Below are 53,693 nucleotides of genomic sequence, written 5' to 3' on the forward strand. Positions count from 1 at the left end.
GCCGGGGCGGGCGCAGCCGACGGGGCCGGCAAGGGACTTGCCGATGCGGCTGGCGCCGGGCTCGCGGTCTGCGCCAGAGCGCCTGACAGCCCATGCGACAAGGCCGCAGCCGGGATCAGCGCGGCCAAAGCGAGGCGACGAAAAGTGTTCATTTTATTCTCCCCGAGGCCCGCTTCGTCGGGGCCTCAATTCATCAAGGCCTTACCCACCAAGGCCTTAACCCGTCCGCGCATCCCGGTTCGCGCGAACCGCGCCGTTCTAACACGCGAGCGCCGAATTCGTCCCATGACAGATGCGTCATGGCAGGCAACTTGCCCGATGTCCCGACCCGGGTGGCAAATCACTGGCCAAGCAGCCGAGGATCGCCATATAAGGCAGGCGAAATTCGGGAATTTTCATGAGCGCGCTGGCCAACCACGCATTTGCCAAGATGAACGGCATCGGCAACGAGATCGTCGTTGTCGACTTGCGCGATTCGGCGGCCAAGGTCACGCCGGACGATGCCCGCGCCGTCGCGTCCGCGAACGGCGGCGTGGCTTACGACCAGCTCATGGTGCTGCAGAGGCCGCGGCTCGACGGCACCGAGGCCTTCATCAGCATCTACAACAATGACGGCTCGGAGGCCGGTGCCTGCGGCAACGGCATGCGCTGCGTCGTGCGCCGCATCTTCGAGAAGACCGGGCAGACCAGTGCGACCTTCGAGACGGCCGCCGGCCTGCTCAATGCCTGGCAGGGTCCGGCGCCCGACCTCTACACAGTGGATATGGGCGCGCCGAAATTCGGCTGGCAGGACATTCCGCTGGCGGAAGAGTTTCGCGACACCCGCTACATCGAATTGCAGATCGGGCCGATCGACAATCCCATTCTGCATTCGCCCTCAGTGGTGAGCATGGGCAATCCGCACGCGGTGTTCTGGGTCGACGACGTCAACGCCTACGATCTCGGCCGCTTCGGTCCGCTCTTGGAAAACCATCCGATCTTCCCCGAGCGCGCCAACATCACGCTCGCCCATATCGTCGATCGCGAGCACATCACGATCCGCACCTGGGAGCGCGGCGCCGGCCTGACCAAGGCGTGCGGGTCGGCGGCCTGTGCCACGGCGGTCGCCGCCGCGCGGCTGAAGCGCGCCGAGCGCAAGGTCGAGATCACCTTGCCCGGCGGCAAGCTCGGCATCGAATGGCGCGAGCGCGACGACCACGTGCTGATGACGGGCACCGCGACCTTCGAATATGAGGGCAGCTTCGATCCGGCGCTGTTCGCGCCGGTGGCCTGATGGCCGTCGACATCGTCACCTTCGGTTGCCGCCTCAACGCCTTCGAGGCCGAGGTGATCCGCAGCAAGGCGGAAGTCGCAGGGCTTTCCGACACCATCGTCATCAACAGCTGCGCCGTCACCAACGAGGCGGTGGCGCAGGCGCGCCAATCGATCCGCAAGCTGAAGCGCGAGCGCCCCGAGGCGCGCATCGTCGTCACCGGCTGCGCGGCGCAGACGCAGGCTGCGATGTTTGCGGGCATGGCCGAGGTCGATCGCGTCGTCGGCAATGACGACAAGATGCGCGGCGAAGCGTGGCGGGAGACGCGCCACGCTTTCGATCTTGGCGCCAGCGAGAAGATCGCCGTCAGCGACATCATGGCGGTGAAGGAGATGGCGCCGCACCTCGTCGATGGCTATGCGAGCGGCCTGCCGCGCGTCTTCGTGCAGGTGCAGAACGGCTGCGATCATCGCTGCACCTTCTGCATCATCCCGTTCGGCCGCGGCAATTCGCGCTCGGTGCCGATGGGCGCGGTGGTCGATCAGGTGCGCACCCTGGTCGAGCGCGGCCATGCCGAGATCGTGCTGACCGGCGTCGATCTCACGAGCTACGGTGCGGACCTGCCCGGCGCGCCCAAGCTCGGCCTGCTGACCAAGCAGATCCTGCGCCATGTGCCCGAGCTCAAGCGCCTGCGCATCTCCTCGATCGATTCGATCGAGGCCGATGACGACCTGCTCGATGCCATCGCCGACGATTCGCGCCTGATGCCGCATCTGCATCTGTCGCTGCAGTCGGGCGACGACATGATCCTGAAGCGCATGAAGCGGCGGCATTCGCGGCAGGATGCGATTGGCTTCTGCGAGCAGGTGCGCCGCCTGCGCTCCGATGTCGTCTTCGGCGCCGACATCATCGCGGGCTTCCCGACCGAGACCGAGGACATGTTCTCGCGCTCGCTCGATCTCGTCGAGCAATGCGGCCTGACCTTCCTGCACGTCTTCCCTTATTCGCCGCGGCCCGGCACGCCCGCCGCGCGGATGCCGCAGGTGGCGGGAGGCCTGATCAAGGCGCGTGCGCGACGGCTGCGTGCGGCCGGCGAAGCGGCGTTGCGGCAGCGCCTGCAAGCCGAGATCGGCGCGACGCGCGACGTGCTGATCGAGAGCGACGGGCAGGGCCGCACGGAACATTATCTGCCGGTGGTGATTGCGGGCGAGCGGGTGGGAAGCATCGTGCGGCTGAAGATTGCTGGCATTGATGGCGAGCGGCTCACGACGTAAGCAGCTGCTCTCTTCCTTCTCCCCTTGTGAGAGAAGGTGGCGCGAAGCGCCGGATGAGGGGTTGTATCCGCGCAATCGCATTGAGAGGTCATGCGCGGAGAGAGACCCCTCACCCGTCTCGCCGCTCTCGCGGCGAGCCATCCTCTCCCGCAAGGGGAGAGGGAAAACTACGACGCCCTGACCTGCCAGAATCGCAGCGTGCGCTTGGCGTTCTCCGCCGTCATTCTCGCAAAATGCCCCTGCGCCCTGGCGATGTCCGCCGGCTTCATCGCGCCGGTCGCGAAGCGGCATTCGAGCACGGCCTTGGTCGTTTCCCAGCTGAGTTGTGCGGCCTTGCACGGCACCAGCAGACCGTCCTCGCGCAGACTCTGCATCAGCGGTCGGATCACCTCGACCGTCGATCCCGACAACGCCGCCAGCGCCGCCACCGTCTCCTCATAGCGCCGCTGTCTGGCGAAGCCGAGCAACGTCGCCTCGTCGAGCTGGCCGGTGGCCTTGAGGCCGGCGATGGCGCGCTTGGCACCTTCGAAATCGCGCACCGCCGACATTTCGCGTTCGGCGCCGATGGCGACGGCGGCGATCGCGCTCTGGATCTCCTCGAACAGATGCGGCGGGGCGCGCGACGACAGGCGGGTGCGCACGGCGTCCGTCGCCGAGCGCAGCAATTGGCGGCGCAGCTCCGAGGGCAAGTCGACGCGGACGCCGACACTGACTGCGAGCTCCGGATCGCTTTCGGCCTGGCCGACGATGATGGCGAACCCTTTTCCGGAGACGCGCGCGCCGGGATTGACCGCAAGCCGCCGGCTGACGCTGGGGTAGCGGCGCGCCAGCAGCGCGTCGGTGACGATCTCCTTCAGCCACCAGCGGCCGGCGACCGCGAGCAGATGCGGCTCGCCCTTAGCTGATGCGATCTTCACCAGCTCGCCGTCGTCGAGGCGCGCGGATTCCTGCAGCACGGGGCCGGCGATGCGGATCTCGTCATTGTTGGCGAGGCGGCGGATCACCGACGGCGGCGCCTGCGCGACCGGCGCCAGCTGCGCGCTGATCTCGGCCAGCGCCACGCGCGCTGCCACATCGGCGATGGCGCGCAGCTCGATGGTGCCGATCAGGCGCTCGAGCACGTCGTCGAACAGCGCGATCTGCTCGTCGTCGAAATTGCCGGCGGAGGAGAGGAACAGCTCGGTGACGCGCCGGGCCGTCGCCAGGCCCTTTTCCGGCGAGCCGATCCGCAGTGCGGATTCGACCTCGTCGATGATCGATAGCCCGGTATTGGTCATCGCGCGCGGCTCGTCCTGAGCGGTTACGGAAGCTTGTTCTAAGCAACCGTTATCATTAGAGGCGAGCGCTGAAGGTTTCGTAAACCATGGCACGGTAGCCGAGCACAGCCGCTTCTCGACCGACCACCGCTCCTCATCCCGAGGAGCCCCGCGAAGCGGGCGTCTCGAAGGATGGATACGGCCGCGATGCGCGGGGCCTCTATGGTTCGAGACGGCGCTGACGCGCCTCCTCACCATGAGGGTCTAAGAGGCTACTCCCCCTTCCACCCGCAGGCCCGGAGCTTCTCGTGCATATGCGGCGGGGCCGGCGCCACCACGCGGACCGGCTCCTTGTTCCGGGAGATCGGCACCACGATCTCGCGCGAATGCAGGTGCAGGCGCGGCTCGCCGAAGCGCGGACCGTTGCCGTAAATGTTATCGCCGAAGATCGGCCAGCCGCTCGCGGCCGCATGCACCCGCAATTGATGGGTCCGGCCGGTCACCGGTTCCATGGCAAGCCAGGTGAAACCGTCGCCCCGGCCCATCACCTTCCAGCTCGTGATCGCCTTCTGCCCTTCCGGATCCGGCTTCTGCCACCAGCCGCGTTCGGCATTGAGCCGGCCGAGCGGCATGTCGATGGTGCCTTCGTCCTCGGCAGGGCCGCCTTCGACCACGGTCCAGTAGGTTTTGCCGATCTTGCCGTGCTTGAACAAAAGGCCCAGCGATGCCGTCGCCTTGCGGTGGCGGCCGAGCACGAGGCAGCCCGAGGTGTCCTTGTCCAGCCGGTGGGCCAGCACCGGCGGTCGCGGCAGGCCGAAACGCAGCGCGTCGAAGCAATCCTCCAGATTGGGGCCGCCCTTGGGGCCGCGATGCACCGGCAGGCCGGCAGGCTTGTCGATGACCAGCATCAGGCCGTCGCGATGGAGCACGCGGGCCAAGATCTCATCGGCGGTCATTTGGGGAACATCGAGCAATCGCAGGACTTTCGGTCAAGGCTTTCGTTTACGGGCCGGAACGGCTAACACGCCACCATGAACGATACCACCTCCGAGACCCCCAAGCTGAGCTGGTGGCGCCGCCTGTCCAATGGGCTGAAGCGCACCTCGTCCTCGCTTGGGACCGCGGTCGCCGACCTCGTCACCAAGCGCAAGCTCGACCGCGCCATGCTCGACGACATCGAGGACGTGCTGCTGCGCGCCGACCTCGGCACGTCGGTCGCGGTGCGCATTGCGGATGCCGTCGGCACGGGGCGCTACGACAAGGCGATCTCGGCGGACGAGGTCAAGGACGTCGTCGCGACCGAGGTCGAGAAGGTGCTGTCGCCGGTGGCAAAGCCGCTCGTGATCGATGCGGCAAAAAAGCCGTTCGTGATCCTCGTGGTCGGCGTCAACGGTTCCGGCAAGACCACCACGATCGGCAAGCTGTCGCAGAAATTCGCCTCCGAAGGCCGCAAGGTGATGCTGGCTGCCGGCGACACGTTTCGCGCCGCCGCCATCGAGCAGCTCAAGGTCTGGGGCGAGCGGACGAAGACGCCCGTCATCGCAGGCGCGCAGGGCTCGGATTCGGCGAGCCTTGCCTTCAACGCGCTCACCGCGGCGAAGGAGCAGAATGTCGACGTGCTGCTGATCGACACCGCCGGCCGCTTGCAGAACAAGGCCGAGCTGATGAACGAGCTCGAGAAGGTCGTGCGCGTGATCCGCAAGGTGGATGACACTGCGCCGCATGCCGTGCTGCTGGTGCTGGATGCGACCGTCGGCCAGAATGCGCTGTCGCAGGTCGAGGCCTTCCATCGCACCGCCGGGGTCACCGGCCTCGTGATGACCAAGCTCGACGGCACCGCGCGCGGCGGCATCCTGGTGGCGCTCGCGGAGAAGTTCAAGCTGCCGGTGCACTTCATCGGCGTCGGCGAAGGCGTCGACGATCTCGCGCCCTTCACCGCGCGCGACTTCGCCCGCGCCATCGCCGGAATCGAATAGCGTCATCCTTCGAGGCGCCGCTTGCGCGGCTCCTCAGGATGAGGTCGTGCCACACATGAGGTCCTCATCCTGAGGAGACCGCGAAGCGGTCGTCTCGAAGGATGGGAGATACGGAACAGAGAATGGACAAGACCCAGCCGCATCCGCTGTTCAAGCTCGCGACCGAGCTCGGTCCGCTGCTCGTGTTTTTCTTCGTCAACGCGAAGTTCAATCTGTTCGCGGCGACCGGCGCCTTCATGGTGGCCATCGCGGTCGCGATGGCCGCCTCTTACATCGTGACGCGTCACATCCCGATCATGGCGATCGTCACGGGCGTGATCGTGCTGGTGTTCGGCACGCTGACCCTGGTGCTGCACGACGAGACGTTCATCAAGCTCAAGCCGACCATCATCTACGGCCTGTTCGCCGCGATCCTCGGCGGCGGCCTGTTGTTCGGCCGTTCCTTCATCGCCGTGATGTTCGACCAGGTGTTCAACCTGACGCCGCAGGGCTGGCGCATCCTCACCTTGCGCTGGGCGCTGTTCTTCGCCGGAATGGCGGTGCTGAACGAGATCGTCTGGCGCACCCAGAGCACGGATTTCTGGGTGAACTTCAAGGTATTCGGCGTCACTCCGATCACGATGATCTTCGCCATCGCACAGATGCCGCTGACCAAGCGCTATCATCTGGCGCCGGTCTCGCTGGAGAGAAGCGAGGCCGAGGCGGGGGATGTGAGCAAGGGGTGATGGTCCGCTCGTCATTGCGAGCGAAGCGAAGCAATCCAGAATGCCTCTGCGGAGGGACTCTGGATTGCTTCGTCGCAAGAGCTCCTCGCAATGACGATCTTCGCTACGACCCTGCCTTCAGCGCCTTCTCCAGCTCCGGCATCAGCACGGCCTTGAGATTTTGCGGCGTGATCGGCCCGACCAGCTTGTAGACGATGGTGCCCTCGCGCCCGACGACGAAGGTCTCCGGCACGCCATAGACGCCCCATTCGATCGACGCGCGGCCGTTGGCGTCGACGCCGACGTGGCCGAACGGGTTGCCGTAGCGGCCGAGGAAGCGGCGCGCATTGTCGGCGGCGTCCTTGTAGTTGATGCCGACCAGCTGGAAGCGCTTGTCTTTTGCCATTTCGGTCAAAAGCGGCGCTTCGTCATGGCAGGGCACGCACCAGGACGCCCAGACGTTGACGAGGCTGACCTTGCCCTTGAAGGCGGCGGGATCGAGTCCCGGGACCTGCGCGCCATTCTCTTGCAATCCCTGGAGCGGCGGCAGCACGGTCTGCGGTGCGGGCCGGCCGATCAGCGCCGAGGGAATCCGCGAGGGATCTCCGCTGCCGAGCCGGAACCAGAACAGAAGCGCGAGGCCGATGAAGACGATCAGCGGCAGCATCACCAGGAAGGCGCGGCGCTGTGGCGGAGCGGAAGCAGGCTGATCGCTCATCGCAGCTCCGTCGCACTGCGGCCCGACCGGCGGGTGATGCCGCGCTGCTCCAGCTCGCGCAGGCGCTGCGTCTGGCTGCGATAATCGAGCATGACCCAGCCGATCAGGATCGCGACCACGAGGGCGACAGCTGCGTAAGACGCCACGATGAAAGTGGCATAAGGACCGAGCGACATCGTCATGCAGCCCCAGCTTCTTTGGACGCGTTGTCTTCACGCGAACCGGCGGCCACTTCGCTCGAAAACGCGATCCGGCTGGCCTGCATCATCTGCAGCGAGCGGACACGGCGGCGCAAAATCTCGTTGCGCATCGCGGCCAGGTGCAGCGTGACGAACAGCAGCGTGAAGGCGACCGCCATCACCAGCAGCGGAATCAGGAACGACTTGTCCAGCGCCGAGCCGCCCATGCGTATCACCGAGGCGGGCTGGTGCAGCGTGTTCCACCAATCGACCGAGAACTTGATGATCGGCAGGTTGATCGCGCCGACCAGGGTCAGTACCGCGGCAGCGCGCGCCGCACGCGAGGGATCGTCGACCGCGCGCCACAGCGCCATCAGGCCGAGATACATCAGGAACAGGATCAGCACCGAGGTCAGCCGCGCGTCCCATTCCCAATAGGTGCCCCACATCGGCCGGCCCCAGAGCGAGCCCGTGAGCAACGCGAGGAAGGTGAAGGCGGCGCCGATCGGAGCTGCGGCCTTGGCGGCGACGTCGGCGAGCGGATGCCGCCACACCAGCGTGCCCAACGATGCGATGCTCATCACGCCCCACACGAACATCGACAGCCAGGCATTGGGCACGTGGATGAACATGATCTTGACGGTCGCGCCCTGCTGATAGTCGTCGGGCGCGAGCGCAGCTTGATAGAGACCGATCGTGAGCAGGATGATTGTCGCGGCCGCCAGCCACGGCAACACCCGCGCTGTCAGCGCGAGGAACCGCGTGGGGTTGGCGAGGTCGATCAGCGTCATGGTATCCTGATAATCACCGGGGGCCGCTCAGGCAATCAGCACGAAAGCCCGTCGCGAAAGTTGATCCGGGTCAAGGTCCGTCGAGCCCATCTCAGTCGAGGCCATGCCGCAGGCTTGCTGCGGCCGCGAACGGGCCGATCACGAGGCTGACCAGCGACAGTGCGCACAGGATCGAGAACGGCGCGCCGAAGGTCATGGGACCGACGATCACCGCCTGCGAGGCCGCAACGCCGAAAATCAGCACGGGAATCGACAGCGGCAGCACCAGCACCGCCATCAACAGCCCGCCGCGATGCAGCGTCACCGCCAGCGCCGCGCCGATCATGCCGGTGAAGGTCAGCGCCGGAGTGCCCGCCAGCAGCGTCAGCGCCACCGCGGCCGTGGCGATCATGTCGAGGTTGAGCAACAGGCCGAGCACGGGGGTTGCGACAATCAGCGGCAGGCCGGCGGCGAGCCAATGCGCCAGCGCCTTGGCGGCGCAGGCGAGTTCCAGCGGCGTTCGGCTCATCGTGATCAGGTCGAGCGAGCCGTCCTCATGGTCGGCCATGAACAGCCGGTCGAGGGTCAGCAGGCTGGCCAGGAGGGCGCCGAGCCAGAGGATCGCAGGTCCCAGCCGCGACAGCAGCGCCAGATCCGGCCCGACCGCGAACGGCATCAGCACCACCACGGTCAGGAAGAACAAGACGCCAATCAAGGCCCCGCCGCCGACGCGGAGCGCGATGCGGATGTCCCGGCGGATGAGGGCGGCAAGGGCGGTCATGGGGCGGCTCTCCCGGCGGAGCGGACGTGGGAGCCGGGCTGGAGTTCCGGGTGCGGTGCGCTCCCTCCCCCGCCTGCGGGGGAGGGGTGGGGAGAGGGTGTCTCGACAACGACGACTCCCCCAGAGGAGAGAACCCTCTCCCGGCGCTCCGCGCCCGCCTCTCCCGTACGCGGGAGAGGCGGGGGAACGGGGAGAGCAGCGCGCGGCCGCTTGGAAAACTGAGGGTGCCTGAACTTCACGCCACACCTCCGATCCGCAGCTCCCGCGATTCGATGCCGAGCGGGGCATGCGTCGCCGCGACGATCATGCCGCCGGCGGCCAGATGCTCGCGCATCAGGCCGGCGAACATGTCCTGACCGGCGACATCAAGCGCATTGGTCGGCTCATCCAGGAGCCAGACCGGGCGGCGGACGGTCAGCAGCCGCGCCAGCGACAGCCGGCGGCGCTGTCCCGCGGACAGGAATCCGGCGGGCAGATGGATGGCGTGGTCGAGCCCCACCTTGGCAAGGCTCTCGACGGCATCGAAACGCTCGCCGCCGAGAAAATCAGCCCAAAACGTCAGGTTTTCGGCCACGCTCAGCGCCGGCTTCAGGGCATCGCGATGGCCGAGATAGTGGCACTGCTCCGCCAGAGTCAGCTCGCTATGGTCTCCCTCCAGCGCGATCGTCCCGCCGGCGGGGACGAGCAGGCCCGCGATCAGCCGCAGCAGCGAGGTCTTGCCCGATCCATTGCGGCCGACCACAGCCACGGCCTCGCCCGACCCGGCCGCGAAATCGAGCCCGGCGAACACCTCGCGCCCGCCCCGCACGCATCTCAGCCCGTGACCTGACAGCCGCATGTCGCCTTGGTTCAGTCCGCTCACAGCCGGGCCTCAGGAAATCTTGGGGTAGCGCATGGGAATTTTTGGCTCGCGAATTGCTGCGGCACGATAGTGGCTGTGGCGGCGCGGTTAGAAAGCTTCTATAAGCCCGGAACTACTTGATGCAGCAACTCAACCTGCCCCTGCAAGCGGCCCAGCCTGATACGCTGACGGTGTTAAAATACCCTGCCGGGTATAACTAGCAATTGGGATCTCCTACATGACCTCGCTCGACAGCTTCAAATGCAAAAAGACTCTCAAGGTCGGCGCCAAGACCTATGTCTATTACAGCCTGCCCACCGCCGAGAAGAATGGTCTGAAGGGAATTTCGAAACTTCCCTACTCGATGAAGGTCCTGCTCGAGAATTTGCTGCGCAACGAGGACGGCCGCTCGGTCAAGAAGGAAGACATCGTCGCGGTGTCGAAATGGCTGCGCAAGAAGTCGCTGGAGCATGAGATCGCCTTCCGCCCGGCGCGGGTGCTGATGCAGGACTTCACCGGCGTGCCCGCGGTGGTCGACCTCGCCGCGATGCGCAACGCGATGCAGAAGCTCGGCGGCGAGCCTGAGAAGATCAACCCCTTGGTGCCCGTCGATCTCGTCATTGACCATTCCGTGATCGTGAACTTCTTCGGCGACAACAAGGCTTTCGGCAAGAACGTCACCGAGGAATACAAGCAGAACCAGGAGCGCTACGAGTTCCTGAAGTGGGGCCAGAAGGCGTTCTCGAACTTCTCCGTCGTGCCGCCTGGCACCGGCATCTGCCATCAGGTCAACCTCGAATATCTGGCCCAGACGGTCTGGACCAAGAAGGAGAAGATGACCGTCGGCAAGAAGACCGGCACCTTCGAGGTGGCCTATCCCGATTCGCTGGTCGGCACCGATTCGCACACCACCATGGTCAACGGCCTTGCCGTGCTCGGCTGGGGCGTCGGCGGCATCGAGGCGGAAGCCTGCATGCTCGGCCAGCCGCTGTCGATGCTGCTGCCCAACGTCGTCGGCTTCAAGCTGAAGGGCGCGCTGAAGGAAGGCGTCACCGCGACCGACCTCGTGCTCACCGTGACGCAGATGCTGCGCAAGCTTGGCGTGGTCGGCAAGTTCGTCGAGTTCTTCGGCCCCGGCCTCGACCACCTCTCGGTCGCCGACAAGGCGACGATCGCCAACATGGCGCCCGAATACGGCGCGACCTGCGGCTTCTTCCCGGTCGATGCCGCCGCGCTCGATTATCTCAAGACCTCCGGCCGTGCCTCGGCCCGCGTCGCGCTGGTGCAGGCCTATGCCAAGGCGCAGGGCCTGTTCCGCACGGCCAAGTCGCCCGACCCCGTGTTCACGGAAACGCTGACCCTCGACCTCGGCGACGTCGTGCCGTCGATGGCCGGCCCGAAGCGTCCCGAAGGCCGCATCGCGCTGCCGACCGTCGCGGACGGCTTCTCGCTCGCGCTTGCCAGCGAGTACAAGAAGGCCGAGGAGCCGGCCAAGCGTTTCCCCGTCGACGGCAAGAACTTCGACATCGGCCATGGCGACGTCGTGATCGCTGCGATCACCTCCTGCACCAACACCTCGAACCCGAGCGTGCTCATCGGTGCCGGCCTGCTCGCGCGCAATGCGGCTGCGAAGGGCCTCAAGGCCAAGCCGTGGGTGAAGACCTCGCTCGCGCCGGGCAGCCAGGTGGTCGCGGAATATCTCGCCAATTCCGGTCTGCAGCCCGATCTCGACAAAGTCGGATTCAACCTGGTCGGCTTCGGCTGCACCACCTGCATCGGCAATTCCGGTCCGCTGCCTGAGGAGATCTCGAAGTCGATCAACGACAACGGCGTCGTCGCGGCCGCCGTGCTCTCCGGCAACCGCAACTTCGAAGGCCGCGTTTCGCCGGATGTGCAGGCGAACTACCTGGCCTCGCCGCCGCTGGTGGTCGCCTACGCGCTCGCGGGCAGCGTCACCAAGAACCTCGCCACCGAGCCGCTCGGCGAGGGCAAGGACGGCAAGCCGGTGTACCTGAAGGACATCTGGCCGACGACCAAGGAGATCAACGCCTTCATGAAGAAGTTCGTGACCGCGTCGATCTTCAAGAAGAAGTATGCCGACGTGTTCAAGGGCGACACCAACTGGCGCAAGATCAAGACAGTCGAGAGTGAGACCTATCGCTGGAACATGTCTTCGACCTATGTGCAGAACCCGCCCTACTTCGAGGGCATGAAGAAGGAGCCGGAGCCGGTCACCGACATCGTCGAGGCGCGCATCCTCGCCATGTTCGGCGACAAGATCACCACCGACCACATCTCGCCGGCCGGCTCGATCAAGCTCACCTCGCCCGCCGGCAAATATCTCAGCGAGCACCAGGTGCGTCCGGCCGACTTCAACCAGTACGGCACGCGTCGCGGCAACCATGAAGTGATGATGCGCGGCACCTTCGCCAACATCCGCATCAAGAACTTCATGCTGAAGGGCGCGGACGGAAACATCCCCGAGGGCGGCCTGACCAAGCACTGGCCCGACGGCGAGCAGATGTCGATCTACGACGCCGCGATGAAGTACCAGGAAGAGAAGGTGCCGCTGGTGGTGTTCGCGGGTGCCGAGTACGGCAATGGCTCCTCGCGCGACTGGGCCGCCAAGGGCACGCGCCTGCTCGGCGTGCGCGCCGTGATCTGCCAGAGCTTCGAGCGCATCCACCGCTCCAATCTGGTCGGCATGGGCGTGCTGCCGCTGACCTTCGAGGAAGGCACCTCCTGGCAGTCGCTTGGGCTGAAGGGTGACGAGAAGGTGACCATCCGCGGCCTCGTCGGCGACCTCAAGCCGCGCCAGAAGCTGACCGCGGAGATCGTCTCCGGCGACGGTTCGCTGCAGCGCGTTTCGCTGCTCTGCCGCATCGATACGCTGGACGAGCTCGACTACTACCGCAACGGCGGCATCCTGCACTACGTGCTGCGCAAGCTCGCGGCGTAAACGCGGATTTGTGAATGATGGCTCACTGCGAAGTGAGTAGAAGCCTTAACGAAGGCGGCCTATCAAAGGCCGCCTTCGCGCGTTTGCGGTACGCTTCAGATGGGCCCGCCCGGCGGAAAACCTCCCTTTGGACGGTGGCCCGGATGGATGAATGTACCGCGCCCCGTAAGACTACGGTGACCATCCGGCGATAAGATTTCCCACTGAGAGCAACGGTGTGCGGCGTTCGACATGACGACAATGACGGCTTCCCCTCTGATTCCACGTTGGTCCGGTGCCCTCTGGTCGGGAGCTCTCGGCATATGTGCGATCATCGCCGTCATTCGTCCTGCCGAGGCTGAACCCCGCGCCGTCGTCGAATTGTTCACCTCGCAGGGCTGCTCCTCCTGCCCGCCCGCCGATCAGATCATCGGCGATCTCTCCAAGGACCCCTCGGTCATCGCGCTGAGCATGCCGATCGATTATTGGGACTATCTGGGCTGGAAGGACACGCTGGCGGATTCGCGCTTCTCTGCACGGCAGCGTGCCTATTCGCGCATGCGCGGCGACCGCGAGGTCTACACGCCGCAGGTCGTGGTCAACGGCTCCACCCATGTCATCGGCAGCGATCGCACCGGCATCGAGAACGCGATCGGCAAGACCGACAAGGGCACTGGCGTGATGAGCGTGCCGGTGACGATGTCGCTCTCGGGCAAGCAGATCAACGTGTCGGTAGCCGCAAGCAAGGAGCCCACGGTCTCGCGCGGCGAGGTCTGGATCTGCTCGATCGCGAAGTCGGTGCCGATCGCGATCACCCGCGGCGAGAACAAGGGACAGCAGGTCACCTATCACAACGTGGTGCGCAGCCTGCTCAAGGTCGGCGACTGGACCGGCCGTCCGGAGAGCTGGACGGTGCCGATCGAGAACCTCACGCGCGACGGCGTCGACGGCGCGGTGGTCTACGTCCAGGACGGCAGCCGCGAGCGACCGGGCCCGATGCTGGGTGCGGCCTACACGTCGCTGCATTGAAGCAGGCAGAACGTCTCAGCAATTGATGCTCGTCATTCCGGGGCGCGCCTCTTGGCGCGAACCCGGAATCCATTTCTCAGCTTGTGTGATGGTAAATGGATTCCGGGCTCGCGCTTCGCGCGCCCGGGAATGACGGCGGACCCGGAAACATCTCGGCACAAACAAAAAAGGACCAACTTGCGTTGGCCCTCCTTGTCGTGCGTACAGACCCGATCCTGTTCGACCCCGGGGGGCTGGGGGCTGAGGAATCCGGAACCGAAAGGACCGGGTCAACGCACGTCACCCTTTTCGCAGTGCAGGGCGGCAGGCGGTTGGCGGAAAAGCGGCGATACTATGATTCCTGCTAACGATCCCGTGACGGTTTGCCGCGACGGAGTTCCACTCTTGCGTGTGCCCTGATGCGGCGCCGATTCGATGGGTCGAGCCCCCTTGCGATGCGGAACGGTTGGCGCAATCATGCAATTGTCACGAACGCGGTTCCGGGGACGATCTTGGCGGACGCGGGTCATAGCCGTGCGATGAGGAGGCGCTTCCCATGAGTCTGACGTCGGAGGATGCCGATCCGAGCGAGCAGCGCGCGGCGGCGCGTCCTGCCGCGGCGCATGCGCAGCCGAACCGGGTGACGTTCAACCGGCTCGAGCTGCACCGGATTCTCAATCTCTACGGCCGCATGGTCGCCGACGGCGAATGGCGCGACTATGCCATCGACTTCCTGAAGGACCGCGCCGTGTTCTCGGTCTATCGCCGCGCCTCGGAAGTGCCGATCTATCGCATCGAGAAGGACCCGCGCCTGGCACGCAAGCAGGGCATGTACAGCGTGATCTCGGCGACCGGCCTGATCCTGCGTCGCGGCCACGAGCTCGAGCGGGTGCTGCTGGTGATCGATCGCAAATTGGCGGTGGTGTAGCGGTACGACCGGTGCCGTAGGATGGGTAGAGCTTCGTAGCCCGGATGGAGCGCAGCGCAATCCGGGGGCCGCTGCATCCGCGGACAGACCTATCCCGGATTTCGCTGCGCTCCATCCGGGCTACGGGACTGCCTACTTCCCCGGCACCGTGCTTGCGCCCTCGCCGAGGTCGCGCTGCATCATCACGGTGTCCAGCCAGCGGCCGAATTTCAGCCCGACACTGGGATGCGTGCCGATCATCTTGAAGCCGCACCTTGTGTGCACGCCGATCGACCCGGCATTGGCGGAATCGCCGATGACAGCGATCATCTGGCGAAAGCCGCGCGCTTCGCATTCGACGATCAGCCGTTCCAGCAGCATTGAGCCGACGCCGCGGCGGTGGAAGGACGGATCGAGATAGATCGAGTTCTCCACCGTGAAGCGATAGGCGGGCCGCGGCCGGTAGGCGCCGGCATAGGCATAGCCGGCCACGCGGCCGTCCAGCATGGCGACGAAATAGGGATAGCCGCCGTCGATCAGCGCGCGATAGCGGCGCGTCATTTCCGAGAGGTCGGGCGGCTCCAGCTCGAACGTCGCCGTGCCCTCGCGGACGGCCTGCTGGTAGATGGCGGTGACGGCGGGGAGGTCGGCCTCGGTGGTGGGCCTGATATCGGGTGCGGACATGGGGGAAGGATAGAGCGTTCCCTGAGGGGCCGGAAGAGGCTGCGCTGCCTCCACGCCCGTCATTGCGAGCGCAGCGAAGCAATCCAGAAATGCATCTGCGGAGGGGCTCTGGATTGCGTCGTCGCATCGGCGCAAAATTGCTGCGCAATTTTGTCGCGAGCTCCTCGCAATGACGGGGAGAGGCCGTACCCTCAAAACAAAAACCCCGGCCTTTCGGCCGGGGTTCGTGTCCGTTCTCTCGTCTCAGAGCTTACTCGCGCTGGCCGAGGAGCTGCAGCAGCAGCGTGAACAGGTTGATGAAGTTCAGGTACAGCGACAGTGCGCCGGTGATGGCCGAACGCTCTGCGACGTCACCGCCGGCCGAGGCATAGCCGTAGATGTAGTCGTTCTTCAGCCGCTGGGTATCCCAGGCAGTCAGGCCCGAGAACACCAGCACGCCGACCACCGACACGATGAACTGCAGCATCGAGCTGGCCAGGAACAGGTTCACCAGGCTGGCGAGAACGATGCCGATCAGGCCCATGAACAGGAATGAGCCCATGCCGGTCAGGTCACGCTTGGTGGTGTAGCCGTAGAGGCTCAGCGCACCGAAGGTCGCCGCGGTGATGAAGAACACCCGCACGATCGAGGTGTGCGTGAACACCAGGAAGATCGACGACAGCGAGATGCCCATCAGCGCCGCGAACACCCAGAACAGGATCTGGGCGGTCGAGGGTGCCAGACGGTTTATGCCCGCCGAGATCACGAACACCATCGCGAGCGGCGCCAGGATGAACAGCCACTTCAGGGGGCTGACGAACATGGCGTAGCCGAACGGTGTCAGGAACACCTTGCCGACGCGGACGGCGTCCGCCGTCGGAACGTCGGTCACGGCGGCCATGTAGACGCCGAGCGCGGCAAGGCCGGTGATGGCCAGGCCAATGCTCATGTAGTTGTAGATGCGCAGCATATAGGCGCGCAGGCCGGCATCGACCGTCGCGGCGTCAACACGCCCGGCGGCCCTGCCGAAAGGAGAAGCGTAGTTACGGTCTAGGTCCGACATGGTCGAATTCCCGTTGGTTGGTCCGGTCCGGCACGAGGGTCGCCATGCCGCCGGTTCGTCAAATTCTATCTCGGAGACCGCTGCCAGCCGACTGAATTTTGGCTCACAATCGGGACTCCGAACCCATCCGATATGTGGGAAACTAACACATTCGCCGCAACCTTCCACGCGCGGCTGAATGTCGCCCTCGGCGTCAATCCTGACGCGAAGCTGACGGGGTAGCGTGGTTAATCGCGGAAACCGGGCCGATTCCGCCCGGCACAATCCGCCGCTACATTTTGTCACAAATTTCGCAACACCGTCGCCGGCTTTTTGTTCAATGCCAGCAGCGTGCCGGCAAGCCCGAGCCCGACGGTCACGACCAGCGCGGCGGCGACCACGCCGGCGGCGCTGCCGGCCTGCCAGACGAAGCTCAGCGTCATCAGCCGCGTCACGATCAGCCAGGCCGCGATGCTGCCCGCGATCACCCCGAACACCGCGGTGGCAAGGCCGATCAGGAGGTATTCGAGGGCATAGGCGCCGAGCAGCCGCAGCCGCGTCGCACCCAGGGTCTTGAGGATCACCGCATCATAGACGCGGTGGCGGTGGCCGGCGGCGAGCGCCCCGCCCAGCACCAGGATCGCGGAGATCAGCGTCACGGCGCTGGCGCCACGGATCGCCAGGGCCAGATTGGTGACCACGGAGCCGACCGTCTCCATCACCTCACGCACGCGCACGCTCGTCACCATCGGATAGGCGTCGGCGACCTCCTTGATGATCTTGCCGTCGCCCGCCTTTCCGCCCGCTTCCGTCAGCGTCGCGATGTGGGTGTGCGGCGCGCCCTTGAAGGCGTTGGGGGAGAACACAAGGACGAAATTGATGCCGAGACCCTGCCAGTCGATCGTGCGCAAATTGCTGATCTTGGCCGGAATGTCGCGGCCGAGCACGTTGACCACCACCTCGTCGCCGAGCTTGAGGCCGAGCCCGTCGGCAATCTTCTTCTCCAACGAGACCAGCGGCGGGCCGGAATAATCGGCGCGCCACCATTCGCCCTCGACCACCTTGGAGCCCTTCGGCAGCTCGGCGGTGTAGGTCAGGCCGCGATCGCTCTGCAGCACCCATTCGGAATCCGTGGTCGGCTTGAGCTCCTCGGCGCGCACCCCGCGCGCGGCGACGATGCGTCCGCGCAGCATCGGCACGTCCTCGATCCTGGCGCCGGGGGCGATCTGGCGCAGATAGCCATCGAACTGCTCGGCCTGCGCGCTCGGAATGTCGATGAAGAAGAACGATGGCGCCTGGTCGGGGAGCGCCGCCAGGAACTGCCGGCGCAGATTGCCGTCGATCTGGGTGATGGTGACGAGCACGGCGAGCCCGAGCCCCAGCGACAGCACGACGGACGGCGTCAGCGCGCCCGGCCGGTGGATGTTGGCGATCGCAAGCCGCAGCATCGGCAGCCGCGTCCGTGGCAGCCGTCGTGCGATCGTCATCAGCAGGGCGGCGATGCCGCGCAGCAAGGCGAACACGACCACTGAGGAGGCCACGAACACCGCGGCGATGCGCCTGTCGAACGACAGGCCGATCACGACCGCGATGAGGAGTGCGATCACGACGGCCATGAACACGAGATAGCTCGCGCGCGGCCGGTGCCATTCGGAGCTGATGGTGTCGCGGAACAGCGCGGCCACCGGCACGTCGTGCACGCGCGCGAGCGGCCACAGGCCGAAGGCGAGCGCGGTGAGGAGGCCGTAGAGGAAGGACAGCGCGAGCTCGTCGGTGTGCACGGCCGGCACCACCGGCAGCGGCAACAGCTTGCCGAACAGGCCAACGATCGCAAAGGGCATCGCGGCGCCGAGCGCCAGGCCGATCACGGACCCGATCGCGGCCAGCAGGACCACTTGCGCCAGGTAGATGCCGAACACGTCCCGGCCGGTGGCCCCGACGGCCTTGAAGGCAGCGATCACCTCGAGCTTGCGGTCGATGTGACTCTTGACGGCATTGGCGACGCCGACGCCGCCGACCAGCAGCGCGGCAAGGCCGACCAGCGTCAGGAACTGCGTGAAGCGGTTGATGTTGCGCTCGAGCTGCGGCGAGGCGTTGGAGCGGCTGCGGATCTCCCAGCCGGCCTGCGGCGCGGCGCTGCGCGCATCCGCGATGAAGGCTTCGGTGGCGCGCTCGTTGTTCGCGGCCTCCGGCAGCTTGACCCGGTAGACCCAGCGCACCAGGCTGCCGGGCTGGATCAGGCCGGTGGCGCGCAAGGCCGCCTCGCTGATCAGAAAGCGCGGCCCGAAGCCGATGCCGCCGGCGAGCTTGTCCGGCTCGGCCTCGACGGTGGAGCGGATCTGGAACGTTGCGGACCCGATCGTGACGCGGTCGCCGGTCTTGAGCGAGAGCCGCGCCAGCAGCGTCGGATCGGCGGCGGCACCGAACGCGCCGTCACGCTCGGCGAGCAGATCGGCCATCGGCAGCTTTGGTGCCAGCGTCAGCTGTCCCAGCATCGGATAGGTGTTATCGACCGCCTTCATCTCGACCAGCGCCAGCTTGCCGTCAGCCGAACGCGCCATGCCGCGCAAGGTCGCAGCCGCCGACAGCGTGCCGCGCGAACGCAGGAACGCGACCTCTTCCGGCTTGGCCTCGCGCTGGAACAGCACGAAGGAGACGTCGCCGCCGAGCAGCGTGCGGCCTTCGCGCGCCAGACCGTCGCTCAGGCTCGCCGACACCGAGCCGACGCCGGCGATCGCCATCACGCCGAGTGCGATGCAGGCGATGAAGACATAGAAGCCGCGCAGGCCGCCGCGCAATTCGCGCAAGGCGTAGCGCAGCGACAGCGCGACAGCGTTGGGTTTCGCGAACGATTCGGCCACGGCGCTCATGCGGGCGCAGACTGCGTGTCGATGCGCCCGGAGCGCAGGCGGATGACGCGATCGCAGCGATGCGCGAGCGAGGAATCGTGCGTCACCAGCACCAAGGTCATGCCGCGCTCGGCGTGCTTGCTGAACAGCAGATCGACGATCTGCTTACCGGTGGTCTCGTCGAGATTGCCGGTCGGCTCGTCAGCGACCAGGATCGCGGGATCGGGTGCCAGCGCGCGGGCGAGCGCGACGCGCTGCTGCTCGCCGCCGGAGAGCTGCGTCGGATAATGATGCAGGCGGTCACCGAGCCCGACCGATTGCAGCTCCTCTGCCGCGCGCTTGGCGGCATCGGGGTTGCCGGCGAGTTCGAGCGGCACAGCAACGTTCTCCAGCGCCGTCATGGTCGGGATCAGGTGGAAGGACTGGAAGACGATGCCGACCTGGCGGCCGCGGAAGCGCGCCAGCGCGTCCTCGTCGAGGGCATTGAAAGGCGTGCCATTCACCACCACCTCTCCGCTATCAGGACGTTCCAGCCCCGCCATCACCATCAGCAGCGTGGATTTGCCCGAGCCTGACGGGCCGATCAGGCCGATCGTCTCGCTCCGGCCGACCCGCAGGCTGATATCCTTGAGGATGTGAACGCGTGCCGCGCCCGCGCCCAATGAGAGGTTGACGTTGGAGATGGCGATGGTGTCCGCGGTAGCGGCGAGCGAAGAGGGGTCGATGCGAGTGTCCATGGTCCGGTCATATGGCAAGTCCGCACGCGGGGTCGAGAGGCGTTACGGATTGTTCATGCACATAGCCGTGTTGATGCTCGCCGTCATGACGATGGCGAACCCCGCTTGGGCGGGTGCGACAAAACCGGTCAAGCTGGTCGTCCTCGGCGATTCCTTAAGCGCGGGCCTTGGCCTTCCGGCCCAGGAGGCGTTCCCCCAAAAGCTTCAAAAAGCCTTGCGGGCCAAAGGCATAGAGGTCGACATGACCAATGCCGGGGTGTCCGGCGACACCACCTCGGGCGGCCGCGACCGGCTCGATTGGTCGGTGCCCGATGGAACTGACGGTGTCATCATCGAGCTCGGCGCCAATGACGCGCTGCGCGGCATCGATCCCGACGTGGCGCGCGCCGCGCTGACCGACATCGTCCAGCGGCTCAAGGCGCGAAAGATTGCGGTCATGCTCTGCGGCATGCTGGCGCCGCCGAATTACGGCGCCGAATACGCCGCGCGCTTCAATTCGATTTATCCGGATCTGGCGAAGACATTCGACGTGCCGCTCTATCCGTTCTTCCTCGAAGGCGTCGCGGCCGAGGCCAAGCTCAACCAGGCCGACGGCATTCATCCGACCGCTGAAGGCGTCGACATCATCGTCGGCAGGATCATGCCCATGGTGGAGGCATTCATTGGCACGATCGCTGAGCAACGGCGTTGAAAACCAGGCAGCGCTACCCTAATTCCCAGGGTTTTACCGGGGTGAGGCGCGGCATGCTTCGCAGAGTCACACAACTGCGATAGGAATCAGGGTACCGGTGATTCGTCGCCGGCTCTAATTTGGATATGGTTCTCGCTGTTCGAGCACCGTACCCAAGCATCGGGAGTGCGAAACGATGCCGCGTTTGTTCACGGGTCTGGAAATTCCGGCCGAAATTGGCCAGTCGCTTTCCAACTTGAGGGGTGGCCTCCCCGGCGCCCGCTGGATCGATCCCGAAAATTATCACGTCACCCTGCGCTTCATCGGCGACATCGACGGTGCTTCCGCCAACGAGATCGCCTCGATGCTGTTTCGCGTCGACCGCAAGCCGTTCGAGGTGAAGGTGCAGGGGCTCACCAGCTTCGGCGGCCGCAAGCCCCGCGCGGTGGTCGCCACGATTGCGCCGAGCAAGCCGCTGATGGAATTGCAGGCCGAGCTCGAGCGCATGATGCAGCGGATCGGCCTCGACCCGGAGGGACGCAAGTTCATTCCGCACGTCACGCTCGCGAGGCTTCACGACGCCTCCGACCGCGACGTCGCCGACTATCTCTCGCTGCGCGGCTATTTCCCGAGCAGGGCGTTCATGGCCGAACGCTTCGTGCTGTTCTCCTCGCGCGCATCGACGGGCGGCGGCCCGTATGTGGTCGAGGACGCCTACGAGCTGTGTGAGTAATTTCTTTCTTAACCTCTCCCCGCTTGCGGGGAGAGGTCGGATCGCTCTCGCGATCCGGGTGAGGGGGGACAGGTCTTTCGATGGATCTCATACGCGGATAGAGCCCCTCACCCCGACCCTCCCAGCGCGAGCGAAGCTCGTCGCGCCCCCGTAAGAACGGGGCGAGGGAGAAGAAACGCGCATACCTCTGACCCCATTTCACGGCTTGCAATTTCCGTCCGTCTCTGGCGGTAAAGAGCCATGCTCTCCACCCCAAATCCCTCATTCCGCGAGGCCTATCAGGCCGAGATCGCGTCCGGCGCGATCGAGCCGGATCCCGCGCAGGCCGAGGTCGCCGAGGCCTATGCGGCGCTGGACCTGCGGCTTTCGACCTACAAGCCCACCCGCAAGCAGGGCCTGCTCAGCCGCCTGTTCAGCTCTGGTGACAAGGACGAGGCGCCGCGCGGGCTTTACATCCACGGCGAGGTCGGCCGCGGCAAGACCATGCTGATGGACCTGTTCTTCCAGCACTCATCGGTCGAGCATAAGCGCCGCGCGCATTTCCACGAGTTCATGGCGGACGTGCACGAGCGCATCTACGATTATCGCCAGAGCATCGCGCGCGGCGAGATCGCCGACAGCGACGTCATCGCTCTGACGGCCAATGCGATCTTCGAGGAGAGCTGGCTGCTCTGCTTCGACGAATTCCATGTCACCGACATCGCGGACGCGATGATCCTGGGCCGCCTGTTCGCCAAATTATTCGAGCTCGGCACCGTCGTGGTCGCGACCTCCAACGTCGCGCCCGACGATCTCTATAAGGGCGGTCTCAACCGCTCGCTGTTCCTGCCCTTCATCAAGCAGATCACCGACCACATGGACGTCGCGCGGCTCGATGCGCGCACCGACTTCCGCCTGGAGAAGCTGCAGGGCGTGCCAATGTGGCTGACACCGGCCGATGGCGATGCGGATGCCGCGCTCGACCGTGCCTGGAAGCGGATGACGGGCGGCGCCAAATGCCGCTCGCGTGACATTTCGATCAAGGGCCGCATTCTGCACGTGCCGTGCTCGGCCCATGGCGTGGCGCGATTCTCCTTCGCCGACCTCTGCGAGCAGCCGCTCGGTGCATCCGACTACCTCAGGCTGGCGCACGACTATCACACCCTCCTGGTCGACCATATTCCAGTGATGGACCTCTCCCAGCGCAACGCGGCCAAGCGCTTCATCACCCTGATCGATACGCTCTATGACAACGCCGTGAAGCTGATGGCCTCGGCCGACGCCAATCCGATCTCGCTCTACCTCGCGACCGATGGCGCCGAGGCCATGGAGTTCAACCGGACCGCCTCGCGCCTGATCGAAATGAGCTCGGAATCCTATCTGGCGCTGCCTCACGGCCGCAAGGATTCCACCGCCAGCGGCTCGACCAAGGGCTTGGTCGAGACTTAAGTCCTATCCCCGCCGTCATTCCGGGGCGTCGCAAAGCGACGAGCCCGGAATCCATACTCCGGATGGTGGTTATGGATTTCGGGCTCGCGCTTCGCGCGCCCCGGAATGACGGCCGGGGTATGCTGGCTGCTATCTCGGCAAGCCCGACAATTGGGCATTGGGCGACTTGAACGGGGGAGACGAAAGGGATAACCACCCGTCTCAGTTTCCCCTCCTTACGTGTCTAAAGGACAGGTTCACATGGCGCGCGACAAGATTGCTTTGATTGGCTCCGGCCAGATCGGCGGAACGCTGGCTCACCTCATCGGCCTGAAAGAACTGGGCGACGTCGTGATGTTCGACATCGCCGAGGGCGTGCCGCAGGGCAAGGCGCTCGACATCGCGCAGTCCTCGCCGGTCGACGGCTTCGACGCCCACTACACCGGCGCGAACTCCTATGAGGCGCTCGACAACGCCAAGGTCTGCATCGTCACCGCCGGCGTGCCGCGCAAGCCCGGCATGAGCCGCGACGACCTCCTCTCCATCAACCTCAAGGTCATGGAGCAGGTCGGCGCCGGCATCAAGAAGTACGCCCCCGACGCCTTCGTCATCTGCATCACCAACCCGCTCGATGCCATGGTCTGGGCGCTGCAGAAGGCTTCGGGCCTGCCGCACAAGAAGGTCGTCGGCATGGCCGGCGTGCTGGATTCGGCCCGCTTCCGCTACTTCCTCGCCGACGAGTTCAACGTCTCGGTCGAGGACGTCACCGCCTTCGTGCTCGGCGGCCACGGCGACACCATGGTGCCGCTGGTGAAGTACTCCACCGTCGCCGGCATCCCGCTGCCCGACCTCGTCAAGATGGGCTGGACCTCACAGGCGCGCCTCGACGAGATCGTCGACCGCACCCGCAATGGCGGCGCCGAGATCGTCAACCTGCTCAAGACCGGCTCGGCCTTCTACGCCCCTGCCGCCTCCGCGATCGCGATGGCCGAGAGCTATCTGAAGGACAAGAAGCGCGTGCTGCCCTGCGCCGCCTATCTCAACGGCGAGTACAGCGTGAAGGACATGTATGTCGGCGTGCCCGTCGTGATCGGCGCCAAGGGCGTCGAGCGCGTGGTCGAGATCGAACTCGCCGGCAAGGACCGCGAGGCGTTTGACAAGTCGGTCGGTGCCGTGCAGGGCTTGGTCGATGCCTGCAAGAAGATCGCACCCGATCTTCTCGGCCGCTAAGGCAAAGCAATACCCGCCGAAGATCGAAACCCGGTCTTCGGCGGTTTCACTTCCGGACCCCGGCTGACCGGGGTGGGGTTCCGGTCTCGGCAGATCTCGATTGTCAAAGAATCCGGGTTGCAGTTCCTGTGGTATATGGTATGCCAGCCACAAGACTGAGGTGGGCCCATGAGGTCACCGCCCGCGGGTTCAGGGAGCGACCATATGAATATCCATGAATATCAGGCCAAAGCGCTGCTGCATGAATTCGGCGTTCCGATTTCGCGGGGCGTAGCGGTTCTCAAGGGCTCGGACTCCGACGCCGCCGCAAGACAGCTTCCCGGCCCGGTCTGGGTGGTGAAGAGCCAGATCCATGCCGGCGGGCGCGGCAAGGGCAAGTTCAAGGAAGCATCCGCCGGCGACAAAGGCGGCGTCCGCATCGCCAAGTCGGTGGAAGAGGTCAACGAATTCGCCAAGCAGATGCTGGGCGCGACGCTGGTCACCGTGCAGACGGGACCTGCCGGCAAGCAGGTCAACCGCCTCTACATCGAGGACGGCTCCGACATCGACAAGGAATTCTACCTCTCGATCCTGGTCGACCGCGAGACCTCGCGCGTCTCCTTCGTGGTGTCGACCGAAGGCGGCGTCAACATCGAGGACGTCGCGCACAACACGCCGGAGAAGATCGTGACCTTCTCGGTCGATCCGGCGACCGGCATCATGGGCCATCACGGCCGCACGGTCGCGAAGGCGCTGAATCTGTCCGGCGACCTCGCCAAGCAGGCCGAGAAGCTCACCGCGCAGCTCTACGCGGCCTTCGTCGCCAAGGACATGTCGATGCTGGAGATCAATCCGCTGGTCGTGACCAAGCAGGGCGAGCTCCGCGTGCTCGATGCCAAGGTGTCCTTCGACGACAACGCCCTGTTCCGCCATCCCGAGATCGCGGTGTCGTTGCGCGATCTGACCGAGGAAGACGCCAAGGAAATCGAGGCGTCGAAATACGATCTCAACTACGTCACGCTCGACGGCAATATCGGCTGCATGGTCAACGGCGCCGGTCTCGCCATGGCGACGATGGACATCATCAAGCTCTACGGCATGGCGCCGGCCAACTTCCTCGACGTCGGCGGCAGCGCCAGCAAGGAGAAGGTCGCGGCCGCGTTCAAGATCATCACCGCCGATCCCAACGTGAAGGGCATCCTGGTCAACATCTTCGGCGGCATCATGAAGTGCGACGTGATCGCCGAGGGCGTCACTGCTGCGGTTCGCGAGGTCGGCCTGAGCGTGCCGCTGGTGGTCCGCCTCGAAGGCACCAATGTCGAGCTCGGCAAGAAGATCATCCGTGAATCCGGACTGAACGTGGTGCCCGCCGACAATCTCGACGACGCCGCGCAGAAGATCGTGAAGGCCGTCAAGGGAGGCTAGCGCCATGGCCCAGGACCATCTCGCCGCATCATCTCCGCTCCCCGAGCATGCGCGCCTCGCCGCGTTCGCCGGCGAATGGGATGGTGAGGAGATGGTCTTCCCGTCGCGCTGGACGGCGGGCGGGCCGGCGACCTCGCGCACCGTCGCGCGCATGGATCTCAACGGCTTTTATCTGATCCAGGACTCCGTCCAGATGCGCGACGGCAAGCAGGTCTTCGCCACCCACGGCATCTTCACCTTCGACCGCGACGACCGGACCTACAAATTGTTCTGGTACGATTCGCTCGGCTATACGCCGCCATCGCCCGCCTCGGGCGGCTGGGCCGGCAAGACCCTGACGCTGGTGCGCGGTTCGCTCCGCGGCAATGCGCGCCACGTCTACGAGATCATCAATGAGGATTCCTACTCGTTGAAGATTCAATTCTCGCCGGACGCGGAAGGCTGGTCCGACGTCCTCACCGGCGTCTACCGCCGCATCCACTGACCCACTCACTCTGTTAGTTTCGCGAAAGCAGACCTCATGTCCATCCTGATCGACAAGAACACCAAGGTCATCTGCCAGGGCTTCACCGGCAAGAACGGCACCTTCCACTCGGAGGCCGCGATCGCCTACGGCACCAAGATGGTCGGCGGCACCTCGCCGGGCAAAGGCGGCTCGACGCATCTGGGCCTGCCGGTGTTCGACACCGTGCGCGAGGCGCGTGAGAAGACCGGTGCCGACGCGTCGGTGATCTACGTGCCGCCGCCGGGCGCAGCCGACGCGATCTGCGAAGCCATCGACGCCGAGGTCCCGCTGATCGTCTGCATCACCGAGGGCATTCCTGTGATCGACATGGTTCGCGTCAAGCGCTCGCTGCTCGGCTCCAAGTCGCGCCTGATCGGGCCGAACTGCCCGGGCGTCATGACCGCCGGCGAGTGCAAGATCGGCATCATGCCCGCCAACATCTTCAAGACCGGCTCGGTCGGCATCGTCTCCCGCTCGGGCACGCTGACCTATGAAGCCGTGTTCCAGACCTCCCAGGAAGGCCTCGGCCAGACCACCGCGGTCGGCATCGGCGGCGACCCGGTCAAGGGCACCGAGTTCATCGACGTGCTGGAGATGCTGCTCGCCGACCCCAAGACCGAATCGATCATCATGATCGGCGAGATCGGCGGTTCCGCCGAGGAGGACGCCGCCCAGTTCCTCAAGGACGAGGCCAAGCGTGGCCGCAAGAAGCCGATGGTCGGCTTCATCGCCGGCGTCACCGCCCCTCCCGGCCGCCGCATGGGTCATGCCGGCGCCATCATCTCCGGCGGCAAGGGCGATGCCGGTTCCAAGACCGAGGCGATGAAATCCGCAGGGATTACAGTGTCCCCGTCGCCCGCCCGCCTCGGCCACACGCTTGCCGAAAAGTTGAAAGGCTAATTCAGTTCTTCGTGCTTTTCCGGGCGAAGTTTCGCAGCAAATAGGGTAAAGGGTGCCTGTCGCGTCGAGCCCTGTCGGGGGAGCTCGGCGCCAGCGCCGTTTGTTATGCGCGAATCGAAATCGCCAGGAACTCAAGTATGTCTCGCCAGGACGCGAACGCAGCCTTTGCCCTGTCATCCTTTTTGCAGGGCACCAACGCCACCTACATCGACGAAATCTACGCCCGCTACCAGAAGGACCCGTCCTCGGTCGATGCCGAGTGGCAGGAGTTCTTCAAGAGCCTGAACGACGCGCCGGCTGACATCAGCAAGAACGCGGAAGGCCCGTCCTGGGAGCGCGACAACTGGCCGCTGACTCCGAAGGATGACCTGACCTCCGCCCTCGACGGCAACTGGGCCGAAGTCGAGAAGACGGTCGGTGCCAAGATCGCCGCCAAGGCGCAGGCGAAGGGCGCCGACATCTCCTCCGCCGACCTGCTTCAGGCGACGCGCGATTCCGTCCGCGCCCTGATGCTGATCCGCTCCTACCGCATGCGCGGCCACTTCCACGCCAAGCTCGATCCGCTCGGCATCGAAGCCCAGCGTAACCGCGAAGAGCTCGATCCGCGCACCTACGGCTTCAGCGAAGCCGATTTCGACCGCAAGATCTTCCTCGATCACGTGCTCGGCCTCGAATACGGCACGTTGCGCGAGATCACCGCGATCTGCGAGCGCACCTACTGCCAGACGCTCGGCGTCGAGTTCATGCACATCAGCAACGCGGCGCAGAAGGCCTGGATCCAGGAGCGCATCGAGGGACCCGACAAGGAGATCTCGTTCACGCGTGAAGGCCGCAGGGCCATCCTGCAGAAGCTGATCGAAGCCGAGGGTTTCGAAAAGTTCTGCGACACCAAGTTCACCGGCACCAAGCGCTTCGGCCTCGACGGCGGTGAAGCCCTGATCCCCGCGCTCGAGCAGATCATCAAGCGCGGCGGCAATCTCGGCGTGAAGGAAATCGTGCTCGGCATGCCGCATCGCGGCCGCCTCAACGTGCTGACCCAGGTGTTGGGCAAGGCCCATCGCGCACTATTCCACGAGTTCAAGGGCGGCTCGGCCAATCCCGACGCGGTCGAAGGTTCCGGCGACGTCAAGTATCACCTCGGCGCCTCCTCGGACCGCGAGTTCGACGGCAACCGCATCCACCTGTCGCTGACCGCCAACCCCTCGCATCTCGAGATCGTCGATCCCGTCGTGCTCGGCAAGGTCCGCGCCAAGCAGGACCAGCACGGCGATCCCCCTGACATGCGCATCTCCGTGATGCCGCTCCTGATGCACGGCGACGCCGCGTTCGCCGGCCAGGGCGTGGTTGCTGAATGCTTCGGCCTGTCCGACCTGAAGGGCTACCGCACCGGCGGCTCCGTCCACTTCATCGTCAACAACCAGATCGGCTTCACCACCTATCCGCGCTACTCGCGCTCCTCGCCCTATCCGTCGGATGTGGCGAAGATGATCGATGCGCCGATCTTCCACGTCAACGGCGACGATCCGGAAGCCGTCGTGTTCGCGGCCAAGGTCGCGACCGAATTCCGGCAGAAGTTCCACAAGCCCGTCGTCATCGACATGTGGTGTTATCGCCGCTACGGCCACAATGAGGGCGATGAGCCGGCCTTCACCCAGCCGGTGATGTACAAGCGGATCGCCGCCCATCCCTCGACGCTGACGCTCTACTCCAAGCGCCTGATCGCGGAAGGCGTCGTCACCGAGGGCGAGGTCGACAAGCTGAAGGCGGACTGGCGCGCCCGGCTCGATGCCGAGTTCGAGGCCGGCACCTCCTACAAGCCGAACAAGGCCGACTGGCTCGACGGCAAGTGGGCGGGCTTCAAGATCGCCGACCAGGAAGAGGATGCGCGGCGCGGCGTCACCGGCGTCGAAATCGCTACGCTGAAGGATATCGGCCGCAAGATCACCAAGGTGCCGGACGGCTTCCGCGTTCACCGCACCATTCAGCGCTTCCTCGATAACCGCGCCAAGGCGATCGAGAGCGGCAACGGCATCGACTGGGCGACCGGCGAGGCGCTGGCGTTCTGCTCGCTGCTCAACGAAAACCACCACGTCCGCCTGTCCGGACAGGATTCGGAACGCGGCACCTTCTCGCAGCGCCATTCTGTCCTGATCGATCAGGAGGACGAGAGCCGCTACACGCCGTTCAACCATCTCGGCCACGAGCAGGGCCATTACGAGGTCATCAACTCGCTGCTGTCGGAAGAAGCCGTGCTCGGTTTCGAATACGGCTATTCGCTCGCCGAGCCGAACACGCTGACGCTGTGGGAAGCCCAGTTCGGCGACTTCGCCAACGGCGCGCAGGTCGTGTTCGACCAGTTCATCTCCTCGGGCGAGCGCAAATGGCTGCGCATGTCCGGTCTGGTCTGCCTGTTGCCGCACGGCTATGAGGGCCAGGGGCCGGAGCACTCCTCGGCGCGCCTCGAGCGCTACTTGCAGATGTGCGCGGAAGACAACATGCAGGTGGTCTACCCGACCACGCCGGCGAACTACTTCCACGTGCTGCGCCGGCAGCTGCATCGCGAGATCCGCAAGCCGCTGATCATGATGACGCCGAAGTCGCTGCTGCGTCACAAGCGGGCGGTGTCGCGTCTCGACGAGCTCGCGAAGGGCACGACCTTCCACCGCATCCTCTACGATGACGCCCAGATGCTGCCGAACGAGGCGATCAAGCTCGTCCCTGACGAGAAGATCCGCCGCATCGTGCTGTGCTCCGGCAAGGTCTATTACGACCTCTACGAGGAGCGCGAGAAGCGCGGCATCGACGACATCTACCTGATGCGCGTCGAGCAGCTCTATCCGGTGCCGCTGAAGGCGCTGGTGGCCGAGCTGTCGCGCTTCAAGAAGGCCGAGATGGTGTGGTGCCAGGAAGAGCCCCGCAACATGGGTGCTTGGCACTTCATCGAGCCCTATCTGGAATGGGTGCTGAACCAGGTGAACGGCGCGAGCCGGCGTCCGCGTTATGTCGGCCGCGCCGCTTCCGCCGCGACCGCCACGGGTCTGATGTCCAAGCATCAGGCTCAGCTGAAGGCGTTCCTGGACGAAGCACTGAGCTGACCGAAATTCCAATTGTCATGCCCCGCCTAGTGCGCAATTGCGCACGGGGGGCGGGGCATCCAGTACGCCGCGGCGTCCGTTTGATCCACGATCGTCACGGTGTACTGGATCGTCCGCCTGCGCGGACGATGACGGCCAAAAACGATTAAGGAAGAGACCATGACTGAAATTCGTGTGCCGACGCTCGGCGAATCCGTCACCGAGGCCACCATCGGCCGCTGGTTCAAGAAGGCCGGCGACCCCGTCGCCGTCGACGAGCCCCTGGTGGAGCTCGAGACCGACAAGGTCACCATCGAAGTCCCCGCGCCGACGGCCGGCACGCTGAGCGAGATCATCGCTGCCGATGGTGCGACCGTTGCCGTGGGCGCGCTGCTCGGTCAGATCACCGAAGGTGCCGGCGCAGCCAAGCCCGCCGCCGCGCCGGCCAAGGCTGCGGCGCCTGCCGCTGCTGCCGCTGCTCCGGCGGCGGCTCCCGCTGCCGCGAAGGCGCCGCCGGCCGATGCGCCGCTCGCGCCGTCCGTGCGCAAACTGTCGGCCGAGACCGGCATCGACGCCTCGACCGTGCCGGGCTCCGGCAAGGACGGCCGCGTCACCAAGGGCGACATGCTGGCCGCGATCGAGCGCGCCGCGTCGGCGCCGACGCCGGTCAACCAGCCCGCCGCCGCCGTGCAGGTCCGCAGCCCCTCGCCGGCCGATGACGCCGCCCGCGAAGAGCGCGTCAAGATGACCCGGCTGCGCCAGACCATCGCGCGCCGCCTCAAGGACGTGCAGAACACCGCGGCCATGCTCACGACCTTCAACGAGGTCGACATGACCAACGTCATGGCGCTGCGCGCACACTACAAGGACGCGTTCGAGAAGAAGCACGGCGCCAAGCTCGGCTTCATGGGCTTCTTCACCAAGGCCGTCGTGCAGGCGCTGAAGGACATCCCGGCCGTCAACGCCGAGATCGACGGCAGCGACCTGATCTACAAGAACTACTACCACATCGGCGTTGCCGTCGGCACCGACAAGGGCCTGGTCGTGCCTGTGGTTCGCGACTGCGACCACAAGTCGATCTCCGACATCGAGAAGAGCATCGCCGATTTCGGCCGCCGCGCCCGTGACGGCCAGCTCAAGATCGACGAGATGCAGGGCGGCACCTTCACCATCACCAATGGCGGCATCTACGGCTCGCTGATGTCGACCCCGATCCTGAACGCGCCGCAGTCCGGCATCCTCGGCATGCACAAGATCCAGGAGCGGCCGATGGTCGTCGGCGGCAAGATCGAGGTCCGCCCGATGATGTATCTGGCGCTGTCCTACGATCACCGCGTCATCGACGGCAAGGAAGCCGTCACCTTCCTGGTCCGCGTCAAGGAGAGCCTGGAAGATCCGGCGCGCCTGGTGCTGGACCTCTAAGGGAGGCGACGATGGGGGAGCCGTCGCTCGCGCATGCGCTCATCTCCATGGTGCCGCTCCTGCTGACCACCCTTATCTTTTTCTTCTTTGCGATTCCGATTAGTCGCAGGAAAGGTAAGGGGGTCGGCTTCGCGGCCTTGTGCCTGATCCCGTTTCTCACGCCCTTCATTCTGTTCCATTTGATCAGCTTGACGGACAAGTCCGTGCTTGATCGCTTGGCGGCTCTTGAGGGCAGGACGTCGTAGTGCGCTCGAACTCGTGGGGATTGATGTGACGGATAAAGTCGTTGTCATCACCGGCGGCAGCCGCGGCATCGGGCGGGCGACCGCGCTTGCGGCGGCCGCGCGCGGTTTTCGCGTCGTGGTTGGCTATGCCAGCAACAAGCAGGCGGCCGACGAGGTAGTCGCGCAGATCGCGGCCAGCAACGGCAAGGCCATCGCTGTGAAATGCGATGTCGCCGAGGAAAGCGACATCCTCAATCTGTTCGAGGAGGCCGACAGGTTCGGCACGCTCGGGGCGCTCGTCAACAATGGCGGCATCGTCGGCAAGAGCGGCGTGCGCGTCGACGAGATGTCGGCCGAGCGCATCCAGCGCGTGATGGCGGTGAACGTCACCGGCTCCATCCTTTGCGCGCGCGAGGCGGTGAAGCGGATGTCGACCAAGCACGGCGGCACGGGCGGAGTCATCGTCAACCTGTCGTCCGTCGCTGCGCGGCTCGGCTCGCCCAACACCTATGTCGACTACGCCGCGTCCAAGGGTGCGGTCGATTCCTTCACCGTCGGCCTCGGCCATGAGGTCGCGGGCGAGGGCATCCGCGTCGCCGCGATCCGTCCCGGCCTGATCGACACCGACATCCACGCTGCCGGTGGCGAGCCCGACCGCGCCCATCGCCTGGCCCATCTGGTGCCGATGAAGCGCGTCGGCACCGCCGATGAAATCGCCAATGCCATCGTCTGGCTGATCTCGGACGAGGCCTCCTACGTCACCTCAGCCATTCTCGATGTGTCCGGCGGACGCTGACGCGCCGCGCTGACGCATCCTCACCACGCCTAACCTTACGGGACTTTTTCTCATGGCTACCTACGATCTCGTCGTCATCGGCACCGGACCGGGCGGTTATGTCTGCGCGGTACGCGCGAGCCAGCTCGGCATGAAGGTCGCCGTGGTCGAAAAGAACGCGACCCTCGGCGGCACCTGCCTCAATGTCGGCTGCATGCCGTCGAAGGCGCTGCTGCACGCCTCCGAAATGTTCGAGGAAGCCGGCCATTCCTTCGCCAAGATGGGCGTCAGCGTTTCCGCGCCGAAGCTCGATCTGCCCGCGATGATGAACTTCAAGCAGCAGGGCATCGACGGCAACGTCAAGGGCGTCGAGTTCCTGATGAAGAAGAACAAGATCGACGTGCTCAAGGGCACCGGCAAGATCCTCGGCACCGGCAAGGTCGAGGTCTCCGCCGACGGCAAGTCGCAGGTGGTCGAGACCAAGAACATCGTGATCGCCACCGGCTCGGACATCGCGCGCCTCAAGGGCATCGAGATCGACGAGAAGCGCATCGTGTCCTCGACCGGCGCGCTGTCGCTGGAGAAGGTGCCAGGCCGATTGCTTGTCATTGGCGCCGGCGTGATCGGGCTTGAACTCGGCTCTGTGTGGCGCCGGCTTGGATCCGAAGTCATGGTGGTTGAATTCCTCGATCGCATCCTGCCCGGCATGGACGGCGAGATCGCCAAGCAATTCCAGCGCATCCTTGAAAAGCAGGGCTTTGCGTTCAAGCTGGGCTCGAAGGTGACCGGCGTCGAGGTGAACAGCAAGGCATTGCTCGCGAAAATCGAACCGGCTTCCGGCGGTGCCGCTGAGACGCTCGAAGCCGACGTCGTGCTCGTCTGCATCGGCCGCGTGCCCTACACCGACGGTCTCGGCCTCAAGGAAGCCGGTGTCGCGCTCGATGCGCGCGGCCGGGTCCAGATCGATCCGCATTTCGCCACCAGCCTGAAGGGCGTCTATGCCATTGGCGACGTCGTGGCAGGCCCCATGCTGGCGCACAAGGCCGAGGACGAAGGCGTCGCGGTTGCCGAGATCATCGCAGGCCAAGCCGGTCACGTGAATTACGACGTCATCCCGGGCGTCGTGTACACCACGCCGGAAGTGTCCTCCGTCGGCAAGACCGAGGAGGAACTCAAGCAGGCGGGCGTGGCTTACACGGTCGGAAAGTTTCCGTTCACCGCCAACGGCCGTTCCAAGGTCAACCAGACCACTGACGGCTTTGTGAAGATACTCGCAGACGCGAAGACCGATCGCGTGCTCGGCGTGCACATTATCGGCCGCGAAGCCGGCGAAATGATCCATGAAGCGTGTGTTCTCATGGAATTCGGCGGCAGTGCGGAAGATCTCGCGCGCACCTGCCACGCCCATCCGACGCGCTCGGAGGCCGTCAAGGAAGCCGCGCTTGCGGTCGGCAAGCGAGCCATCCATATGTAACGACGCGCCCAGCGCCGAACCGGGCGGGGAACACATGCTGCGCCGCCTTCTTCAACCGGTCTGGGTCCTGCTTGCGATCGTCTTCCTGATCGAAGCCTGGCTGTGGGATCATCTCGAGCCGATCGTCGCCAGGATCGTCGCAGCCATCCCGCTGGCGCGCTTCAAGCATTGGCTGACGGAGCGCGTCGATGCGCTCTCGCCGGCCATGACGCTGCTCGTGTTTGCGGTGCCCGTCGTCCCGCTGTTTCCGCTCAAGCTGGTCGGGCTGTGGCTGCTCGCGCATGAATACTGGACCGGCGCGTTCTTCACGATCGTGTTCGGAAAGCTTGTCGGCGTCGGCGTCACCGCCTTCGTGTTCGACGTCACGCGCGCCAAGCTTCTGGAGATGCGCTGGTTCGAGCGGATCTACGCCCTGGTGCTGAGGGTGCGCGCCAAGGCCGCCGAGCTGGTCGACCCGATCAAGCGCCGCATCCGCGAGCTGATCGCCGGCAACGGCGAGGGCTGGTCCTACCGCACGCTGCGTATGATCCAGCGCTTCAGGAAGAGCGTGCATCAGGCGCGGTGATCTTCGCCACCACAAGGACCGTCCGTAGCCCGGATGGAGCGCAGCGCAATCCGGGACAGGCGTCCCCGCTCTATCCTCCGTCATTGCGAGCGCAGCGAAGCAATCCAGTATCTTTCCCCGGAGGCAGTCTGGATTGCTTCGTCGCAAGGGCTCCTCGCAATGACGCGGTGAGAACCCGGCCTCAACACCTCAATGCAAATGCAGCAGATGTGGCCACCACAGGCCGAGCGCGGTCATGAACAGGCCGGCGATCGTCAGCGCGCCGCCGACATAGGCGAGCGCGATCATGCCGGTGATGATGGTGGCGGACGCCAGCACGATGCCGATCTGGAAGGCGGCCGAGGCCAGCTCGAAATGGTGGTACTTCGCGGTCGCCTCGTCGCGGGCGTGCTCGGCGTGCTTGGCCTTGTCCGCAAGCTGCTCGGTGCCTTCGCCGGTCTCGGGCTCGGAGCGGTAGCGCTGCGCGGTCTTGGTCCAGTCGTCGATCTGCTTCTGCACGGCGGGCTTCTGCGCCTCGGCCGCGGCGGCCAGTGTCAGCTTGCCCTGTTCCGCCGCGGTCACCACCACGGTGCGGCGGATGCTCTTGGCCTGGAAGAATGCCCAGAGATTGGCGGCCTCGACGTTCTTGCTGATCGATTCGGTCTGGGCACCCTTGCCGAGCGTCTCCGAGATCGCCAGGAACAGCGCCAGCACGGCGATCAGAAGAGCGATCTTCTTGTTCGAGCCGGACGCGTGTTCGGCGTGCTCGGCATGCTCCATGCTTTCATGTGCGCCCATATAATGTCCCTCCTGTGCCGGTTCCCACGATTTGACCGAACCGTGGGCGCTGTGCAAGAGGCACGCGAGCTATGACGAGAGTGTGTCAGCGCCGCGGATGGGCGCTGGCATACACCTCGAGCAGCCGCTCGGAATCGATGCCGGTATAGACCTGCGTGGTCGACAGCGAGGAATGGCCGAGCAATTCCTGGATGGCGCGCAGATCGCCGCCGCGCGAGAGCAGATGCGTGGCGAAGGAATGCCGCAGCGCGTGCGGCGTGGCGCTGTCGGGCAGCCCGAGCGCGCCGCGCAGCCGCTCCATCGCGAGCTGGATGATGCGCGGGCTCAAGGGGCCGCCGCGCGCGCCGACGAAGATCGGTCCTTCCGCCGGCAGCGGATAGGGGCACATCGCGACATATTCCTGCACCAGCGCGAGCACGTTCTGCAGCACCGGCACCATGCGGGTCTTGTTGCCTTTGCCTGTCACGACCAGCACGTCGCCTTCGCCGGGCTTCGGCACCTCGCGGCGCTTGAGACCCAGCGCCTCGGAGATGCGCAGGCCCGAGCCATAGAGCAGCGCCATCACCGCGGCATCGCGCGCCAGGATCCAGGTCTCGCGCTCCTCGCCGGCGCGCTCGTCGGCGTCGGCAAGACGTTTGGCCGATGCCATCGGCAGCGGCTTCGGCAGGCTCTTGGCGACCTTCGGCGCGCGGATCGCCGACAATGCACCGACCTTGCCCTTGCCCTCACGCTCCAGAAAACGTCCGAACGAGCGCAGGCCCGCCAGGGCGCGCATCAGGCTGCGGCCGGCGATGTCGTCGGCGCGGCGCATCGCCATGAAGGCGCGCACGTCGGTGGCTTCCAGCGCTGCAAACCGCTCGAGCGTGACGCGCTCGCCCCAATGGCCACAGAGGAAATCCAGGCATTGCCGCAGATCGCGGCCATAGGCCTCCAGCGTCTTCGGCGACAGCCGCCGCTCGGCGCCGAGATGCGACAGCCAGCGCGCCATCTCCTGCGCGATCGAGGGATCGGCGCTGGCGAGCTCGATGTGTGGGGCGGCCGCTTTGCTCATGCGCTCTGGACGTGGTGATTCCGCACAGTATATCGCATCACACCAGTTTACTGTTCGCTAAGGCCGCCGCGCGGCGCTAGCCTCAAGACCTCAAGGTTCCGATTCCCCGCTCATGGACCAATCGCCGCGCAACGACACCGCCCCCGCCACCCGCATGGTCGACGTGCTGGTGCCGGTCGCGCTCGACCAGACCTATTCCTACAAGGTGCCGCGCGGGATGGAGCTGAAGGCGGGCGATCTCATCAGTGTGCCGCTCGGTCCGCGCGAGGTGCTGGCCGTGATCTGGGGCGAGAACGCCAATCCCGATCCGCGCCTGCACAACCGCCTCAAGGAGGTCAGCGAGAAGCTCGATATCCCGCCGCTCAAGCCGGAGCTGCGCCAGGTGGTGGACTGGGTCGCCAATTACACGCTGAGCCCGCGCGGCATGGTGCTGCGCATGTGCCTGCGCATGGGCGAAAATCTCGGCCCGGAGCGGGTGCGCGCCGGCGTGCGCCTGACCGGCAATCCGCCGAAGCGTTTGACGCCGGCGCGCCAGCGTGTCATCGCGCTGCTGTCGGACCGGCTGCTGCACGGCAAGTCCGAGGCGGCCAAGGAGGCCGGCGTCTCCTCGGGCGTGATCGACGGCCTCGTCGATGAAGGCACGCTCACGGTGGAGCCGATGCCGCCGCCGCCACCGCCGCCGGCACCCGATCCGGAATTCGGCCGGCCGGATTTTTCGCCGCTGCAGCGTGCCGGTGTGGATGCGATGCGCGCACTCGCGGCCAATGGCACCTTCCATGTCGCGCTGCTCGATGGCGTCACCGGCTCGGGCAAGACCGAGGTCTATTTCGAAGCGGTCGCCGAGGTGATCCGCCGCGGCAAGCAGGCGCTGATCCTGATGCCGGAGATCGCGCTGACCGGCCAGTTCCTCGATCGCTTCGCGCAGCGTTTTGGCGTGCGGCCGATCGAATGGCATTCCGAGCTCACCCCGCGCACCCGCGCGCGCAATTGGGCCGCGATCTCCGAAGGTTCGGCGCCGGTCGTGGTCGGCGCGCGTTCGGCGCTGTTTCTCCCTTACGCCAATCTTGGCCTCATCGTCGTCGATGAGGAGCACGATCAGGCCTACAAGCAGGACGACGGCGTGCATTACCACGCCCGCGACATGGCGGTGGTGCGCGGGCATATCGCAAAAATCCCGGTCGTGCTGGCCTCCGCGACGCCGTCGGTCGAATCCGAGGTCAATGCGCGCAAGAGCCGCTATAAGCGCATCGCGCTGCCCTCGCGCTTCGGCGGCCAGCACATGCCGCATATCGAGGCCATCGATTTGCGCCGCGAGCCGCCCGCGCGCGGCCGCTTCATCTCGCCGCGGCTTGCCGGCGAGATCAGAACCGCGATCGAGCGGCGCGAGCAGGCGCTGTTGTTCCTCAACCGCCGCGGCTATGCGCCGCTGACGCTGTGCCGTGCCTGCGGCCATCGCTTCGCCTGCACCATCTGCGATGCCTGGCTGGTCGATCATCGTTTCCGCCAGCGCCTCGTCTGCCATCATTGCGGCTTCTCGATGCCGCGCCCGCATGTCTGCCCGAACTGTTCGGCCGAGGAATCGCTGGTCGCGGTTGGCCCCGGCGTGGAGCGCCTGCAGGAGGAGGCGGCCGCGTTGTTCCCGCAAGCGCGCACCATGGTGCTGTCGAGCGATCTCATCACCTCGATCGAGACGATGCGAAGCGAGCTCGCCGAGATCGCGGAGGGCCGCGTCGACATCATCATCGGCACGCAGCTCGTGGCCAAAGGGCACAACTTCCCGCGGCTCAATCTGGTCGGCGTCGTCGATGCCGATCTTGGCCTTTCCAACGGCGATCCGCGTGCGGCCGAGCGTACCTGGCAATTGCTCAACCAGGTGATCGGCCGCGCCGGGCGCGAGCAGGGCCGCGGCGTCGGCTATCTCCAGACCCATCAGCCCGACCATCCCGTGATGCGGGCGCTGATCGCCTGCGACCGCGAGGCCTTCTACGACAGCGAGATCGAGCTGCGCGAAAAGACGCTCTATCCGCCGTTCGGCCGGCTCGCCAGCCTCATCATCTCTGCCGGCGATCGCCCGGGCGCCGAAGGCTTCGGCCGCAAGCTCGTCGCGCTGGCGCCGCGCGACGAGCGCGTCGTCGTGCTCGGCCCGGCCGAAGCCCCGCTCGCCGTCATCAAGGGCCGCTACCGCTTCCGCATCCTGGTGAAATCGGCGCGCGGTTTCGACCTGTCGGACTACTTACGCAACTGGCTCGCGGTCTGCCCGAAGCCGACAGGCAATCTGAAGCTGGAAGTCGACGTCGATCCGCAGAGCTTTTTGTAGGGCCACCGCAGCCATACCCTCTACTGTCATTCCGGGGCGCGCGTAGCGCGAGCCCGGAATCCATCGGGCGGCAGAGTTTGTGGATGAATGGATTCCGGGTTCGCGCTCCGCGCGCCCCGGAATGACAAAACAAAAAAAGCCCGCGGTCCCCCAAGACCGCGGGCTTGTTTCACGTGCGCAGCAAACTGATGAAAACTGCGCGCTCGATCAGGCGCGGATCGCGCCTTTAGGAGACGACTTCCGCGGTGACGCGGCCAACGCCGCGACTGGTGAGGCCAATGGCGCGGGCGGCACCCGTGGAGAGGTCGAGCACACGCCCGCGAATGAACGGGCCGCGGTCGTTGATGGTGACGATGACGCTCTGGCTGCCATGGGTGACGCGCAGCTTGGTGCCGAAGGGCAGCGAACGGTGCGCCGCGGTCATGGCGTTCTGGTTGAAGCGCTGGCCCGAGGCGGTCTTGCTGCCGGACTCATTGCCGTAAAAGGACGCGATGCCGGAGAAGCTGCGGCCCGTGCCGGAGGTCGGCGTCATCGACGCATTGGCATTGCGCCAATCGGAGGTCGCGTTGGCCTCGGTCTGGGCGTGGTGGCGGTGGTGATGCCGGTGATGCCGGGATTTGGCGGAAGCTTCGGTGGCAGTTCCACCGACGAGGAGAGTTGCGGCGACGAAAGCAATCGCCGTACGCGGCCGGGTCGCAAAGCCCAGCGTCTTCAAAGACAGCATTTAATGGTCCCTAAGCTAGTATTGCCACATGTGTGGCAAGTGGAGCCCCCATCAGTTTGTGAGCGATTTGGCGTTTCGATTCCCAATGAGGCGTGAATTGGGCAGTAAATCCGCTATGTGTCGTCTTGAAATATCTTGTTACCGTCGCGTGATATTCAGCCGATGTTCCGTAATCTTCGCCTTTAACGATTTATTAACCTCTATATTACTTGCGAATACTGTAAAGCGAAGTCATCGCCCCTAGCGTTTAGAATTCGATAAGTATTCGGCGGGTGGAACCGGTGGGAACGGATTCACGTCCCAGCGATCCGTGTTCATGGCCGCTATGCGCTGGGGGCAGGAACCAATGGAAGGTGTCGCGGCACGGCCGGCGCTGAATTCCGTGACGTGGCAGGTCGCCGCCTCGGTCGGCCCTCCCCCGCGCAATGTGTTGCGAGGCTGCGACGAACTGGCGACAGAACTTCATGCCTTTAGTTTGGCGTCATGTTGCACCTGCGCACCTGCTATGTTAGCAAAGCCGCGATTTTAACGAGCCCGGCACCTCCCGTGCTGGTCGGAAATCGAAGTCCCGCTTGAATTCCAAGGGCTTGGATCGCTAGGCGCCGCTTCGTGGCGACGGTTTTTCCCTTGCGAGTTTGACAGCAAAAAGAGCGCGTCTGTGGCTGCAGAAGATACGTCCGTTTCAGGTGTGTCCGGCCGTTATGCAACGGCCTTGTTCGAGCTGGCCCGCGACCAGAACGTGGTCGACGAGGTCAAAGCCGATCTTGATAAATTCGATGCCTTGCTGAACGAAAGCGCTGATCTCAAGCGCCTCGTCCGCAGCCCGGTGTTCGCCGCCGACGCCCAGTCCAAGGCCCTTTCGGCCGTGCTGGACAAGGCGGGTATCGCCGGCATCACCGCCAACTTTCTGAAAGTGCTGACCGCCAACCGCCGCCTGTTCGCGGTGGCCGACGTCAGCCGCGCCTACCGCGCCCTCGTGGCCCGGTTCAAGGGCGAGACGACGGCTGACGTCACGGTGGCGGAGGCGCTCTCTGACAAGAATCTCGATGCCCTCAAGGTTGCCCTGAAGTCGGTGACCGGCAAGGACGTCGCGCTGAACGTGAAAGTCGATCCCTCGATCATCGGTGGCCTCGTCGTCAAGCTGGGCAGCCGCATGGTGGATGGTTCGCTTCGCACCAAACTCAATTCGATCAAGCACGCGATGAAAGAGGCAGGCTGATGGACATCCGCGCCGCGGAAATTTCCGCGATCCTCAAGGACCAGATCAAGAATTTCGGCCAGGAAGCTGAAGTCTCCGAAGTCGGACAGGTGCTGTCCGTCGGCGACGGTATCGCCCGCGTCTACGGTCTGGACAACGTCCAGGCCGGTGAAATGGTCGAGTTCGAGAACGGCACCCGCGGCATGGCGCTGAACCTCGAAACCGACAACGTCGGTGTCGTTATTTTCGGTGCCGACCGCGAGATCAAGGAAGGCCAGACCGTCAAGCGCACCCGCGCCATCGTGGACGCGCCGGTCGGCAAGGGCCTGCTTGGCCGCGTGGTCGACGCGCTCGGCAACCCCATCGACGGCAAGGGCCCGATCCAGGCCGACAAGCGCATGCGCGTCGACGTCAAGGCGCCCGGCATCATTCCGCGCAAATCGGTGAACGAGCCGATGGCGACCGGCCTCAAGGCCATCGACGCCCTGATCCCGATCGGCCGCGGCCAGCGCGAGCTGATCATCGGCGACCGCCAGACCGGCAAGACCGCGATCGCGCTCGACACCATCCTGAACCAGAAGCCGCTCAACGCGCAGCCGGACGAGAACATCAAGCTGTACTGCGTCTACGTCGCGGTCGGCCAGAAGCGTTCGACCGTCGCCCAGTTCGTGAAGGTGCTGGAAGAGCAGGGCGCGCTCGAATACTCGATCGTCGTCGCCGCCACCGCCTCCGATCCGGCGCCGATGCAGTACATCGCGCCCTTTACTGGCTGCACCATGGGCGAGTACTTCCGCGACAACGGCATGCACGCGGTCATCATCTATGACGATCTGTCCAAGCAGGCCGTCGCCTACCGTCAGATGTCGCTGCTGCTGCGCCGCCCGCCGGGCCGCGAAGCCTATCCCGGCGACGTGTTCTATCTGCACTCCCGCCTGCTCGAGCGCGCGGCGAAGCTGAACAAGGACATGGGCTCGGGCTCGCTGACGGCGCTGCCTGTCATCGAAACCCAGGCCAACGACGTGTCGGCTTACATCCCGACCAACGTCATCTCGATCACCGACGGCCAGATCTTCCTGGAAACCGACCTGTTCTTCCAGGGCATCCGTCCTGCCGTGAACGTCGGTCTGTCGGTGTCGCGCGTCGGTTCGTCGGCGCAGACCAAGGCCACCAAGAAGGTCGCCGGCAAGATCAAGGGCGAGCTCGCGCAGTACCGCGAAATGGCGGCGTTCGCGCAGTTCGGCTCCGACCTCGACGCCTCGACCCAGCGCCTGCTCAACCGCGGCTCGCGCCTCACCGAGCTGCTCAAGCAGCCGCAGTTCTCGCCGCTGAAGATGGAAGAGCAGGTCTGCGTGATCTGGGCCGGCACCAACGGCTATCTCGATCCGCTCCCGCTCAACAAGGTGCGCGCGTTCGAGGACGGCCTGCTGTCGCTGCTGCGCGGCAAGCACGCCGACATCCTCAACGCGATTCGCGACAGCCGCGATCTCTCCGACGATACCGCTGCCAAGCTGAAGTCGGTGGTCGAGGGCTTCGCGAAGTCTTTCTCATAAGAAGGCTGTCATGGCCGGGCCAAAGCGCGAAGCGCGTCTTCGCAACTGAAGTCCCGGCCATCCACGTCTTGTGCGTGGAAGACGGAGAACGTGGATGCCCGGGACACGCCCGGGCATGACGAAAGGATAGGGTCGCGGTCGAGCCGCAGGCTGATCGCTGGGGACGAAGAATGGCGTCACTTAAAGACATGCGCGTCCGCATCGCCTCCACCAAGGCGACGCAAAAGATCACCAAGGCCATGCAGATGGTCGCGGCCTCCAAGCTGCGCCGCGCGCAGACCGCCGCGGAAGCGGCGCGTCCCTATGCCGACAAGATGAGCGCGGTGATCTCCAACATCGCCAGCGCCGCGGTCGGCTCGCCCGGCGCACCGGTGCTGCTGGCCGGCACCGGCCGGGACCAGGTTCATCTGCTGCTGGTCTGCACCGGCGAGCGCGGCCTGTCCGGCGCCTTCAACTCCTCGATCGTGCGTCTCGCCCGCGAGCGCGCTCTGGCGCTGATCGCGCAGGGCAAGGAAGTGAAGTTCTTCTGCGTCGGCCGCAAGGGTTACGAGCAGCTCCGCCGCCAGTTCGACAAGCAGATCGTCGAGCACATGGACCTGCGCAGCGTCCGCCAGCTCGGTTTCGTCAACGCCGAGGAGATCGCCAAGAAGGTTCTGGCGCGGTTCGACAACGGCGAGTTCGACGTCTGCACGCTGTTCTACTCGCAATTCAAGTCGGTGATCGCGCAGATCCCGACCGCCCAGCAGGTCATCCCGCTGGTCATCGAGGAGGGCGGTGCCGCCAACACGACGTCGTACGAATACGAGCCGGAAGAGGACGAGATCCTCACGCGCCTGTTGCCGCGCAATCTCGCCGTGCAGATCTTCCGCGCCCTGCTCGAGAACAACGCCTCGTTCTACGGTGCGCAGATGTCGGCGATGGACAACGCCACCCGCAACGCCGGGGAAATGATCCGCAAGCAGACGCTGGTCTACAACCGCACGCGTCAGGCTCAGATCACCAAGGAACTCATCGAAATCATCTCCGGCGCAGAAGCAGTCTGACCGGACACGAAATTCGGATCGAAGGAGACAGTAAATGGCTACAGCAGCCACACAGATCGGTCGCGTTACCCAGGTCATGGGCGCCGTCGTCGACGTGCAGTTCGAAGGCCACCTGCCGGCCATTCTCAACTCGCTCGAAACCAAGAACGGCAACAACCGCCTGGTGCTGGAAGTCGCGCAGCATCTCGGCGAGTCGACCGTCCGCACCATCGCGATGGACGCCACCGAAGGTCTGGTGCGCGGCCAGGAAGTGACCGACACCGGTCAGCCGATCTCGGTTCCCGTAGGTGACGGTACGTTGGGCCGCATCATGAACGTCATCGGCGAGCCGATCGACGAGGCCGGCCCGATCAAGTCGGAAGGCACCCGCGCCATCCACCAGGAAGCGCCGACCTACACCGACCAGTCGACTGAAGCCGAAATTCTCGTCACCGGCATCAAGGTCGTCGATCTGCTCGCTCCGTATGCGAAGGGCGGCAAGATCGGCCTGTTCGGCGGCGCCGGCGTCGGCAAGACCGTGCTGATTCAGGAGCTGATCAACAACGTCGCGAAGGCGCACGGCGGTTACTCCGTGTTCGCCGGCGTCGGCGAACGCACCCGCGAGGGCAACGACCTCTATCACGAGTTCATCGAGTCCAAGGTCAACGCCGACCCGCACAATCCGGATCCGAGCGTGAAGTCGAAGTGCGCGCTGGTGTTTGGTCAGATGAACGAGCCGCCGGGCGCCCGCGCCCGCGTCGGTCTGACCGGTCTGACCGTCGCCGAGCACTTCCGCGACCAGGGCCAGGACGTGCTGTTCTTCGTCGACAACATCTTCCGCTTCACGCAAGCGGGTTCGGAAGTGTCGGCGCTGCTCGGCCGTATTCCTTCGGCGGTGGGTTATCAGCCGACGCTCGCGACCGACATGGGCGCGCTGCAGGAGCGCATCACCACCACGCAAAAGGGCTCGATCACCTCGGTGCAGGCCATCTACGTGCCGGCCGACGACTTGACCGACCCGGCGCCCGCGACCTCGTTCGCGCACTTGGACGCTACCACGGTGCTGTCGCGCGCGATCTCGGAAAAGGGCATCTATCCGGCGGTGGACCCGCTCGACTCGACCTCGCGCATGCTCTCGCCGCTGGTCGTCGGCGAGGAGCACTACACCGTCGCCCGTCAGGTCCAGCAGGTGCTGCAGCGCTACAAGTCGCTCCAGGACATCATCGCCATTCTCGGCATGGACGAGCTTTCGGAAGAGGACAAGCTGACGGTGGCCCGCGCCCGCAAGATCGAGCGCTTCCTGTCGCAGCCGTTCCACGTCGCCGAAATCTTCACGGGTTCGCCGGGCAAGTTCGTGGACCTCGCCGACACCATCAAGGGCTTCAAGGGCCTGGTGGAAGGCAAGTACGATCACCTGCCGGAAGCTGCCTTCTACATGGTCGGCACCATCGAAGAAGCCGTCGAGAAAGGCAAGAAGCTGGCGGCGGAAGCCGCCTAAGAGGCGAATGGCGAATGGGGAGTGGCGAATAGAAGCTGCTCCCGTCCGCCACTCGCTATTCGCCACTCGCTACTCGCAGGTTTCCCATGGCCACCTTCCATTTCGATCTCGTCTCTCCGGAAAAGCTCGCCTTCTCGGGTGAGGTCGATCAGGTCGACATCCCCGGCGCCGAGGGTGATTTCGGCGTGCTGGCGGGGCATGCGCCGGTCGTGGCTGCGATCCGGCCCGGCATTCTCACCGTCACCACCGGCGGCCGCCACGAGAAGATCATCGTGCTCGGCGGCCTTGCCGAAGTCTCCGAAAAGGGTCTCACCGTGCTCGCCGACGTCGCGACCTCGCTGGACGAGCTCGACCGTGTCCAGTTCGCCGAGACGATCGCGGAGATGGAAGAGAACTTGAAGGAGCACGAAGGCACCGAGCTCGATCAGGCCATCGAGCGGCTCGACCACTTCAAGAGCATCCAGCATCAGCTCAACGCCACGGCTATGCACTAAGCCCCGGGGCACCGCTCCGGGGCTCGATCTCCAAATTCCTGAACAGTTTCAGCGCTCGTCACGGTCGTGGCGGGCGCTGAAACTTTATTGCGCTATCGCTGGCGCTGTCGCCTATTTTATCGCGGCGCGTCAGTCACTTCGCTACTGTGCATGGGTTGTTTTCGAGAGTTCAGTCGGCGAGGTGCGCAAACTCATGTGCCACCGCGCGGTAGACCTCGCGGCGGAACGGCACCACGAGGTCGGCGACACGGTCGAGGCGCTCCCAGCGCCAGGCGTCGAACTCGGCGGGCTGGCCGTTGCGCGGCGTCAGCGGATCGATCTCGTCGTCCGTGCCGGTGAAGCGCAGCGCGAACCATTTCTGGCGCTGGCCGCGAAATTTCGCCAGCCGGTGCGTCTGCGGTCCGTCGTAAGGCGGGAATTCATAGGTGAACCAGTCGGTCTCGCCGAGATAGTCGGCACTGACGACGTTGGTCTCCTCCCACAGCTCGCGCATCGCCGCATCACGCAGGTTCTCGCCCTCGTCGACGCCGCCCTGCGGCATCTGCCAGTCGAGCCCCGGCAGGATGATCTCGGGTCCGTCACCCTTGAAGCGATGGCCGATCAGCACGCGGCCGTCGGCGTTGAACAGCGCGATGCCGACGTTCGGGCGGTAGGGTTTGTGGGTCGTCACGCGTAACCTTCTCTCGTCATTCCGGGGCGCGCGAAGCGCGAGCTCTGGTGCGCAATTGCGCACCTGAGAATCCATAACCACAGGCCACAATGGGTTGAAAGGCCGTGGCTGCGATCCTTCGCACAGCTTCTGTCTGGGAGTATGGATCCCCGCCTTCGCGGGGATCACGACCGAGCGAGCCGCGACAGGTGATCTGATCACCCCTCCGCCAGCGCAGAAAATTCCTGCACCACGCGCTCATAGACTGGGCGCTTGAACGGGATGATCAACTCAGGGAGATTCTTCATCGACTCCCAGCGCCAGCTCACGAATTCCGCCTTGTGGCCGCCGCCGCCGGGATGCTCGACGTTGATCTCGCTGTCCTTGCCGGTGAAGCGCACCGCGTACCATTTCTGGCGCTGGCCGCGGTAGCGGCCCTTCCAGGCGCGCCCGGCAACGGTGCGCGGAATGTCATAGGTGAGCCAGTCCGGGACCTCGCCGAGCCGCTCGACCGAGCGCACGCTGGTCTCCTCGTAGAGCTCGCGCTTGGCCGCTTCCCAGGTGTCCTCGCCGGGATCGACCCCGCCCTGCGGCATCTGCCAGACATGGGTGTCGTCGACATGCTCGATGCCGCCGGCGCGGCGGCCGATGAACACCAGTCCCTTTGGATTGATCAGCATCACGCCGACGCAGGTCCGGTAGGGCAGATCCTCGTAACGCGCCATTCCGCCAGACCTCTTGCCTGCTTCTTGGGAAGGCATGCCGGCCCCGCGAGACCCGCGCCGAACCAATTCGTTGATTTAGCTGGATTTTGATTTCAGCATCGCGGTTGTCAATGGCACCAAAAGGATACCTCGGTCGCCCAATGTCTTGGTCCAGGCGCTGATGCGCTCGATCGAGACGGGCAGGGCGGAGGCCGTGCCGACGGCGATGCCGCGCTCGCGCGCCGCCGATTCCAGCTTGTTGAGGGCGCGGTCGATTTCGGTCGCCGTCGGCACCGCGTCGATGGCGATATCGCCCTTGCCGAACGGCACGGCCTGGTTCGCCGCGGCCTGGGGCGCGATGCTGCGGGGCGAGGAGCCGTCGTCGAAGAAGCCGAGCCCGCGCTTGGCCGCCTCGCGGATGATCGGCTGCATCGCCGGCTCCGTGGCGACGAAGCGGGCGCCCATGAAATTGGTGAGGCCGGCATAGCCCTGCATCCGGCTGAGGTGCCAGTACAGGCGGTCCATGTTCTGGTCGGGGCTGAGCGAGGTCAGCAGCGTCTGCGGCCCCGGATCGTTGTCGGGGAAGTCGTAGGGCTCCATCGGGATCTGGAGGAAGATCTCGTGGCGCTGCGCCCGCGCTCGCTCGGCGAGCTTGCCGGGGTCGGAGCCGTAGGGCGTGAAGGCCAGCGTCACCGCCGGCGGCAGCTTCATGATGGCGTCCAGGGTCTTGGCGGCGCCGACGCCGAGGCCGCCGATCACGATCGCGACCACCGGCATCTTGGCGGCCTTGGCGCGATCGGCGTCCGCCGCATAGACGTTGAACGGCCTCAGCCCGTCGGCGACCACCGGGATCATGCCGTAGCGCGATTTCTCCAGCAGCTTCGGATTGATCCCGGTCATGACGGGCGGCGGGGCGGATGCAGCCTCGCCCTTGTCGGCGGCATCGCCCCCGCCGATCACCACGTCGCGGCGGGCGCCGGTGGAGCCATCGATCATGGTGATGGTCTTCTGCTCGCCGGGCGCGGCCTGCTTCGGCGTTTCCTTGGTCTCGTGCTTGGTTTCCTGGCCTTGGCCGATGGCAGACTTGTCGTCCGTGGCCTTCTCGGCCGGCCTGAGCTGGTTGATCGCGATCCGGCTCATCGGCTCACCGCCGAGCGGGTCCTTGTTGAAGATGGCGAAGCCGGCAAAGGTAACCAGGAACAGGCCGAGCAGAACAGCGAGCAGCTGCATAGACGTGAACGGCAGCCGCAGCCGCCGTTTGCGGCGCGGCTTATCCTGTCCGAGCGGGGCGCTCAGATCATCGGCCGTTTCAGTCATGCGCGATCCCGAATCACTCCAGCCGACGATACCACGCCGAGGTCAAGCGGCGGCAGGCCGGGATAGGCCGGAGGCAGCAGCAGTTCCCAAGCAAAAAGGGCGGCTTCGGGAAGCCGCCCTTTCGCTGGATCGCGTGATACGCCGACCTAGTTCGCCGCTTTGGCCTTGTCGGTCGCCGCCTTGTTGTCGCCGCCCGGGGTCGGCGCCGCGGAGGCGCTGTTCTTGATGCCGTGGAGCAGGTCGCCGGCGAGCTTGAGCGCCTTGTCGTCCTTGGCGTCCGGCGGGACGTAGGACTGCGAGCCCGTCTTCTCGTCGCCGTCGTTCTTGAGGTGGCCGCGCAGCGAAGCCTCGCCCTTGGTGTCGGTGCGCGACTTCAGCTCGTCCGGCACGTCCTGGAGCACTTCGATATCGGGCACGATGCCCTTGGCCTGGATCGACTTGCCCGACGGCGTGTAATAGCGCGCGGTGGTCAGCCGCAGCGCGCCGTTGCCGCTGCCGAGCGGAATGATGGTCTGCACCGAGCCCTTGCCGAACGAGCGCGTGCCGACGATGGTCGCGCGCTTGTGGTCCTGCAGCGCGCCGGCGACGATTTCCGACGCCGAGGCCGAGCCGCCATTGACCAGCACGATGACCGGCCTGCCCTTGGTCAGGTCGCCCGTATGCGCGGCGCGGCGCTGGGTCTCCTCGGCATTGCGGCCGCGGGTCGAGACGATCTCGCCCTTCTCGAGGAACGAGTCGGAGACGGTGACCGCTTCCTCGAGCAGGCCGCCCGGATTGTTGCGGAGGTCGATGATGAAGCCCTTGAGCTTGTCGCCGCCGATCTGGTTCGTGAGGTTGCCGATCTCGCGCTTCAGGCCTTCGGTGGTCTGCTCGTTGAAGGTGGTGATGCGGATATAGCCGATGTCGTCCTGCTCGACGCGCGCGCGCACCGAGCGGACGCGGATATTGTCGCGCACCAGCGTCACGTCGAGCGGGTTGTCCTGGCCCTTGCGGATGATCTTGAGCTTGATCTTGGTGTTGACTGGACCGCGCATCTTCTCGACCGCCTGGTTCAGGGTCAGGCCCTGCACCGCCTCGTCGTCGAGATTGGTGATGATGTCGTTGGCCATGACGCCGGCGCGCGAGGCGGGCGTGTCGTCGATCGGCGAGACCACCTTGATCAGGCCGTCCTCCATCGTGACCTCGATGCCGAGGCCGCCGAACTCGCCGCGGGTCTGCACCTGCATGTCGCGGAAGCTCTTCGCGTCCATGTAGCTCGAGTGCGGATCGAGGCCGGTAAGCATGCCGCTGATGGCGGACTCGATCAGCTTGGTGTCATCGGGCTTCTCGACATAGTCGGAGCGCACGCGCTCGAACACATCGCCGAACAGGTTGAGCTGGCGATAGGTGTCCGCGGTGGCGGCTCGCGCGCTGGAGCCCATCAACACCGCGCGCGGCTGGGTCACGAACAGCGTCAGCGCCGCACCGGTGGCGGCGCTGAGGAGGATTACTGAAGTCTTGCGCATCATCCGCGAACCTTCTCGCCTTCATTTGCGGCCCACCATGGGCCTGGATCGATTGGAGTGCCGTCTTTACGGAACTCGACATACAGCACAGGTTGACTCGCATTGGTGGCGAGAATGGAAGCGACCTGAGAGGTCGACCCCATGGTCGCGACCGGCTCCCCCGTGAGCACAAACTGGCCGATGTTGACCGAAATGCGCTCCATCCCGGCGATCAGGACATGATACCCGCCCCCGGCGTTTAGGATCAAGAGTTGTCCATAGCTGCGGAATGGGCCGGCATACACAACCCAGCCATCACACGGCGTCGTGACCTGAGCGCCGGGCTTGGTCGCCAGCGAAATGCCCTTCTGGACGCCGCCGACCCCGTCGGAACCGCCAAAGTCCCTGATCTTGTTACCGTTAACCGGAAACGGCAGGAGGCCCTTGGCCGAAGCGAAGGCGATCGCCGGGGTGGTGCGGGACTTGTCCTTGAACGCGCCCGGGCCCTGCTTGGCGCTGGCGGCCGCGTTTGCCGCCGCCAATTTGGCCTCCTTGGCCTCGGCCTGCCTTGCGGCCTCGGCAGCCTTCTCGGCCGCCCTGGCGGCGGTTTGCAGATCCTGCTCCATCTTGGCGATCAGCCCCTGGAGATCGCCGACCTGTCTTGACAGCGCGATCGCGCGCGCGCTTTCGGCGTCGAGGTCTTTTTCCCGCGCGGACTGCTGATGCTGCCGTTCCTCGATCAGGGCGGTGAGCCGGGTCTGGTCGCTCCTGACCTTGTCGCGGTCGGAGGCGAGCTGATCGCGCTCGGTGGCTATGGTCTTGCGCAAGGCCACGAGCTCGCCGAGCTCGCTTGCGATCTTCTCGGCGCGGCCGCGCAATTCCGGCACGACGGCGCCAAGCAGCATCGCGGTGCGCAAGGATTGCAGCGCATCTTCGGGCCGCACCAGCAGCGCCGGCGGCGTGCGCCGGCCGGCGCGCTGCAAGGCCGCCAGCACCTCGACGATGTCGGCACGGCGCGAATCCAGCGAAGCGCGCATCTGCTGCTCGCGGCCGTTCAGCGTTCGCAGCCGCGCTTCGGCCTCGTCGATCTTGGCTTCCACGGCGCGCACATTGGCGGCGGTGTCGATCAGCTGCTGATTGAGCTGGGTGCGGTCCTGGCCGAGCGCGGTGATCTCGGCCTTCAGCTTGGCCTGCGCTTCTTCCGCGCTTCGTTGCCTCGCGCGCGCGGCCTCCAGCTCCTGCTCGCGCTGCTTGATCGCGTCGGGCGAGACGGCGGCAGTCTGCGGCGACGGCGCAACTGTCTGACCTTGCGTCTGGGCTTGCGCGAGGCTTTCTTCGGCGAAGAGGCTTGCGCCGGCAAGGCCGGTGATCAGCAGCAGGTTGAGGAGCGGCGCTCGCATCGTGTCGGCAAAGGTGCTCGTTGTGGCGCGCATCACGCGCGGTGATAGGGATGGCCGGCCAGGATGGTGGCGGCCCGATACAGCTGTTCCAGAAGCATGACGCGGATCATTTGGTGCGGCCAAGTCGCAGAGCCGAACGCGATCGCGAGCTTGGCCTTACGGCGCAATTCGGGCGAAAGTCCGTCCGCCCCTCCGATCACGAAGATAGTATGTCCGGCGCCCTCGTCGCGCCAGCGCGCCAAGTGCCGTGCGAATACGGTGGACTCGAGATTCTGGCCGCGCTCGTCCAGCGCCACCAGGATCGCCTTGTCAGGAATATGCGCCGAGATTGCCGCGGCCTCTTCGGCCATCCGCGTCGCCGCATCGCGTGCGCGGCTTTCGGGAATTTCGTGGATGCCGAGCTCGCGAAATCCAAGCTTGCGGCCGGCCTCCTCGAACCGCTCGAAATAGCGGTCTGCAAGCTCCCGTTCGGGGCCCTGCTTCAGCCGGCCCACCGCAATGACAGCAACACGCATGATTCTTGAGTCGCGTTGACGAGACCGCGCGCAACAAGCGCGCGCACGACGCTAGCATGCGCGTCAGCCGATTCGAAATCGGCCTTCGAGCCTAGATCGCCTTCGCCGCCCCTGGGCCCTGCGTGTACAACCGCTCGAGGTTGTAGAACTCGCGGACCTCGGGTCTGAACACGTGCACGATCACGTCGCCGGAATCGATCAGCACCCAGTCGCAATTGGGCAAGCCCTCGACATGGATGTTTTTGATGCCGTTTTCCTTGAGGCTCTTGGTGACGTTTTCCGCGATCGCGCCGACGTGCCGGTTCACCCGGCCGGTGGTGACGATCATGTAGTCGGAGTACGCCGATTTGCCGCGAAGGTCGATGGTGACCGTCTCTTCCGCCTTCATGTCCTCGAGGCGGGAGAGGATCAGGCTCAGCGTCTTGTCGGCGTCGGGTTGCGCCTTCAAGGCCGCAGCTTTGGTCGATGTTTTACGCGTAGGCTTGGCAACCTTGGGTAAAACAGACTTGGACAATACAGATGCGGTCAGGGACCATTCCTTTCACTGTATCGCGAACGCCGAATCCGGGCGCCCACTGGTTACACTACATCATGTGGGGTTAAGGGTTTCAATATGCCAGAGAGACCGAAATCCCCACCAGGTCGGCACACTTCGTCTCACTTCGTACCTTTCCAGCTCCCGTCCGGGTTCCGTAGGCCGGTCGAGGAGAGATTCAGCTTCAATCCGGTCAGGAACACCCAGGCCGGTGCTGGCCGATCCGCAAGCTGGACGGCCTTGTTCTCGGGCAGACGGTAGCGCGATAACGCCTGGGCCGCGGGCGAGCCGAGCGCGCGAAAACTCTGCGGGGGGCGATCGATCACGGCCATCGGCACCTGGGCGGCGATGCGCCGCCAGTCCTGCCAACGATGGAATTGAGCGAGATTGTCGGCGCCCATGATCCAGACGAAGCGCAAGCCAGGAAAGCGGCGGCGCAAGGTGTTGATCGTGTCGATAGTATAGCGGGTGCGAATGACGGATTCGAGACAGCTCACCTCGATGCGCGGATCATCGGCGACCTCGCGCGCGGCCTGCATGCGCTCGCTGAGCTCGCGCAGCGCGCCGTTTTCCTTGAGCGGATTGCCTGGTGTGACCAGCCACCAGACGCGATCGAGCTGCAATCGCTTCAGCGCGAAGCGGCTGATCGCGCGGTGCGCCTGATGCGGCGGGTTGAACGAGCCGCCGAGCAGGCCGATGCGCATGCCCGGCGTCGAGGGCGGAACCGCTTGCGCCACGAAGCGCGGCACGACGAGATTGTTGCTCAATGCCCGCGCCCCGCGACGTCTACGGCCGAGTCTGTCCGGTGCCGCGGACGCGATATTTGAAGCTCGTCAATTGCTCGGCGCCGACCGGGCCGCGGGCGTGAAAGCGGCCGGTGGCAATCCCGATCTCGGCGCCGAAGCCGAACTCGCCGCCATCGGCAAACTGCGTCGAGGCGTTGTGGAGCACGATCGCGGAATCGACTTCGCTGAGGAACTTGCTCGCCGCAGCCTCATCCGCGCTCACGATTGCATCGGTGTGATGCGAGCCGTGGTCCTGGATGTGCGCGATCGCGCCGTCGATGCCGTCCACCACCTTCGCCGCGATGATCGCGTCGAGATATTCGGTGTCCCAATCCTCCTCGCTCGCCGGCTTGACGCGCGCATCGGCCTTCTGCACGGCCTCGTCACCGCGCACCTCGCAGCCGGCATCGAGCAGCATCTCCACCAGCGGCTTCAGGTTCTTGCCAGCGGCGGCACGATCGACCAGCAGCGTCTCGGCCGCGCCGCAGACGCCGGTGCGTCGCATCTTGGCATTGAGCACGATCGACTTCGCCATGGCGAGGTCGGCGCTGCCATCGATATAGACGTGGTTGACGCCTTCGAGATGCGCGAAGACAGGCACGCGCGCCTCCTGCTCGACCCGCGCGACGAGGCTCTTGCCCCCGCGCGGCACGATCACGTCGATGGCGCCGTTGAGGCCCGACAGCATCATGCCGACCGCTGCGCGGTCGCGCGTCGGCACCAGCGTGATCGCAGCTTCCGGCAGGCCGGCTTCGCGCAGGCCCTGCACCAGGCACTCATGGATGGCGCGGCACGAGCGGAAACTGTCGGAGCCGCCGCGCAGGATCACGGCATTGCCCGACTTCAGGCACAGCACGCCGGCATCGGCCGCGACATTGGGCCGGCTCTCAAAAATCACGCCGACGACGCCGAGCGGCACGCGCACGCGCTCGATGGACATGCCGTTCGGCCGCTGCCAGCGCTCGGTGACGACGCCGATGGGATCGGCGATGCCGCGCACAATGCCGATGCCTTCGGCCATGCCCTCGATGCGCGCCGGCGTCAGCGTCAGGCGATCGATGAAGGAGGAGGTGGCATTGCCGGCGGCACGGGCCTCCGCGACGTCCTCCGCATTGGCGGCGAGGATCGCGGCCGAGTTGGCGCGGATTGCCCGCTCCATCGCCTCGAGCGCCCGGTTCTTCTGCTCCGGCGGCGCCAGCGCCAACACGCGCGCGGCAGCGCGGGCACGGGTTCCGAGATCGGACATCAGCGCCAAGAGATCGCCAGCTCGATCGGCATTACCGTCTACGGCTTTGAGGGGGGCGGCCATGGGAGTTCAACCTTCTGCTAAGGCGGTGTCCTAGCACGGAAATCCCGCTTTTGCGAAGGGCGGGGAGGGTATGGCTGGTCTCCCGG

General features: G+C 65.4%; 49 protein-coding genes. 26 read left to right on the forward strand and 23 right to left on the reverse strand.

Annotated elements, in window-relative coordinates:
- Positions 1-397: 397 nt before the first annotated feature.
- Positions 398-1,273: a diaminopimelate epimerase gene (gene dapF, locus I6F31_RS35575; protein ID WP_036024567.1), complete on the forward strand. Its 876-nt coding sequence runs from the start codon at positions 398-400 to the stop codon at positions 1,271-1,273.
- Entirely contained in the window at positions 1,273-2,526 is a 1,254-nt protein-coding gene (gene mtaB, locus I6F31_RS35580) for a tRNA (N(6)-L-threonylcarbamoyladenosine(37)-C(2))-methylthiotransferase MtaB (RefSeq protein WP_225187013.1), read from the forward strand. Before dapF ends, mtaB begins: the two co-directional genes overlap by 1 nt.
- A 167-nt stretch (positions 2,527-2,693) precedes the next feature.
- Here mtaB and I6F31_RS35585 read toward each other — a convergent pair whose 3' ends face one another.
- Both I6F31_RS35585 and I6F31_RS35590 read right to left on the reverse strand, forming a co-directional pair.
- The gene (locus I6F31_RS35585; RefSeq protein WP_225187014.1) at positions 2,694-3,803 is read right to left on the reverse strand and encodes a DUF2336 domain-containing protein; all 1,110 of its coding nucleotides are present in this window, start codon (positions 3,801-3,803) and stop codon (positions 2,694-2,696) included.
- A gap of 251 nt (positions 3,804-4,054) precedes the next feature.
- Positions 4,055-4,738 carry an RNA pseudouridine synthase gene (locus I6F31_RS35590; protein ID WP_225148684.1) on the reverse strand — a complete coding sequence of 228 codons (684 nt, stop codon included), beginning with the start codon at positions 4,736-4,738 and terminating at the stop codon, positions 4,055-4,057.
- Positions 4,739-4,813: 75 nt separating this feature from the next.
- Here I6F31_RS35590 and ftsY point away from each other — a divergent pair, with 75 nt between their 5' ends.
- Entirely contained in the window at positions 4,814-5,758 is a 945-nt protein-coding gene (gene ftsY / locus I6F31_RS35595) for a signal recognition particle-docking protein FtsY (protein WP_036008849.1), read from the forward strand.
- 122 nt (positions 5,759-5,880) lie between these two features.
- A complete protein-coding gene (locus I6F31_RS35600; protein ID WP_225138552.1) occupies positions 5,881-6,483 on the forward strand; it encodes a septation protein A in 603 nt (200 codons plus the stop codon).
- 103 nt (positions 6,484-6,586) lie between these two features.
- Here I6F31_RS35600 and I6F31_RS35605 read toward each other — a convergent pair whose 3' ends face one another.
- The 5 genes from I6F31_RS35605 to ccmA all read right to left on the reverse strand — a co-directional run bounded on the left by I6F31_RS35605 (position 6,587) and on the right by ccmA (position 9,748).
- Complete coding sequence (locus tag I6F31_RS35605; protein WP_225132161.1) at positions 6,587-7,180, reverse strand: DsbE family thiol:disulfide interchange protein; 594 nt, start codon at positions 7,178-7,180, stop codon at positions 6,587-6,589.
- Complete coding sequence (gene ccmD / locus I6F31_RS35610) at positions 7,177-7,362, reverse strand: heme exporter protein CcmD (protein WP_225148683.1); 186 nt, start codon at positions 7,360-7,362, stop codon at positions 7,177-7,179. Before ccmD ends, I6F31_RS35605 begins: the two co-directional genes overlap by 4 nt.
- Positions 7,359-8,150: a heme ABC transporter permease gene (locus I6F31_RS35615; protein WP_225148682.1), complete on the reverse strand. Its 792-nt coding sequence runs from the start codon at positions 8,148-8,150 to the stop codon at positions 7,359-7,361. Before I6F31_RS35615 ends, ccmD begins: the two co-directional genes overlap by 4 nt.
- 91 nt (positions 8,151-8,241) lie before the next feature.
- A complete protein-coding gene (ccmB, locus tag I6F31_RS35620; protein ID WP_025032861.1) occupies positions 8,242-8,910 on the reverse strand; it encodes a heme exporter protein CcmB in 669 nt (222 codons plus the stop codon).
- A gap of 235 nt (positions 8,911-9,145) precedes the next feature.
- Positions 9,146-9,748 (reverse strand): heme ABC exporter ATP-binding protein CcmA, encoded by a 603-nt coding sequence (gene ccmA / locus I6F31_RS35625; protein WP_225148685.1) that lies wholly within the window; start codon positions 9,746-9,748, stop codon positions 9,146-9,148.
- A gap of 241 nt (positions 9,749-9,989) precedes the next feature.
- On the opposite strand from ccmA, the gene acnA reads away from it, so the two are divergent.
- From acnA to I6F31_RS35640, 3 genes are all read left to right on the forward strand, one after another.
- The gene (gene acnA / locus I6F31_RS35630; RefSeq protein ID WP_036040732.1) at positions 9,990-12,710 is read left to right on the forward strand and encodes an aconitate hydratase AcnA; all 2,721 of its coding nucleotides are present in this window, start codon (positions 9,990-9,992) and stop codon (positions 12,708-12,710) included.
- 231 nt (positions 12,711-12,941) lie between these two features.
- Positions 12,942-13,718, forward strand: coding sequence for a DUF1223 domain-containing protein (locus I6F31_RS35635; protein WP_225187015.1), 777 nt, complete (start codon positions 12,942-12,944; stop codon positions 13,716-13,718).
- Positions 13,719-14,253: 535 nt separating this feature from the next.
- Positions 14,254-14,625 carry a DUF2794 domain-containing protein gene (locus tag I6F31_RS35640; RefSeq protein WP_036008814.1) on the forward strand — a complete coding sequence of 124 codons (372 nt, stop codon included), beginning with the start codon at positions 14,254-14,256 and terminating at the stop codon, positions 14,623-14,625.
- Positions 14,626-14,757: 132 nt separating this feature from the next.
- On the opposite strand, the gene I6F31_RS35645 is transcribed toward I6F31_RS35640, so the two are convergent.
- The 4 genes from I6F31_RS35645 to I6F31_RS35660 all read right to left on the reverse strand — a co-directional run bounded on the left by I6F31_RS35645 (position 14,758) and on the right by I6F31_RS35660 (position 19,895).
- Complete coding sequence (locus I6F31_RS35645; RefSeq protein ID WP_036008811.1) at positions 14,758-15,288, reverse strand: GNAT family N-acetyltransferase; 531 nt, start codon at positions 15,286-15,288, stop codon at positions 14,758-14,760.
- A 250-nt stretch (positions 15,289-15,538) separates the two neighbouring features.
- The gene (locus tag I6F31_RS35650) at positions 15,539-16,330 is read right to left on the reverse strand and encodes a Bax inhibitor-1/YccA family protein (protein ID WP_036008808.1); all 792 of its coding nucleotides are present in this window, start codon (positions 16,328-16,330) and stop codon (positions 15,539-15,541) included.
- A 281-nt stretch (positions 16,331-16,611) separates the two neighbouring features.
- Complete coding sequence (locus I6F31_RS35655) at positions 16,612-19,179, reverse strand: FtsX-like permease family protein (protein WP_225137153.1); 2,568 nt, start codon at positions 19,177-19,179, stop codon at positions 16,612-16,614.
- Positions 19,176-19,895, reverse strand: a complete 720-nt coding sequence (locus tag I6F31_RS35660) for an ABC transporter ATP-binding protein (RefSeq protein WP_036008795.1) — start codon at positions 19,893-19,895, stop codon at positions 19,176-19,178. Before I6F31_RS35660 ends, I6F31_RS35655 begins: the two co-directional genes overlap by 4 nt.
- 55 nt (positions 19,896-19,950) lie before the next feature.
- Between I6F31_RS35660 and I6F31_RS35665 the strand changes: the two genes are divergently transcribed.
- The 13 genes from I6F31_RS35665 to I6F31_RS35725 all read left to right on the forward strand — a co-directional run bounded on the left by I6F31_RS35665 (position 19,951) and on the right by I6F31_RS35725 (position 34,278).
- Positions 19,951-20,586 carry an arylesterase gene (locus I6F31_RS35665; RefSeq protein ID WP_225187016.1) on the forward strand — a complete coding sequence of 212 codons (636 nt, stop codon included), beginning with the start codon at positions 19,951-19,953 and terminating at the stop codon, positions 20,584-20,586.
- A gap of 175 nt (positions 20,587-20,761) precedes the next feature.
- The gene (gene thpR / locus I6F31_RS35670) at positions 20,762-21,298 is read left to right on the forward strand and encodes an RNA 2',3'-cyclic phosphodiesterase (RefSeq protein ID WP_225148679.1); all 537 of its coding nucleotides are present in this window, start codon (positions 20,762-20,764) and stop codon (positions 21,296-21,298) included.
- A gap of 240 nt (positions 21,299-21,538) precedes the next feature.
- Positions 21,539-22,726 carry a cell division protein ZapE gene (zapE, locus tag I6F31_RS35675; protein ID WP_225148678.1) on the forward strand — a complete coding sequence of 396 codons (1,188 nt, stop codon included), beginning with the start codon at positions 21,539-21,541 and terminating at the stop codon, positions 22,724-22,726.
- A gap of 240 nt (positions 22,727-22,966) precedes the next feature.
- Positions 22,967-23,935: a malate dehydrogenase gene (gene mdh / locus I6F31_RS35680; RefSeq protein WP_025032846.1), complete on the forward strand. Its 969-nt coding sequence runs from the start codon at positions 22,967-22,969 to the stop codon at positions 23,933-23,935.
- Positions 23,936-24,139: 204 nt separating this feature from the next.
- The gene (sucC, locus tag I6F31_RS35685) at positions 24,140-25,339 is read left to right on the forward strand and encodes an ADP-forming succinate--CoA ligase subunit beta (RefSeq protein ID WP_225148677.1); all 1,200 of its coding nucleotides are present in this window, start codon (positions 24,140-24,142) and stop codon (positions 25,337-25,339) included.
- Between the two features lie 4 nt (positions 25,340-25,343).
- Complete coding sequence (locus I6F31_RS35690; RefSeq protein WP_036024613.1) at positions 25,344-25,823, forward strand: DUF1579 family protein; 480 nt, start codon at positions 25,344-25,346, stop codon at positions 25,821-25,823.
- Positions 25,824-25,859: 36 nt separating this feature from the next.
- Entirely contained in the window at positions 25,860-26,744 is an 885-nt protein-coding gene (gene sucD / locus I6F31_RS35695; protein ID WP_036008780.1) for a succinate--CoA ligase subunit alpha, read from the forward strand.
- 137 nt (positions 26,745-26,881) lie between these two features.
- Entirely contained in the window at positions 26,882-29,839 is a 2,958-nt protein-coding gene (locus I6F31_RS35700) for a 2-oxoglutarate dehydrogenase E1 component (protein ID WP_225187017.1), read from the forward strand.
- Between the two features lie 159 nt (positions 29,840-29,998).
- A complete protein-coding gene (gene odhB, locus I6F31_RS35705; protein WP_225187018.1) occupies positions 29,999-31,240 on the forward strand; it encodes a 2-oxoglutarate dehydrogenase complex dihydrolipoyllysine-residue succinyltransferase in 1,242 nt (413 codons plus the stop codon).
- 11 nt (positions 31,241-31,251) lie between these two features.
- Complete coding sequence (locus I6F31_RS35710; RefSeq protein WP_036024626.1) at positions 31,252-31,485, forward strand: hypothetical protein; 234 nt, start codon at positions 31,252-31,254, stop codon at positions 31,483-31,485.
- Positions 31,486-31,510: 25 nt separating this feature from the next.
- Complete coding sequence (locus I6F31_RS35715) at positions 31,511-32,260, forward strand: SDR family oxidoreductase (protein WP_225148675.1); 750 nt, start codon at positions 31,511-31,513, stop codon at positions 32,258-32,260.
- Between the two features lie 52 nt (positions 32,261-32,312).
- Entirely contained in the window at positions 32,313-33,713 is a 1,401-nt protein-coding gene (gene lpdA, locus I6F31_RS35720) for a dihydrolipoyl dehydrogenase (protein ID WP_225187019.1), read from the forward strand.
- A 34-nt stretch (positions 33,714-33,747) separates the two neighbouring features.
- Positions 33,748-34,278, forward strand: a complete 531-nt coding sequence (locus I6F31_RS35725) for a hypothetical protein (protein ID WP_109141820.1) — start codon at positions 33,748-33,750, stop codon at positions 34,276-34,278.
- Positions 34,279-34,467: 189 nt separating this feature from the next.
- Here the strand turns inward: I6F31_RS35725 and I6F31_RS35730 are convergent, their stop codons facing one another.
- Together I6F31_RS35730 and I6F31_RS35735 are read right to left on the reverse strand one after the other, a co-directional pair.
- Positions 34,468-35,055: a DUF4337 domain-containing protein gene (locus I6F31_RS35730; protein WP_036008765.1), complete on the reverse strand. Its 588-nt coding sequence runs from the start codon at positions 35,053-35,055 to the stop codon at positions 34,468-34,470.
- Between the two features lie 85 nt (positions 35,056-35,140).
- Positions 35,141-36,106, reverse strand: coding sequence for a tyrosine recombinase XerC (locus I6F31_RS35735; RefSeq protein WP_036008764.1), 966 nt, complete (start codon positions 36,104-36,106; stop codon positions 35,141-35,143).
- Positions 36,107-36,218: 112 nt separating this feature from the next.
- Here I6F31_RS35735 and I6F31_RS35740 point away from each other — a divergent pair, with 112 nt between their 5' ends.
- Complete coding sequence (locus tag I6F31_RS35740) at positions 36,219-38,423, forward strand: primosomal protein N' (RefSeq protein ID WP_225187020.1); 2,205 nt, start codon at positions 36,219-36,221, stop codon at positions 38,421-38,423.
- A 226-nt stretch (positions 38,424-38,649) separates the two neighbouring features.
- Here I6F31_RS35740 and I6F31_RS35745 read toward each other — a convergent pair whose 3' ends face one another.
- Positions 38,650-39,147 carry a septal ring lytic transglycosylase RlpA family protein gene (locus I6F31_RS35745; protein ID WP_225145392.1) on the reverse strand — a complete coding sequence of 166 codons (498 nt, stop codon included), beginning with the start codon at positions 39,145-39,147 and terminating at the stop codon, positions 38,650-38,652.
- 658 nt (positions 39,148-39,805) lie between these two features.
- Here I6F31_RS35745 and I6F31_RS35750 point away from each other — a divergent pair.
- The 5 genes from I6F31_RS35750 (at position 39,806) to I6F31_RS35770 (ending at position 44,909) form a co-directional block, all read left to right on the forward strand.
- Positions 39,806-40,366, forward strand: a complete 561-nt coding sequence (locus tag I6F31_RS35750; protein WP_109141817.1) for a F0F1 ATP synthase subunit delta — start codon at positions 39,806-39,808, stop codon at positions 40,364-40,366.
- The gene (gene atpA, locus I6F31_RS35755; protein WP_057026554.1) at positions 40,366-41,895 is read left to right on the forward strand and encodes a F0F1 ATP synthase subunit alpha; all 1,530 of its coding nucleotides are present in this window, start codon (positions 40,366-40,368) and stop codon (positions 41,893-41,895) included. The genes I6F31_RS35750 and atpA overlap by 1 nt, the downstream gene beginning before the upstream one ends.
- Positions 41,896-42,065: 170 nt before the next feature.
- Entirely contained in the window at positions 42,066-42,938 is an 873-nt protein-coding gene (locus I6F31_RS35760; RefSeq protein ID WP_036024640.1) for a F0F1 ATP synthase subunit gamma, read from the forward strand.
- 34 nt (positions 42,939-42,972) lie between these two features.
- A complete protein-coding gene (gene atpD / locus I6F31_RS35765) occupies positions 42,973-44,415 on the forward strand; it encodes a F0F1 ATP synthase subunit beta (RefSeq protein ID WP_036008750.1) in 1,443 nt (480 codons plus the stop codon).
- An 86-nt stretch (positions 44,416-44,501) separates the two neighbouring features.
- A complete protein-coding gene (locus I6F31_RS35770) occupies positions 44,502-44,909 on the forward strand; it encodes a F0F1 ATP synthase subunit epsilon (protein ID WP_036008748.1) in 408 nt (135 codons plus the stop codon).
- Positions 44,910-45,078: 169 nt separating this feature from the next.
- Here the strand turns inward: I6F31_RS35770 and I6F31_RS35775 are convergent, their stop codons facing one another.
- The 9 genes from I6F31_RS35775 to I6F31_RS35815 all read right to left on the reverse strand — a co-directional run bounded on the left by I6F31_RS35775 (position 45,079) and on the right by I6F31_RS35815 (position 53,607).
- Positions 45,079-45,579, reverse strand: coding sequence for an RNA pyrophosphohydrolase (locus I6F31_RS35775; RefSeq protein ID WP_225114555.1), 501 nt, complete (start codon positions 45,577-45,579; stop codon positions 45,079-45,081).
- A 197-nt stretch (positions 45,580-45,776) separates the two neighbouring features.
- Positions 45,777-46,283, reverse strand: coding sequence for an RNA pyrophosphohydrolase (locus tag I6F31_RS35780; RefSeq protein WP_036024645.1), 507 nt, complete (start codon positions 46,281-46,283; stop codon positions 45,777-45,779).
- 75 nt (positions 46,284-46,358) lie between these two features.
- Positions 46,359-47,579, reverse strand: a complete 1,221-nt coding sequence (locus tag I6F31_RS35785; protein WP_225174307.1) for a divergent polysaccharide deacetylase family protein — start codon at positions 47,577-47,579, stop codon at positions 46,359-46,361.
- Between the two features lie 146 nt (positions 47,580-47,725).
- Positions 47,726-49,087 (reverse strand): S41 family peptidase, encoded by a 1,362-nt coding sequence (locus tag I6F31_RS35790; RefSeq protein WP_225187021.1) that lies wholly within the window; start codon positions 49,085-49,087, stop codon positions 47,726-47,728.
- Entirely contained in the window at positions 49,084-50,463 is a 1,380-nt protein-coding gene (locus I6F31_RS35795) for a peptidoglycan DD-metalloendopeptidase family protein (protein WP_225187022.1), read from the reverse strand. The genes I6F31_RS35790 and I6F31_RS35795 overlap by 4 nt, the downstream gene beginning before the upstream one ends.
- Positions 50,464-50,495: 32 nt before the next feature.
- A complete protein-coding gene (gene rlmH, locus I6F31_RS35800) occupies positions 50,496-50,978 on the reverse strand; it encodes a 23S rRNA (pseudouridine(1915)-N(3))-methyltransferase RlmH (RefSeq protein WP_057026550.1) in 483 nt (160 codons plus the stop codon).
- Positions 50,979-51,069: 91 nt separating this feature from the next.
- Positions 51,070-51,426: a ribosome silencing factor gene (gene rsfS / locus I6F31_RS35805; protein WP_024338888.1), complete on the reverse strand. Its 357-nt coding sequence runs from the start codon at positions 51,424-51,426 to the stop codon at positions 51,070-51,072.
- 209 nt (positions 51,427-51,635) lie between these two features.
- Complete coding sequence (locus I6F31_RS35810; protein WP_225187023.1) at positions 51,636-52,280, reverse strand: nicotinate-nucleotide adenylyltransferase; 645 nt, start codon at positions 52,278-52,280, stop codon at positions 51,636-51,638.
- 19 nt (positions 52,281-52,299) lie between these two features.
- On the reverse strand, positions 52,300-53,607 hold the full coding sequence (locus tag I6F31_RS35815) for a glutamate-5-semialdehyde dehydrogenase (protein ID WP_225187024.1): 1,308 nt from the start codon (positions 53,605-53,607) through the stop codon (positions 52,300-52,302).
- Positions 53,608-53,693: the final 86 nt, after the last annotated feature.

The organism is Bradyrhizobium sp. NBAIM01, from assembly GCF_020194115.1.
GTDB classification, from domain to species: domain Bacteria; phylum Pseudomonadota; class Alphaproteobacteria; order Rhizobiales; family Xanthobacteraceae; genus Bradyrhizobium; species Bradyrhizobium yuanmingense.

Excerpts from the sequence above, each read along its gene's own strand:
- dapF (WP_036024567.1), top strand. The coding sequence starts at position 398 with ATGAGCGCGCTGGCCAACCACGCATTTGCCAAGATGAACGGCATCGGC.
- mtaB (WP_225187013.1), top strand. The coding sequence starts at position 1,273 with ATGGCCGTCGACATCGTCACCTTCGGTTGCCGCCTCAACGCCTTCGAG.
- I6F31_RS35585 (WP_225187014.1), bottom strand. The coding sequence starts at position 3,803 with ATGACCAATACCGGGCTATCGATCATCGACGAGGTCGAATCCGCACTG.
- I6F31_RS35590 (WP_225148684.1), bottom strand. The coding sequence starts at position 4,738 with ATGACCGCCGATGAGATCTTGGCCCGCGTGCTCCATCGCGACGGCCTG.
- ftsY (WP_036008849.1), top strand. The coding sequence starts at position 4,814 with ATGAACGATACCACCTCCGAGACCCCCAAGCTGAGCTGGTGGCGCCGC.
- I6F31_RS35600 (WP_225138552.1), top strand. The coding sequence starts at position 5,881 with ATGGACAAGACCCAGCCGCATCCGCTGTTCAAGCTCGCGACCGAGCTC.
- I6F31_RS35605 (WP_225132161.1), bottom strand. The coding sequence starts at position 7,180 with ATGAGCGATCAGCCTGCTTCCGCTCCGCCACAGCGCCGCGCCTTCCTG.
- ccmD (WP_225148683.1), bottom strand. The coding sequence starts at position 7,362 with ATGACGATGTCGCTCGGTCCTTATGCCACTTTCATCGTGGCGTCTTAC.
- I6F31_RS35615 (WP_225148682.1), bottom strand. The coding sequence starts at position 8,150 with ATGACGCTGATCGACCTCGCCAACCCCACGCGGTTCCTCGCGCTGACA.
- ccmB (WP_025032861.1), bottom strand. The coding sequence starts at position 8,910 with ATGACCGCCCTTGCCGCCCTCATCCGCCGGGACATCCGCATCGCGCTC.
- ccmA (WP_225148685.1), bottom strand. The coding sequence starts at position 9,748 with ATGCGGCTGTCAGGTCACGGGCTGAGATGCGTGCGGGGCGGGCGCGAG.
- acnA (WP_036040732.1), top strand. The coding sequence starts at position 9,990 with ATGACCTCGCTCGACAGCTTCAAATGCAAAAAGACTCTCAAGGTCGGC.
- I6F31_RS35635 (WP_225187015.1), top strand. The coding sequence starts at position 12,942 with ATGACGACAATGACGGCTTCCCCTCTGATTCCACGTTGGTCCGGTGCC.
- I6F31_RS35640 (WP_036008814.1), top strand. The coding sequence starts at position 14,254 with ATGAGTCTGACGTCGGAGGATGCCGATCCGAGCGAGCAGCGCGCGGCG.
- I6F31_RS35645 (WP_036008811.1), bottom strand. The coding sequence starts at position 15,288 with ATGTCCGCACCCGATATCAGGCCCACCACCGAGGCCGACCTCCCCGCC.
- I6F31_RS35650 (WP_036008808.1), bottom strand. The coding sequence starts at position 16,330 with ATGTCGGACCTAGACCGTAACTACGCTTCTCCTTTCGGCAGGGCCGCC.
- I6F31_RS35655 (WP_225137153.1), bottom strand. The coding sequence starts at position 19,179 with ATGAGCGCCGTGGCCGAATCGTTCGCGAAACCCAACGCTGTCGCGCTG.
- I6F31_RS35660 (WP_036008795.1), bottom strand. The coding sequence starts at position 19,895 with ATGGACACTCGCATCGACCCCTCTTCGCTCGCCGCTACCGCGGACACC.
- I6F31_RS35665 (WP_225187016.1), top strand. The coding sequence starts at position 19,951 with ATGCACATAGCCGTGTTGATGCTCGCCGTCATGACGATGGCGAACCCC.
- thpR (WP_225148679.1), top strand. The coding sequence starts at position 20,762 with ATGCCGCGTTTGTTCACGGGTCTGGAAATTCCGGCCGAAATTGGCCAG.
- zapE (WP_225148678.1), top strand. The coding sequence starts at position 21,539 with ATGCTCTCCACCCCAAATCCCTCATTCCGCGAGGCCTATCAGGCCGAG.
- mdh (WP_025032846.1), top strand. The coding sequence starts at position 22,967 with ATGGCGCGCGACAAGATTGCTTTGATTGGCTCCGGCCAGATCGGCGGA.
- sucC (WP_225148677.1), top strand. The coding sequence starts at position 24,140 with ATGAATATCCATGAATATCAGGCCAAAGCGCTGCTGCATGAATTCGGC.
- I6F31_RS35690 (WP_036024613.1), top strand. The coding sequence starts at position 25,344 with ATGGCCCAGGACCATCTCGCCGCATCATCTCCGCTCCCCGAGCATGCG.
- sucD (WP_036008780.1), top strand. The coding sequence starts at position 25,860 with ATGTCCATCCTGATCGACAAGAACACCAAGGTCATCTGCCAGGGCTTC.
- I6F31_RS35700 (WP_225187017.1), top strand. The coding sequence starts at position 26,882 with ATGTCTCGCCAGGACGCGAACGCAGCCTTTGCCCTGTCATCCTTTTTG.
- odhB (WP_225187018.1), top strand. The coding sequence starts at position 29,999 with ATGACTGAAATTCGTGTGCCGACGCTCGGCGAATCCGTCACCGAGGCC.
- I6F31_RS35710 (WP_036024626.1), top strand. The coding sequence starts at position 31,252 with ATGGGGGAGCCGTCGCTCGCGCATGCGCTCATCTCCATGGTGCCGCTC.
- lpdA (WP_225187019.1), top strand. The coding sequence starts at position 32,313 with ATGGCTACCTACGATCTCGTCGTCATCGGCACCGGACCGGGCGGTTAT.
- I6F31_RS35725 (WP_109141820.1), top strand. The coding sequence starts at position 33,748 with ATGCTGCGCCGCCTTCTTCAACCGGTCTGGGTCCTGCTTGCGATCGTC.
- I6F31_RS35730 (WP_036008765.1), bottom strand. The coding sequence starts at position 35,055 with ATGGGCGCACATGAAAGCATGGAGCATGCCGAGCACGCCGAACACGCG.
- I6F31_RS35735 (WP_036008764.1), bottom strand. The coding sequence starts at position 36,106 with ATGAGCAAAGCGGCCGCCCCACACATCGAGCTCGCCAGCGCCGATCCC.
- I6F31_RS35740 (WP_225187020.1), top strand. The coding sequence starts at position 36,219 with ATGGACCAATCGCCGCGCAACGACACCGCCCCCGCCACCCGCATGGTC.
- I6F31_RS35745 (WP_225145392.1), bottom strand. The coding sequence starts at position 39,147 with ATGCTGTCTTTGAAGACGCTGGGCTTTGCGACCCGGCCGCGTACGGCG.
- atpA (WP_057026554.1), top strand. The coding sequence starts at position 40,366 with ATGGACATCCGCGCCGCGGAAATTTCCGCGATCCTCAAGGACCAGATC.
- I6F31_RS35760 (WP_036024640.1), top strand. The coding sequence starts at position 42,066 with ATGGCGTCACTTAAAGACATGCGCGTCCGCATCGCCTCCACCAAGGCG.
- atpD (WP_036008750.1), top strand. The coding sequence starts at position 42,973 with ATGGCTACAGCAGCCACACAGATCGGTCGCGTTACCCAGGTCATGGGC.
- I6F31_RS35770 (WP_036008748.1), top strand. The coding sequence starts at position 44,502 with ATGGCCACCTTCCATTTCGATCTCGTCTCTCCGGAAAAGCTCGCCTTC.
- I6F31_RS35780 (WP_036024645.1), bottom strand. The coding sequence starts at position 46,283 with ATGGCGCGTTACGAGGATCTGCCCTACCGGACCTGCGTCGGCGTGATG.
- I6F31_RS35785 (WP_225174307.1), bottom strand. The coding sequence starts at position 47,579 with ATGACTGAAACGGCCGATGATCTGAGCGCCCCGCTCGGACAGGATAAG.
- I6F31_RS35790 (WP_225187021.1), bottom strand. The coding sequence starts at position 49,087 with ATGATGCGCAAGACTTCAGTAATCCTCCTCAGCGCCGCCACCGGTGCG.
- I6F31_RS35795 (WP_225187022.1), bottom strand. The coding sequence starts at position 50,463 with ATGCGAGCGCCGCTCCTCAACCTGCTGCTGATCACCGGCCTTGCCGGC.
- rlmH (WP_057026550.1), bottom strand. The coding sequence starts at position 50,978 with ATGCGTGTTGCTGTCATTGCGGTGGGCCGGCTGAAGCAGGGCCCCGAA.
- I6F31_RS35815 (WP_225187024.1), bottom strand. The coding sequence starts at position 53,607 with ATGGCCGCCCCCCTCAAAGCCGTAGACGGTAATGCCGATCGAGCTGGC.